Origin of the sequence: Clostridium sp. UBA4548 (genome assembly GCF_002387895.1) — a bacterium.
Taxonomy (GTDB): domain Bacteria; phylum Bacillota; class Clostridia; order Clostridiales; family Clostridiaceae; genus Clostridium_J.
On sequence record NZ_DGLI01000021.1, the window covers coordinates 288,357 to 346,027 of the forward strand.

41 protein-coding genes, 1 riboswitch and 1 other annotated feature (2 of these 43 cut by a window edge) are annotated in these 57,671 nt (G+C 31.7%); of the genes, 32 read left to right on the top strand and 9 right to left on the bottom strand.

Going from position 1 to position 57,671, the window contains the following annotated elements:
* Nucleotides 1-840: the 3' portion of a helix-turn-helix transcriptional regulator gene (locus B3040_RS07745; protein WP_291571882.1), read on the top strand. It extends 447 nt beyond the left edge of the window; 840 of the gene's 1,287 nt are visible here — the last part of the coding sequence; its start codon lies beyond the left edge, outside the window; the stop codon is at nt 838-840.
* A 130-nt stretch (nt 841-970) separates the two neighbouring features.
* Here the strand turns inward: B3040_RS07745 and B3040_RS07750 are convergent, their stop codons facing one another.
* Complete coding sequence (locus B3040_RS07750; protein WP_291571884.1) at nt 971-2,875, bottom strand: NAD(+) synthase; 1,905 nt, start codon at nt 2,873-2,875, stop codon at nt 971-973.
* Between the two features lie 207 nt (nt 2,876-3,082).
* Nucleotides 3,083-3,688, bottom strand: coding sequence for a flavin reductase family protein (locus B3040_RS07755; protein WP_291572030.1), 606 nt, complete (start codon nt 3,686-3,688; stop codon nt 3,083-3,085).
* A 659-nt stretch (nt 3,689-4,347) separates the two neighbouring features.
* On the opposite strand from B3040_RS07755, the gene B3040_RS07760 reads away from it, so the two are divergent.
* The 10 genes from B3040_RS07760 to B3040_RS07805 all read left to right on the top strand — a co-directional run bounded on the left by B3040_RS07760 (nt 4,348) and on the right by B3040_RS07805 (nt 21,115).
* Nucleotides 4,348-5,085, top strand: a complete 738-nt coding sequence (locus B3040_RS07760; RefSeq protein WP_291571886.1) for an AIR synthase related protein — start codon at nt 4,348-4,350, stop codon at nt 5,083-5,085.
* 303 nt (nt 5,086-5,388) lie between these two features.
* Nucleotides 5,389-6,150, top strand: coding sequence for an ATP-binding protein (locus tag B3040_RS07765; protein ID WP_291571888.1), 762 nt, complete (start codon nt 5,389-5,391; stop codon nt 6,148-6,150).
* Between the two features lie 391 nt (nt 6,151-6,541).
* A riboswitch (cyclic di-GMP riboswitch) is annotated at nt 6,542-6,629 on the top strand.
* 91 nt (nt 6,630-6,720) lie between these two features.
* A complete protein-coding gene (locus B3040_RS07770) occupies nt 6,721-8,103 on the top strand; it encodes a DNRLRE domain-containing protein (protein ID WP_291571890.1) in 1,383 nt (460 codons plus the stop codon).
* Nucleotides 8,104-8,217: 114 nt separating this feature from the next.
* Nucleotides 8,218-16,467 carry an RHS repeat-associated core domain-containing protein gene (locus tag B3040_RS07775; protein WP_291571892.1) on the top strand — a complete coding sequence of 2,750 codons (8,250 nt, stop codon included), beginning with the start codon at nt 8,218-8,220 and terminating at the stop codon, nt 16,465-16,467.
* 5 nt (nt 16,468-16,472) lie between these two features.
* Nucleotides 16,473-16,847 carry a hypothetical protein gene (locus B3040_RS07780; RefSeq protein WP_291571895.1) on the top strand — a complete coding sequence of 125 codons (375 nt, stop codon included), beginning with the start codon at nt 16,473-16,475 and terminating at the stop codon, nt 16,845-16,847.
* 503 nt (nt 16,848-17,350) lie between these two features.
* The gene (locus B3040_RS07785) at nt 17,351-18,970 is read left to right on the top strand and encodes an RHS repeat-associated core domain-containing protein (protein WP_291571897.1); all 1,620 of its coding nucleotides are present in this window, start codon (nt 17,351-17,353) and stop codon (nt 18,968-18,970) included.
* An 18-nt stretch (nt 18,971-18,988) separates the two neighbouring features.
* A complete protein-coding gene (locus tag B3040_RS07790; protein WP_291571899.1) occupies nt 18,989-19,378 on the top strand; it encodes a hypothetical protein in 390 nt (129 codons plus the stop codon).
* A gap of 14 nt (nt 19,379-19,392) precedes the next feature.
* Complete coding sequence (locus tag B3040_RS07795) at nt 19,393-19,701, top strand: hypothetical protein (protein ID WP_291571901.1); 309 nt, start codon at nt 19,393-19,395, stop codon at nt 19,699-19,701.
* A gap of 331 nt (nt 19,702-20,032) precedes the next feature.
* Entirely contained in the window at nt 20,033-20,515 is a 483-nt protein-coding gene (locus B3040_RS07800) for an AHH domain-containing protein (protein WP_349679168.1), read from the top strand.
* A 12-nt stretch (nt 20,516-20,527) separates the two neighbouring features.
* The gene (locus tag B3040_RS07805) at nt 20,528-21,115 is read left to right on the top strand and encodes an imm11 family protein (protein WP_291571902.1); all 588 of its coding nucleotides are present in this window, start codon (nt 20,528-20,530) and stop codon (nt 21,113-21,115) included.
* A gap of 651 nt (nt 21,116-21,766) precedes the next feature.
* On the opposite strand, the gene B3040_RS07810 is transcribed toward B3040_RS07805, so the two are convergent.
* Nucleotides 21,767-23,344, bottom strand: a complete 1,578-nt coding sequence (locus tag B3040_RS07810) for a DEAD/DEAH box helicase (protein WP_291571904.1) — start codon at nt 23,342-23,344, stop codon at nt 21,767-21,769.
* A 462-nt stretch (nt 23,345-23,806) separates the two neighbouring features.
* Between B3040_RS07810 and B3040_RS07815 the strand changes: the two genes are divergently transcribed.
* From B3040_RS07815 to B3040_RS07825, 3 genes are all read left to right on the top strand, one after another.
* Nucleotides 23,807-25,060, top strand: coding sequence for a M16 family metallopeptidase (locus tag B3040_RS07815; RefSeq protein ID WP_291571906.1), 1,254 nt, complete (start codon nt 23,807-23,809; stop codon nt 25,058-25,060).
* Nucleotides 25,060-25,905 (top strand): recombination regulator RecX, encoded by an 846-nt coding sequence (recX, locus tag B3040_RS07820; RefSeq protein ID WP_291571907.1) that lies wholly within the window; start codon nt 25,060-25,062, stop codon nt 25,903-25,905. The genes B3040_RS07815 and recX overlap by 1 nt, the downstream gene beginning before the upstream one ends.
* Nucleotides 25,906-26,065: 160 nt before the next feature.
* Complete coding sequence (locus B3040_RS07825) at nt 26,066-27,295, top strand: transglutaminase-like domain-containing protein (protein ID WP_291571911.1); 1,230 nt, start codon at nt 26,066-26,068, stop codon at nt 27,293-27,295.
* A gap of 30 nt (nt 27,296-27,325) precedes the next feature.
* Here B3040_RS07825 and B3040_RS07830 read toward each other — a convergent pair whose 3' ends face one another.
* Nucleotides 27,326-27,682 (bottom strand): tetratricopeptide repeat protein, encoded by a 357-nt coding sequence (locus tag B3040_RS07830; protein ID WP_017414732.1) that lies wholly within the window; start codon nt 27,680-27,682, stop codon nt 27,326-27,328.
* Nucleotides 27,683-28,816: 1,134 nt separating this feature from the next.
* Here B3040_RS07830 and B3040_RS07835 point away from each other — a divergent pair.
* From B3040_RS07835 to B3040_RS07870, 8 genes are all read left to right on the top strand, one after another.
* Entirely contained in the window at nt 28,817-28,966 is a 150-nt protein-coding gene (locus tag B3040_RS07835) for a hypothetical protein (protein ID WP_291571914.1), read from the top strand.
* A 314-nt stretch (nt 28,967-29,280) separates the two neighbouring features.
* On the top strand, nt 29,281-29,430 hold the full coding sequence (locus B3040_RS07840; RefSeq protein ID WP_291571916.1) for a hypothetical protein: 150 nt from the start codon (nt 29,281-29,283) through the stop codon (nt 29,428-29,430).
* 109 nt (nt 29,431-29,539) lie between these two features.
* On the top strand, nt 29,540-30,871 hold the full coding sequence (locus B3040_RS07845; RefSeq protein ID WP_291571918.1) for a radical SAM/SPASM domain-containing protein: 1,332 nt from the start codon (nt 29,540-29,542) through the stop codon (nt 30,869-30,871).
* Nucleotides 30,872-30,880: 9 nt separating this feature from the next.
* Complete coding sequence (locus B3040_RS07850; RefSeq protein WP_291571920.1) at nt 30,881-32,488, top strand: ABC transporter ATP-binding protein; 1,608 nt, start codon at nt 30,881-30,883, stop codon at nt 32,486-32,488.
* A gap of 540 nt (nt 32,489-33,028) precedes the next feature.
* A complete protein-coding gene (locus B3040_RS07855) occupies nt 33,029-34,582 on the top strand; it encodes a S41 family peptidase (RefSeq protein WP_291571922.1) in 1,554 nt (517 codons plus the stop codon).
* Between the two features lie 101 nt (nt 34,583-34,683).
* Nucleotides 34,684-34,893: a binding site (T-box leader), on the top strand.
* A gap of 123 nt (nt 34,894-35,016) precedes the next feature.
* Nucleotides 35,017-37,659, top strand: a complete 2,643-nt coding sequence (locus B3040_RS07860) for a valine--tRNA ligase (RefSeq protein WP_291571924.1) — start codon at nt 35,017-35,019, stop codon at nt 37,657-37,659.
* 372 nt (nt 37,660-38,031) lie between these two features.
* Nucleotides 38,032-39,351 carry a bifunctional folylpolyglutamate synthase/dihydrofolate synthase gene (locus tag B3040_RS07865; RefSeq protein ID WP_291571926.1) on the top strand — a complete coding sequence of 440 codons (1,320 nt, stop codon included), beginning with the start codon at nt 38,032-38,034 and terminating at the stop codon, nt 39,349-39,351.
* An 85-nt stretch (nt 39,352-39,436) separates the two neighbouring features.
* Complete coding sequence (locus B3040_RS07870; protein WP_291571928.1) at nt 39,437-40,318, top strand: YncE family protein; 882 nt, start codon at nt 39,437-39,439, stop codon at nt 40,316-40,318.
* Here the strand turns inward: B3040_RS07870 and B3040_RS07875 are convergent.
* A complete protein-coding gene (locus B3040_RS07875; RefSeq protein WP_291571931.1) occupies nt 40,315-40,842 on the bottom strand; it encodes a DUF4364 family protein in 528 nt (175 codons plus the stop codon). The genes B3040_RS07870 and B3040_RS07875 overlap by 4 nt on opposite strands.
* Before the next feature lie 296 nt (nt 40,843-41,138).
* On the opposite strand from B3040_RS07875, the gene pdaB reads away from it, so the two are divergent.
* Nucleotides 41,139-41,897: a polysaccharide deacetylase family sporulation protein PdaB gene (gene pdaB, locus B3040_RS07880; RefSeq protein WP_291571933.1), complete on the top strand. Its 759-nt coding sequence runs from the start codon at nt 41,139-41,141 to the stop codon at nt 41,895-41,897.
* A 180-nt stretch (nt 41,898-42,077) separates the two neighbouring features.
* On the top strand, nt 42,078-42,782 hold the full coding sequence (locus tag B3040_RS07885) for a single-stranded DNA-binding protein (protein ID WP_017414726.1): 705 nt from the start codon (nt 42,078-42,080) through the stop codon (nt 42,780-42,782).
* 169 nt (nt 42,783-42,951) lie between these two features.
* On the opposite strand, the gene dapD is transcribed toward B3040_RS07885, so the two are convergent.
* Entirely contained in the window at nt 42,952-43,662 is a 711-nt protein-coding gene (dapD, locus tag B3040_RS07890; RefSeq protein ID WP_291571936.1) for a 2,3,4,5-tetrahydropyridine-2,6-dicarboxylate N-acetyltransferase, read from the bottom strand.
* Nucleotides 43,663-44,224: 562 nt separating this feature from the next.
* On the opposite strand from dapD, the gene B3040_RS07895 reads away from it, so the two are divergent.
* Together B3040_RS07895 and B3040_RS07900 are read left to right on the top strand one after the other, a co-directional pair.
* Nucleotides 44,225-44,764 carry a cob(I)yrinic acid a,c-diamide adenosyltransferase gene (locus B3040_RS07895; protein ID WP_291571938.1) on the top strand — a complete coding sequence of 180 codons (540 nt, stop codon included), beginning with the start codon at nt 44,225-44,227 and terminating at the stop codon, nt 44,762-44,764.
* A gap of 13 nt (nt 44,765-44,777) precedes the next feature.
* On the top strand, nt 44,778-45,932 hold the full coding sequence (locus B3040_RS07900; RefSeq protein WP_291571940.1) for a pyridoxal phosphate-dependent aminotransferase: 1,155 nt from the start codon (nt 44,778-44,780) through the stop codon (nt 45,930-45,932).
* Nucleotides 45,933-45,996: 64 nt separating this feature from the next.
* On the opposite strand, the gene dapB is transcribed toward B3040_RS07900, so the two are convergent.
* From dapB to B3040_RS07915, 3 genes are all read right to left on the bottom strand, one after another.
* Entirely contained in the window at nt 45,997-46,749 is a 753-nt protein-coding gene (gene dapB, locus B3040_RS07905) for a 4-hydroxy-tetrahydrodipicolinate reductase (RefSeq protein WP_291571942.1), read from the bottom strand.
* A 1-nt stretch (nt 46,750) separates the two neighbouring features.
* On the bottom strand, nt 46,751-47,641 hold the full coding sequence (dapA, locus tag B3040_RS07910; RefSeq protein ID WP_291571944.1) for a 4-hydroxy-tetrahydrodipicolinate synthase: 891 nt from the start codon (nt 47,639-47,641) through the stop codon (nt 46,751-46,753).
* 157 nt (nt 47,642-47,798) lie between these two features.
* Complete coding sequence (locus tag B3040_RS07915; protein WP_291571946.1) at nt 47,799-48,797, bottom strand: aspartate-semialdehyde dehydrogenase; 999 nt, start codon at nt 48,795-48,797, stop codon at nt 47,799-47,801.
* Nucleotides 48,798-49,601: 804 nt separating this feature from the next.
* Between B3040_RS07915 and B3040_RS07920 the strand changes: the two genes are divergently transcribed.
* From B3040_RS07920 to B3040_RS07945, 6 genes are all read left to right on the top strand, one after another.
* The gene (locus tag B3040_RS07920; RefSeq protein ID WP_291571948.1) at nt 49,602-51,278 is read left to right on the top strand and encodes a peptide ABC transporter substrate-binding protein; all 1,677 of its coding nucleotides are present in this window, start codon (nt 49,602-49,604) and stop codon (nt 51,276-51,278) included.
* Nucleotides 51,279-51,348: 70 nt separating this feature from the next.
* Complete coding sequence (locus tag B3040_RS07925; RefSeq protein ID WP_291571950.1) at nt 51,349-52,284, top strand: ABC transporter permease; 936 nt, start codon at nt 51,349-51,351, stop codon at nt 52,282-52,284.
* Between the two features lie 11 nt (nt 52,285-52,295).
* Nucleotides 52,296-53,213, top strand: a complete 918-nt coding sequence (locus B3040_RS07930; RefSeq protein ID WP_291571952.1) for an ABC transporter permease — start codon at nt 52,296-52,298, stop codon at nt 53,211-53,213.
* A 13-nt stretch (nt 53,214-53,226) separates the two neighbouring features.
* On the top strand, nt 53,227-54,249 hold the full coding sequence (locus B3040_RS07935; protein WP_291571954.1) for an ABC transporter ATP-binding protein: 1,023 nt from the start codon (nt 53,227-53,229) through the stop codon (nt 54,247-54,249).
* Between the two features lies 1 nt (nt 54,250).
* Nucleotides 54,251-55,228: an ABC transporter ATP-binding protein gene (locus tag B3040_RS07940; protein ID WP_291571955.1), complete on the top strand. Its 978-nt coding sequence runs from the start codon at nt 54,251-54,253 to the stop codon at nt 55,226-55,228.
* 823 nt (nt 55,229-56,051) lie between these two features.
* Nucleotides 56,052-57,671 carry the 5' portion of a peptide ABC transporter substrate-binding protein gene (locus B3040_RS07945; protein ID WP_291571958.1) on the top strand. It continues 81 nt past the right edge of the window, so only the first 1,620 of its 1,701 coding nucleotides appear in the window; its start codon is at nt 56,052-56,054; its stop codon lies beyond the right edge, outside the window.

A 57,671-nucleotide genomic window follows, 5' to 3' on the forward strand; every position in this document is an offset into this window, starting at 1 on the left:
AATGAGGCACCTTTACAATGTTATGTAAATAATAGATTAGGAATGTGCAAATACAATGAACTGGACTATGAAGAAGCCCTGCTATATTACAATAGAGCACGACAATCAGCAGCAGCTTCCAAGGATAGTGAAGTCGAGATGAATTCTATATTTAATATGGCCTTATCTTATAAAAGGCTAGAGATGTTTGATGAAGCAATGAAAAATATTGATTTATATTTAAATATGATTAATGGAAGAGAAGATTATAATGAGAAATATGTTTTAGCAAATATATTAAAATCTAATTGCTTTGAATTCAAAGGGCTTATCGATGAAGCTATAGACATATTAGAAACTTTAGTTGAAAACTTTAAAGATATTATTAAAAAGGATGAGGCTTTTATTTACAGTAATATTGGATTGCTCTATTTACAGAAAGATGAATTTGATGAGAGTCTTAAGGCTTTTAGTAAGTCTGAAACTATAAGGATGGAAAATGACGAGTCTAATTTATCACATACCATAATAGATAAGTCTAGAGTTTATATTAAGAAAGAGTTGTATACAGAAGCCATCATTCTAACGAAATTAGGAATTGACTTAGCTACTAGGTATAATGATAATAATTACTTACTAAAGGGGTATTATCAGCTTATAGAGATTTATGAAAAATTAGATAAAAATGAAGATATAGAAGAAGTTTACTATAAAATTGCTAATATTGTTGAAAAGGGAAATAACTTCTATGAAAAATTGAAGGTTTACCTAAGCTTAACTGAATACTATATAAAACAAAACAATATGGAAGAAGCTATTAAATATTTGCAAAAGTCTAAAAAGAATAATAAATGTTGTTAGATATTATCTATTGTATGTAAACTTTAAGGACTGCTAGAAATATAATTAAATAGAAATAAAACCTTACTCTGAAATGCCATGTTCCAGAGTAAGGTTTTATTTTTTTATTAGCTATTTAGGAAATTATTATTTAAATCCAGCCGTTATAGCTGGCATCTGAAGGCATTCTTAAATCTCCTCTTGGAGATAAGCTAATGGTTCCAACCTTTGGACCATCAGGAAGACAAGAACGCTTAAATTGTTGAGTGAAGAAACGTCTTAAGAACATATTTAGCCATTTAGAAATTTCTTCTTCAGAGTAATAGTCCCTAAAGGCAGCCTTAGCTAAGAATAGTATCTTTTCAGGAGTGGCCCCTTGTTTTATGAAGTAGTACAAGAAGAAGTCATGAAGTTCATAAGGACCAACTATATCTTCAGTCTTTTGAGTTATTTCTCCATTTTTATCCTTAGGAAGAAGTTCAGGACTTATAGGAGTATCTAGAATGTCAAGAAGAGTTTCTGATACCTTTCCTGAAAGCTGTTTTTCTGCTACATATTTAACCAAATACCTTACAAGGGTTTTAGGAATAGAGCAGTTTACAGAGTACATGGACATGTGGTCTCCATTATAAGTGCACCAGCCTAAAGCAAGTTCAGATAAGTCACCTGTACCAATTAAAAGTCCACCTTCTTTGTTAGCTAAATCCATAAGGATTTGAGTTCTTTCTCTTGCTTGAACATTCTCGTAGGTAACATCATGAACTTCTGCAGGATGACCTATATCCTTAAAGTGTTGAAGTGAAGCTTCCACAATATTAATTTCTCTTAAGTCCGTACCTAATTGGTTACATAAATCTAGGGCATTGGTGTAAGTTCTATCCGTAGTTCCAAAGCCAGGCATAGTTATAGTTACGATATTCTTTCTTGGAAGTCCAAGAATATCAAAGGTTTTAACAACTACTAGAAGAGCCAAAGTAGAATCTAGTCCTCCGGAGATTCCAATTACTGCTTTCTTTAAATTCGTATGACAAAATCTTTTTGCAAGGGCAGAAGCCTGAATATTAAAGATTTCTTCACAGCGCACATCACGTTCATGTTCATTGCTAGGAACAAAAGGATGTCTATCTATGTATCTATCAAAGGTACTTATTTCTGTATTATCAAAGGCAAAGTTAATATACTTTCCTTTAAAAGGACAAAAAGTCACACTATCTCTAAAGCTTACATTTTTAAGTCTTTCAGCTTTAAGTTTATTTATATCAATAATTCCAGTGATAATTTCATTTTCTCTTTGGAATCTTTCATTTTCTGCAAGGGTAGAACCATTTTCAGAAATCATTAAGTGACCGCTGAATAATAAATCTGTAGTGGATTCAAAGACTCCAGCGGAAGAGTATACATAAGCACTCATGCATCTAGCACTTTGATTGGAAATAAGATTTTTTCTATAATCACTCTTGCTTACTAATTCATTGGAAGCAGAAAGGTTACAGATAATGTTAGCTCCAAGAATACTTAAATAACTACTTGGAGGAATGGTTACCCAAAGATCCTCACAAATTTCAAAGGCTATTTTAATATCTCCACAGGTGAAAATTAAGTTTGTGCCAAAAGGGATTTCCTTTTGGAAGGATAAATCAATAAGATCTGTATCCACATGTAAACCGCTACTAAACCAACGTTTTTCATAAAACTCAGAGTAGTTTGGAAGATAGCTTTTAGGCACTATTCCAAGGAGTTTACCTTTAAAGATTATGTAAGCTGCATTATATAATAGATTATTATGCTCAAAAGGAGCACCTACTGCTATTAGAATATCTTTATGCTCCGAATAAGTACAAAGATTTTCTAAAGCATTTTCACTTTTATCTAAAAGTCTTCTTTGAAGAAATAAGTCACTGCAAGTATAAGAGGTTATTGAAAGTTCGGGAAAGATTAGAACCTTACACTCTTTAGCTAAACTGTCATCAATACACTTTTTTATATTTTCTAAGTTGAAATCCACATCAGCCACCTTTGTTACTGGGCAAGCAGAGGCAACTTTAACAAAGTTCATTTTATTCACACCTTTCATACTAATTCAATCATTAAGGCATCTGAAAATAAATAACAAGCATACTGGCTCATTTATTTTTCAAGATGTCTAATATAAGTTTATCATGTAGGTTCCATTAATGATTATTCATCTTCATATAGGATAGCCTAAGAAAAATCCTAATGATAAATGTATAAACTTAGTTAAAACAAATATATAAATGTTTTATCACTTTTTAGTATTTTTAGTCTTCTTTTTAGGAGAAGCTTTCTTTTTCATTACAGAATAACCAAACTTCCCAAGAGGCTTATTATTTAAAGAGAAATACTCGCCATGAGAATAAGAAATTAAATCTGCCTGTTCAAAATGTATTTTACCCTTATCATCAATTAATTCTTCATCTACATGACAACAAAGAACTTCTGCTAAAAATAAATCATGGCTACCAAGAGGAGTTATTGATTTAACTTTGCATTCAAAGGAAATTGGACATTCCTTAATAATAGAAGAAGAAACCTGTTGTCCTGGCTCTAAGGTGAAGCCCATTTCTTTAATTTTATCTATTTGCTTTCCAGAACGCACACCACAATAGTCTACAGCTTTAACTAAATTCTTTGAAGGTAAATTTACAATAAAGTTTTCTGTTTCCTTTATATAAGTATAGGAAAGTCTTTCAGGTCTTATGGCTACAGTTATCATAGGGGGTTTTGTACAAGCAGTTCCTATCCAGCCAACAGTAAAAACGTTATCCTTACCTTCCTTATTTTTAGAAGTAATAAGTACAGCAGGCACAGGATTTAACATTATACTTCCCTTAAAGGTGGCTTTAGCCATTTTCATCACATCACTTTCTAATATTAGGATAAGGTATTTAAAAATAGATAAAAATTATGTTTATCCATTATGATTTCATCTATGTATTATAACCTATATTGCAGGAAGTTTCCATGTTAACAAAAGTATTAAAGCTCTACGTAGTCTTTTAACTAGAAAAGACATAGGAGGAGTACAGAATAGAGCAGTACTTAGTAAAGTATCCATGGCTTTGCCAATATAAAAACTTAATAAGGATCTAATAAGCCAGTGGACAAATAAAGATAAACTTAAGTTCATATAGGAATAGGTGAGTAAATATAGTAAGATACCAATAAAACAATATGTAAATATAAGAAGGTAAGAATAAAACAATAAAGGAATATATAAGGAGAACAATATAGCAATATAACAATATAACAATATAACAATATAAAAATAAAACCATAAAAGAATAAAAGAATATAAGAATATATAGTGTTTATGCGGGTTTCAGCCATGTGGGCAAAATAAAGGGCTGAAAATAGGGGATAAAAATCCTGATTCAAAAGCTTCAGCTTTGAAGAAAATACACTTGAAATAGGTTTTAAACTTAAATTTTTTAAAATAGAACTGATGAATTAGGGGAGATAAGGTTTATAATTAGTAGAAGAGTATTTCAATGGTTTGAGGTGTTAATAATGGATATAAAAAAAGTAAGAGATTTAATTATTATTTCTATAGATGAAGAAAAATCTATGGTAATTGCTTGTGATAGTATTGGAAGTATTGGTAATAAGGAGTATGATGCTTTAAAGGTTGAACCTTTCATTACTGGTAAGTATGGTGTAAGGGTTGGACTTTTAGAAGTTATGGCAGCAAATGCTCAGGTAGTTACAGTTATAGATAATGTATGTGCGGAGATGGAGCCAACGGGAAGAGAGATAATAAAAGGAATAGAAAGTGAGCTACACAATGCAGGGTTAAAGGATATAGCCTTAGGGGGAAGCACTGAGGAGAACTTTCCTACCTTTGCTACAGGACTTGGAGTCACTGTCATTGGAATTGCAAATAAGAAGGATATTAAAGTTAACAAAATAAAAGCAGGAGGGGTAGTTTACTCTATTGGAACTCCTAAGGTAGGTAGTGAGATAAATTACTATGAGGATAAAGATATATTTCAGTACCACACATTAAAAGAATTATTAGGCAAAGAAGAGGTTTATGAAATAGTACCTGTTGGATCTAAAGGAATTTTATATGAAGCACAGGAACTGGCAAAAAATAATGATAAAGCCTTCAACTTAGAAGGTGATGTAAGTGTTGATGTACATAGGTCAGCAGGGCCAGCCACTGTGGCAATTGTTTGTGCAGATGAAGCTATTGAGGAGGAAATAAAACAAATTCCTAATAGCTATAAGATAGGAGTAATAAAATAGAGCTTGAAAAGTGAGCTAATTCACTTCAGGTTATAAGTTGATAACAATGAATGTAATAGCCAAAATTATGGGAATTAGAAGTATTACACCCCATAAAAATCCAATATAATATGATAGAAGTTATAAAGAAAGTTTGCCGGGTAACATAGGTTACAGACACTTTAAAAGAAAAAATATATAATTAGGATATAAAGAGTAATATTAGCTATGCTCAGTAAGTTTTAATAAAAGTTTTAACTATATTGGTTTCTTAGTTAGTTTGGTTTTAGTTTATTAATTTTACTAAATTGGGGGTAAAAATATATGAAAAGAAGAATTGTTGAAATAAATGCAGATAAATGTAATGGTTGTGGACTTTGTGTAACAGCTTGCCATGAGGGTGCTATTGAGTTAATTGATGGAAAAGCAGTATTAATAAGCGATATTTATTGTGATGGATTAGGAGATTGCCTTCCTAATTGTCCAACAGATGCAATTGAAATTATTGAGAGAGAAGCAGAAGCTTATGATGATGATGCAGTAAAAATGAGAATTATGGCAAAAAAAGCTATGGAGGCAGAAGAAAAGGAAGAGGAGCCACAGCAGGTCGAAAAAACAATGCCTTGTGGATGTCCAGGAACTATGGCTAAAACCATAGAAAAGAAAATAACCCTAACTCCACAAATTCAGCCTAAAGCAGCTAAGGGGGAAGAGGTTACTTCTGAATTAATGCAATGGCCAGTACAGTTAAGACTTGTACATCCAAATGCACAATATTTTAATAATGCTAATTTATTAATTGCTGCAGATTGTACAGCTTATGCCTATGCAAATTTCCATAGGGATTTTATTAAAAATCATATCACTGTAATTGGATGTCCAAAGCTTGATGATAATGATTACTACAGACAAAAAATAGCTGAAATACTTATGAATAATAAAATAAAAAGCATCACAGTGGCAAGAATGGAAGTGCCATGTTGTGGTGGAATCGTAAGCGCAGTTAAAACTGCAATGCTACAAGCTGGAGTCATAGTTCCTTATAGAGAAGTTACCATAGGAACTAATGGTGAAATCATAGAGTAAAGTTTGATATATTATAATGTAGCTGCATAAAAGCAGGTTGATGTGAAATAAACATCAGCCTGTTTTTTTATGTGAAGAATTGAAGGAGATAAATTATCATGTTTCAGGTAGTAAAAAATTTCTAAATAAGCTAATCTTTCACTTGTTATTTATTTTCACATGCTAAATAAATTACTAAAAACTACGATTATTAAATTATGGATTATATGTATATTAGTAACTTTATGGTAAATATATACCAATTACTAAAGGCATTAATCCATAAATGGATGTATTTTTATTAATGATGGACAACTTTAGGGATAAAGCTATTTTTAAAACTATGCTGATTTCTTAGTAGGGAGTTAAAAATACAAATTCAATGATAAAGTTATCCATCTATGCAAAAAACCATAGATAAAGGCAAATTTATTGAAAGATAAAGACGCAAAGCTACGGGCCTAAGGTATGGTAAATACTAGGGCAGCCGAGTTACCTAAGTGGTGTATTTCATTTATATATTTAATGAAATCTATTCACATGTCTAAAATTCAATATGCTCATATCTATGGACTTATTAGGGGGGATGAAATGAAAAGAAACGTTCTAATAAGGGCCATATGTATCTTTATGATCTTCTGTAATTTACTTTTTTCTTCAAGTGATGCAATTGCCTATGCTGCTGAAAATATAGCAAACCAGCCGCAAAAGGGAGAATACTACGGTAAGGACATCAACAAGGAAACTGAAAAAGTAAGTTCTGCAAATCAGAATAGTAACAAATCTACAAAGGCTCTTAGAAAACCAAGCGTAAGCAAACCAAAGAAAGAAAAAACCTATGCTAAGGACACGGAAGTAGTAAGTAAAAGAACAGCTAATAGTATGACCTATAAGCTGGATAATAAAACAGAAGTAAAGGACATTTATCTTGATAAAATAAACTATAAAGATGAGAATGGAAATTATCAAGAGATTGATAATACCCTAGAGCTAAAAAATGATGGGTATTATGAGAATAAAGCAAATGATTATAAGGTTAATTTCCCTACTGAAATTACAAAGGATAAAGGGATATTAGTACAGAATGGAAAGACTTCAGTAACTCTCTTCCCTATGGAGGGAGATTTTTCAAGGAGTGCAGCTGCAGAAAATGCAATATTGTACAATGATGTATTTGAAGGCGTAGATTATCAATACACTGCCAAATCAAATGGTGTCAAAGAGGACATTATACTAAATTATTATGTTGATAAGACTACATTTAAGTATGAAATCAGTGCAAAAGGAGTCACACTTAAAGAAGAGTTGAATTCAATAAGAGGATATGAACCAGGAAAGAAAGAGCCTATCTTTATTATAAGTGCTCCTTTAATGGTTGATGCTTCTGGAAAAATCAATAGTAATTTAACCATAAAATTAGACAAGAAGACCTTTGGCAAGGACATTATTACTGTAACAGTGGATGAAGACTGGCTTAAGTCGCCACAGAGAGCATATCCTGTAAAGATTGACCCTGAAATTAGCATCTTTAGCGGAGATATTAATGTAGCTTGTGCTGAGGAAAATGCACCAGATACTAATACTTTGAACAACGGGTATACCTATGCAGGGCTAGATGATGGTGTTGCTTCAGGAAATAATGATTATAAAATTAACGGACTTCAGAAAACTAGGACCTTTGTTAAGGTTAACAGAAACCTCAGTGCTGAAATGCCTAAAGAAGCAACTATAAAGTCAGCTAACTTTCAAATATTTAAATACACTGCCTTTTCAACGGCTGAAAGAGAAGTTGGCTTGTATAGTGTAGACGAAAGTTTTGATATAAGCAGGTTAACTTGGAATAACCAACCAAAGAATAGAACTTTTTATTCTTCTGCAATAATAAATGGTACTAAAGATTATATAAGCTGGGATATAAAGACTTTAGTTAATGATTGGATAAATGGAAAGACAAATAACGGGTTTATTTTATAGTATTTAAATGAAACTCAACAATGTGAAGCTTTTGCAACACAAAATAATCCATTTGAAGAAAGAAGACCAAAAATTCAAATCGTATATGAACTGGTAGATGGTGTAGATACTAACATGCCTTTTGGCGCTCCAAATATAAATTTAAGACCAATTACTGAGCATGATAGTGAAGGAAGTCTTAAAGTTGATGGAATCTCTATAGATGGATTAGTAAAGCCAAGTTCTACAATAAACTACGAGTTAGACGTTGAAAATCCAGATTTTAAGGGAAGTGCTGAGGCTGGCTATATCTACAAATATCCTGATGGTGCTATGTATTCAAGCCTCTTCCCTAAGGCTTATGTGCATAAGGGAAAGGACAGTAACTGGCAAGCAGACAAGATATTGACACCTAAGCTAAATCAGCTTTATAGAATTAAGGCTACGGCCACCTTAGATGGACAAACTAGTGAGACAGGTTATAGTGATTATTTTCAGATTTATCAAGTTCAAATGAAGGACACTATACCGTATATAGCAAGCTTTTATGGAGTTCCTAATTCTGTAATAATGAGTGATAACAGAGTTGGAGATACTCTACTTGTGGAAGGGAATACTCTTTTTATAAGAAACCCTAAGAAAAATGCAGGTAAGCCATATACACCTCCATCTCTAACAGATGCCAGAAAGAAAGAAATAGATAGTGCACTTATGGGAAGAAAGAAGCATTGTATATACGGCTTCGAGCCAATAAATCTACTTACAGGTAACTTTCTATATGAAGCTGATGATGCTAGCACAACTGATTATAATGGAAATTTTTTAATAAGAAGAACCTATAACGCAATGCAAGAAACCCATGATGGATATTTTGGGGTAAAGTGGGACTTTAACTTTAATAAATCTCTATCAGCACTGGCAGATGGAACCATAATATTCAATCAAGGTGACGGAAGTACTATTTACTATAGAAAAGGCAGTGATGGAAGCTATAGTGGACCTGTAGGACAAAATCTAAAGCTTTCTTTAGTAAATGATGAAACCAGAGAAAATATAGGCTATCAAATAACTGATGGTATAACCACATACATATTTAACAAAATGGGCCTTTTAGATTCTCAAATTGATGAAAAGGGCAATATTACAAAGTTAGCCTACAATGAAGATTATAAGCTTACTAGTATAACTTCTCCTTCAGGAAAGGTTTTTGGAATAACTCTAAATGAGGAAGGTAGAATAAGTACAATAACACTGCCAAACCAAAGTGTTTTAAAGTATAGCTATGATGAAAATGGAAATTTAGTTTCTTATATAGATGCCAACAAACATGAAACTAAGTATCAGTATGATGAAAAGGGTAGAATGGTATCCTTCAATGATGCTAAGGGAAACAAACCTATCATTAACACTTACGATGACCAAAATCGTATTACTGTTCAAGAAGATGCTGAGGGTAAGAAAATATATATAAGTTATCATGAGGGATACAATGAAACAACAGATGCAAATGGTAACAAAACTCAATACTACTATGATGAACAGTACAGAATAACTAAAACCGTAAAACCAGATGGAACTGTAGAAACCTTAAGCTATGATAACAATAACAATGTAAAATCCTCTACAGATGCTTTAGGTCATACTACTACTTATGAGTATGACAGCAGAGGAAATAAACTTAAGGAACATAGGTTTGACGGAAAGGTTAAGACCTTTGAGTATGATAGTAAGGACAATCCTGTAGCAATTACTGACTTCAAAGGAAACACTACCTCAATGACTTATGATAGCAATGGAAATCTTATAAAGGCTACACAAGCTAATAAGTCTACTTATGAATATACCTATAATAGCAAGAACCAAGTTGATACAGTAAAGGACCCAACAGGAAAGACTTATAAATACGAATATGATGGAGCTAATGTATCAAAAGCCACTGATGCAAAGGGAAATGTATATAAGTATCACTATAATACTATGGGGAAAATTATATCTGTAGAAGATCCCCTAGGTAAGATAACAAGAATAGCTTATGATGATAAAGGCAATGAATTAAGCACCACTTTGCCAGATGGGGGAATCATATCCTATACCTATGATGCTAACGATAACAAAGATTCCGTAACTGACGGTAACAAAAATGTATCAAAGTTTGAATATGATAGCCTAAACAGAATAATTAAATCTATAGATCCTTTTGGTAACATAACTACCTATGCTTATGATGCCAATGGCAATAATATAGAAGAAAAAAATCCATCAGGATATGCGAAAAGCTATGAATATGATAAGTTAAACAGATTGATTAAAGTAATAGATGGTGGAAGTGGAGAGACAACTTACCAAAGAGATGCTCTAGGAAATATTCTCTCTGTAACAGATCCTAATGGGAACCAATCTACCTATGTCTATAATTATGCTGTAAATAAGGTAGAAAAAACTGTAGGACCAAAAGGGCAGACCTTAGTTAATAAGTACGATGATGAAGGTAACCTTCTAGAATTGACACTGCCTGATGGTAATGCTAAGAAGTATAAGTATGATAATTTATATAGATTAGTACAGTTTACAGATACAAATGGAGTAGTCACTGATACTACTTATGATAATTTAGGCAGAATTTCCTACATGAAGGATAGCTTAAATAGAGAGTACTACTATAACTATGATGATAATGGAAATCTAGTGAGCACAAAGGATCCTCTAGGCTATATAGTAAGCTACACCTATGATGGAAGAAACCAATTAACTTCCTTAACGGATGAAGAAGGAAAAACTACAAAGTACAGCTACACTGATACAGGTAATCTAAAGGCTGTGACAGATCCACTTGGAAGCATAAAATCCTATGAGTATGATTCAAATGGTAATTTGAAAGCAGAGATTTCACCAAATGGCGGTAAACATATATATAATTACGATGGATTGAATAGGTTAACCTTTGTTGAAGATCCTCTTAAAAATATTACTCAGTATGTTTATGATAATGCAGGTAATGTTGCTAAGATGATAGACCCACTAGGTAAGGAAACTGTATATGAGTACAATGGTAATAGACTTCAAACCAAGATAACTGATGCTTTAGGTGAAGTTGTTCAGATGAAGTACGATAAAAATGGCAACTTAATCAGTTTAGTATATCCAAATGGTGACAATGCAGCTATGTCATATGATGAAAGCAATAGATTAGTTTCTGAAACTGATGCTGCAGGAGTTAAGAAGAGTTATAGCTATGACACCATGAATAGACTAATAAGCCAAGAGGATACTGCAGGAAATAAACTTACCAATGTATATGATAACAAGGGAAGACTTATAGAGCAGAAGGATGTAATAGGAAGAACTATAAAGTACAGCTATGATTTAGCGGGAAATATAATATCCAAGACTGGCACGGATGGAAATATAACTACTTATGAATATGACAAGAGAGATAGGACTGTTAAGATTAAAGACCCAGAAGGCAAGATTACTACAATAACTTACGATGGGTTAAACAGAATAACAGAAAAAGTAGAACCTGAAAATAAGAAGTACCAATATGAATATGATGCTATTGGAAATCTTATTAAAGCAATTAATCCTTTAAACCATTCAACTTCATATGCATACGATAAGAACCAAAACTTAACTCAGGCAACTGATGCAAAGGGCGGAGCTAAAAAGTATGAATATGATGCTTTAAACAGGCTTATCAGCTTTGCTGATGAAAAAGGCAATACAACAAACTTAACCTATGATGCTAGAGGCAGTTTGATAAAGGTTCAAGACCCTATGAACAATGTGACTCAGTATAAGTATGATGCCTTAAATAGATTAGAAATGAAGGTAGATGCTCTAGGTTTTGATACTAAGTACCAATACGATAGCCTTAACAATATGATTGGGGAAATTGATGCTAAAGGAAATAAGACAAGCTATGAGTACAATAAGCATGGCATACAAACAAAGAAGATAGATCCTTTAGGAGGAATAACAGAGTTCCAGTACGACTTAAATGATAGACTTATTACTCAAATTAACCCTATGGGAGAAACCTACAGTTATTCTTATGACCAGGTTCAAAGAATAACCTCCATAACCGATGCTGAAGGATATTCAAAGAGCTTTGGTTATGATGGATTAGGCAATTTAACAAAGCAGTCAGATTCAGAAGGTAACACTACAACTTACAATTACGATAAGATGCACAGACTACTAACAGAAAAGAATACTGTAGGAAATGTAACCTCTTATGGATATAATGCTGCAGGAAATATGAATTCTCTTAAAGAGCCTAATGGGAATATGAGATTTTATGAATATGATGCCTTAGATAGAGTTAATAAGGCTACAGATCCAGAAGGGAATATTACAAAAATTGAATATGATTCCTTAGGAAACGTAACTAAGGTAACTCAGCCAGGAGATAGAGCTTATAAATATACTTATGATGCTGCAAATAATCTTGAGAGTGAAACAAATCCTTTAGGAGAAACTACAAACTATACTTATAATAAAAATAACTTGATAGAGTCCGTTACTAATGCCATTGGAAGCAAAACAGGTTATAAATATAATGCTCTTAACTTAATTTCACAAGTAGTAAATCCAGTAGGAGGAATTACTAAGTATGATTATGATAAGAATCAAAATCTAGCTTCAGTAACTGATGGAAATAGCAATAAAACTTCTTACTCTTACGATGAATTAAATAGATTAGCAAAGGTAACAGATCCAAGAGGCAGTGAAACTAAATATGGCTATGATAAATCAAGTAACCTTATTTCTATGATAAATGGTAATGGAAATGAGACAAAATATAGCCATGATAAATTAGGAAGACTTACTTCTGTAACTAATCCACTTGGAGAAAAAGAAAGCTTTACTTACAATCCAGTAGGAACCTTATCAAGCCATATAAAACCTGATGGAACAAAAACAAACTACGATTATGACAAGCTTAACAGGTTAGTTTCAAAGGAATATAAGGATTCAGAAGGCGATAAGATAAAAGACCAAGATGTAAGCTTTGAGTATGACATAAGCGGAAACCGTACTAAGATGATAGGTGCAGAAGGTGAAACGGACTATAGCTATGACAAGATGGGAAGACTTACTTTAGTTAGCTTCTCTTTAGGTGAAGAAGTAGCCTATAAGTTTGACAGCCTTGGAAGAAAGTCTAAGGTAATCTATCCAGATGGAAATTATGTAAAATACAACTATGATGCTCTAGATAGATTGACTTATACAGAAAACTGGAATGGTGAGAAAACCTATTATACTTATGATAGTGCAGGAAGAAGAAAGGAAGCCTTACTTCCAAATGGTACTAAAGTAATTTACAGTTATGATGGAGCAGATAGAATCATTAAGCTTGAAAACATCAGTAAGGATGGAGTTCTCATATCCAGCTTTGAATATGAGTATGATAACACTGGAAACATCATAAAGGAAAAGGCTGTAAATGGAGATGAAAGCTATGTAAGAACTTATAGCTATGATGGATCAAATGAAATAACCTCCTTTACTGAGGAAAGTCATGAAGAGGATGGAAAAGTTGAAACTAAAAAATATGATTATAGCTATGATAAAGCAGGTAACCGTATAGCAGTACAAGTAAAAGATGAGGATGAAGAGGCTGAAATCACTACCTATAGCTACAATGCTGGTGATGAGCTGGTTAGTGAAAAAACTGAAGACACTAACATAAAATATGAGTATGATAAGAATGGAAACAGACTTAAAAAGATTCGTCCTGGTCATAAAGTAGAGTACTATGAGTATGATTTAGAAGATAGACTAGTTCAGCTTACTAATCCAAAGGGAGAAGTACTTACTTTTGGATATGATAGTGACGGCAATAGATTGTTCTCAACTTATGGTGAATATTTCAAACCTCAACCAGATAAGGATGAAGATAGTGGAAGTGATGATTCCTCCGAGGATGGATCAACTTCAGAAGATAATACTTCTAATAATGGTTCAAACTCTGGTGGTAACCCACCAAAGGATAACAATTCAAAGGTAGAAATACCACAAAACCCTGATAACGGAAATCACTATGGCCATGAGAAGGGAATAAATCCTCATCAAGACTTAGCAATAGCTAGGGCAACTAACAGAAGTACTATCAGCCCTGAAGAAAAAATAGAAACCGCCTCTGACACTAATGGAGAAGTTAGTAAAGAAGCAACGGCTGATAATTCTAAGGAAGATATCAAAGCCCCAGAAGCTAAAGAAGAGTCTAAAGGAGACGTAAAAGAAGAAGCTAAAACTGATAAATCCTTCTTCTCAAACCTTGGAGAAAGTATAAAGGCTGCAGTTGACTATATAGTAAATTTAGTTAAGAAAGCAGTGGACAGCATAGTAGACTTCTTTAAGTGGTTATTTGGAGGTTCTAGTGAAGAACAAGCATCAAGTGGAACCTTCTTCGGAGCAAAGGGCGATAAAGAGAATGAAAGTAATGAGGACAACGGAAACGGTAAAAATAATGGCAAGGGAAATGGTAAGGATAACGGAAAAGATAAAGACAAAGACAAGGATAAAGATAAAGACAATAATGGAAAAGGAAAGGGCAAGGGTAATAATGGAAAGCATTTAGGCTGGTATAAGAGAGCAGAGCATCCAAAGAATCCAGGAAACCAAGACCCTATAGGAACTCCAGAAAATTATGAGATAATAAATTATATCAATGATGTATCACTAGAAAATCCAGAAGTACTGATGACATCAGATGCAAATGGAAACTATACTAATGCCTATACTTATGGTTTAGATAGAATATCAGTAGATAAACTATCGCCAAATAGTGATGCTAAGACTGATCCATTATTCTACTTGTATGATGGACGCGGTAGTGTAGCAAATACAACGAATTCTTTAGGACAAGTAAGAGATAAATATAGATACGACCCATATGGAGAAGTAAAGCACGGAGGGTTCTGGGGAAGTAATGGAACCCATTATGAAAACTTCTATGGATATAATGGAGAAGATTATAATAGGCTTAGTGGTTTAGAATACCTAAGAGCAAGATACTATGAACCAGAGAGTGGAAGATTCTTAACAAGAGATAGTTATCTAGGAGATGTAATGCAACCATTAACCCTAAACAGGTATGCTTATGCATTAAATAATCCTATGATGTATACAGATCCAAGTGGACATTGGCCAGGATGGCTTGATAAGGCGGCATCATCTGTAAAGAATTTTGCAAGTAAGGCAATGGATACTGTATCAAAAGTAGTATCTTATGTGGAAGATGTTGCATCTAATGTTTGGGAACATGCTAAAAAGGCCTATAACTATGTATATGATACTGGTAAACGATGGTTTAACTCAACAAAAGAAAAAGCGAAGTCTTTTGTCACAGAGGCAGAGCAAAAGATTTCATCAGCTAAAGAAAATATAAAAAACACAGCAAATAAGATGGTACAATTAGCAAAGCCAGTAATTTCAACCATAAGTCACCCCAATGAAGTTGTAAGACTAGCAATGGATACTATAAAGAAGGGCTGTGAAGGAGCTCAATATGTAGCAAGCCAAGTCTATAAATATAGTGATAATATAATAAAAGTAGCAACAGGAGTAGTAGCAGTTGTAGCAGGAGTAGCAGCTATAACTATAGCAGCACCGGTTATACTTCCAGCATTAGCAGCCGGAGCCTTAGAAATGGGAATAGTTGCAATAGGTACTGCAGCTCTTGGAACTACAGCAACGGCAATGGGCGCATCAGAAATATCCGGTGGACTATTTGGGGTGAATCCGACAAGAGAGCTAGCAAGCAACGTAGGAATAAGCAATGAAGACTATGATTTAATGTTCGCAATGGTAACTGGTGGAGCTTCTATTGGAGCGAATTATTTAGCCCCTATATCACAAACCAGCAAGCCTTTACCACAAAATACCACTAATAATACTGAGGTGGAGGGTAACCCTAAAATTCAAATTAAGAATCCAAAGGATGCAGGATTAAAACCTGTTACAAAAGGGGTGGCTGAACCTCAAAGAAAACTAATTACAGGTGAAGACTGGAACAGTTATTTTAAAGAGACATATGGTGCTAATAATGTTCAATGGGAAAGTGGAGTTAGCTCTATGAAAGACATACTGGATGTTCCAAGTAATGTAACTAGATTGAAACCACAGCAACTAGCTGAGTTGGCTAGAAAAGAAGGCTGGAGTGTTGAACCATTAGGACAAGGTAGGAAAGCTGGAATACCTTTTGAAGAAGGTGGAGGAATGTCAATAAGAAATCTAAGCAAGAGTGGAGCGACTAATGGTGAATATGTTCAGTATCATCCAGGTAGCACATATCATGATAGCGTTCCTTACTTTAAAGTTTCTTCAGGACAGTATAAAGGAGCTAGGAGATTTAATCTAGATGGAAGTGAGTTGAAATAAATATTATGGAATTAGATGAAAATTTAGAAGCATGGTATGAGAGAGTAGTTGAAGCAACAAAAATGGTTGCAGCACCGTATTCAGTTCAAGTAACTTTATTTCCTAAGAATTTACCAATAGCTGATGAGATAGCACTTAATTTTTGTGATGAAGTTGAATATCAAATCGACTATTTGCTTGAGAATGAATTAATAACAGATATTCAGTATGAGAAAATCAGGCAACTAGGGAAAAAGTTTTCTCAGATGAGTAGTGACAAGACACAAGATTATTGGTCATTAGAAAGTTTGCAGAATTCGGAGCAATGGGGACAATGTAGAAAACTTGCGAGGGAAATACTAGAGATATTTGATGAAAAGCTAGTAGAGGATTTCGAGTAAATACTCAATGACTTCACCAATTTCTGAGTAGAACGGAGCAATACTAACTGCAAAATAGAAAGCTATGTGACTACAAAAAAAGCAAATATGCAAACTACTTGCAAAATAAACAAGAAGTGAAAAACGGCTTACTGCATAATTATGATAATACAGTGAGCTGTAATTAAAAGAAAAATTAAATATATATTATAACAATGATAAGAGTCAGTGTTTCTAATGAAGAAGCATTGGCTCTTTTTCCATGTAAAGAAGTTGAAGGTAGTAAAGATGAGCGTCAAATAATTTAAGATTTCAAAATAAGTCTAGTTGAGGAAGGTAAGAGTCCTAAAACAATAGAAAACTATGTTGGCCATAGCATAGAGTTTATGAGAGCTAAGGGAGTTGAATTCAATAGTATCATTTAACGATTCTACGTAACAAGTTATAAGAACTTCCTAGTAGAGAGTAATTATGAGATAATAAATTATATCAATGATGTATCACTAGAAAATCCAGAAGTACTGATGACATCAGATGCAAATGGAAACTATACTAATGCCTATACTTATGGTTTAGATAGAATATCAGTAGATAAACTATCGCCAAATAGTGATGCTAAGACTGATCCATTATTCTACTTGTATGATGGACGCGGTAGTGTAGCAAATACAACGAATTCTTTAGGACAAGTAAGAGATAAATATAGATACGACCCATATGGAGAAGTAAAGCACGGAGGGTTCTGGGGAAGTAATGGAACCCATTATGAAAACTTCTATGGATATAATGGAGAAGATTATAATAGGCTTAGTGGTTTAGAATACCTAAGAGCAAGATACTATGAACCGGAGAGTGGAAGATTCTTAACAAGAGATAGTTATCTAGGAGATGTAATGCAGCCATTAACCCTAAACAGGTATGCTTATGCATTAAATAATCCTATGATGTATACAGATCCAAGTGGACATTGGCCAGGATGGCTGGATAAGGCTGCATCATCTGCAAAGAACTTTGTAAGCAATGCAGTGGACACTGTATCAAACTATGTATCAAAAGCAGTATCTTATGTGCAAGATGTTGTATCTACTGGTTGGGGGTATGTTAAGAAAGCCTATAACTATGTAGCAGACAATGTTAAAAGCTGGTATAACTCAACAAAGAAAACAGTGGATTCTTATGTCACAAAGGCAGAGCAAAAGATTTCATCAGCTAAAGAAAATATAAAAAATACAGTAAACAAAATAGCGAAATTAGCAAAACCAGTAATTACTACCAGAAACTATCCTAATGAAGTTGTAAGAGCAGAAATGGATACTATAAAGAAGAGCTGTGAAGGAGCTCAGTATTTAGGAACCCAAGATTATAAATATAAAGAACAGGTATTGGCAGGAAATCGACTAGATGGAGCTAATAGCGTAATGTTATTATCAACAGGAAATGCGGCAGATGATGTTAGTGGTGTAGTGAAAAATGAAAATAGTATATTAGATTTCATAATAAAAGTAGGAACAGGAGTAGGAGCAGTTGTATTAGGAGTAGGAGCTATAGCTGCAGCAGCACCGGTTATACTTCCAGCATTAGCAGCAGGAGCCTTAGAAATGGGAATAGTTGCAATAGTTACTGCAGTGTTTGGAACTACAGTAACTGCAATGGGAGCATCAGAAATATCTGATGGACTATTTGGAGTGAATCCGGCAAGAGATCTAGCAAGCAGCTTCGGAATAAGCAATGAGGACTATGATTTAGCATTTGGAATAGTAGCTGGCGGAGCTTCTATTGGAACGAATATTTTAGCCCCTATAACAAAAAATCCTACTAGTGCTATTAAGGGTGGGGTTAACACTCAAATACCAAAAACAAGGGAGGCATTACATAAAAACCTCTTAGATAAAGGATATAGGTGTAATGGAACGTCCGAGGGTGGTTATGTCACATATATGCATCCAGATGGTAGAAGAGTGGATATTAGACCAAATGGGGAAGTAATAAATACACTCAAAGAATGGTTACCCGACCACTCAAGAAAAATAATCAAAAGATACTTTTTTGATGGTACAGAAGTACCAAATGGAGGGCACAATACTGGGGAATTTGTTGATCCGATAGGTGAAGGAACATTCTTACCACCTAAACCAAGTAATTAAAAAATGGAGGAAAGATGTATGCAAAGTGTTTTTAAAGAAGTAATGCTCAGCAGATTACTATTTAGTGAAGGGAAACATGATGTTAAGTTTGAGTTTTATGACTCATATAGTGGAGTTGATATAGGTCAAGTAATTTGTAAAAATATATTTTCATTTAATTTCAATACTGCATTTGTTCCAAATGAAGAAAGTTTTCCGTGTTTTGTTTTAGATGTGGCAATAGAGCAGCTTATTAAAGAAGAAGTTGTCGAGCAATTTAAAAAGTCAAATTATAGTTACACAGATGGAGGGCAACCTGTAATACCTCAAAGTGAGCAATACTGGATATTTAAGATTCAAGGAGGGCCTTTAGATATTAAAATTATTTGTGATAAAATTGAGACCACAAAGTTTAATGAAGATAAATAAATAGAGGTAACTTTATGAAGAAAATAAAGGTATATTTTGATTATCAATGTTTTCCTATTTGGATATATGATAACAATGGAGACCTGATAGGAAATGACTTGCCTAAGGAATTAATAGATGATAAACAAGTAGAAGATACTTTTGTAAATATTCAAAGTATCTATGATAGCCTATTTACTGATAATTCAATAGAGTTTAAGTACATTGGCTTTAGTAGTGAAACAGAGAGAGAAGAGTATCTAAAAATAGTAGACGATGCAGTAAAGCTATTAAAAACAAAACTTGGTGATTCATATGTTATTGAGCAGAGCGTTGAAGTATAAAACTATGCAAGTCTATTATGCTTGCTGCATAATAATCATAAAACTCACTTCAAAATACAGCATGAGTTAATAAGTCAAAAGAATCCTTTTGATTATGATAATTGTACTAACTTTTCAAAAGATAGAACCCACTGCATAATTTCAATAATGCAGCAAGATAAGCTCTAAATGAACTAGCTGAAAAATAAGTAGGCTAGTTCATTGCATTTTTGAGTGATAAAATAGTGGTAGATCTTGAAAACAGTAGACTCTACCACTAAAAGATAATAAGACATACTCTGCCCAAGGGATCAGAGTATGCTTTGTAGCAGGTACGGCGATAGTAACAGAATTGGGAGATAAACCTATAGAAAATATCAAAGTAGGTGATAAGGTATATTCCCAAAATGTAGATACTGGTGAAAAAGGATACAAAGAAGTAAAGAATGTATTTGTAAAAGAAACAAGCACTTTAGTACACTTGGAAGTGGACGGAATTAAGATAGACGCAACTGAAGTTCATCCATATAAGAATGCAGCTCATCATATTGTTCCTTGGAATGACGCAAGAGCATTAGATGCAAGAAATATATTAGATGGTTTCTGTATTGATTATAATTCTGCTACGAATGGTGTGTTTTTACCAATGGAGAAAAATGCATATACAGGAGATGTAGTGCAACATATTGGAAATCATAGTGCTGAGTATATTCAGACTGTAACAACTAGATTGCAAGAAGTAGTTGATGCTGGTGGCAGCAGTGCAGATGCAGTTTCTGCATTAAATAAAATACGTGAAGAACTGCCTAATGGTACATTAAAATTAAACAAATAAGGGAGTGATTAAGTGAAAATATGGAGATTAGAAATCGATTTTGGAGAGTATGAGTCCTTTCAATTAGTAAATAAAGATAAACAATTTTTAAGAGAATTCAAGAACAAAATACTGAGTGGAAAGCCTCAAAATGGTGAGCTAGATAATATGGAAATTGAAATTGTAGAAGGTGAGATAGCTACTGACTTACCAAAGTTCTGGAGTGCTTCAGGTACTATGTTATTTAGTGAGAAATCGAAGAATTGTTTAGAAAGTCTAATCAGCGATTGTGTTGAGCTTATACCAATAAAGTACCAAAACACAACAATTTATATGGTAAATATATTATGTTTGACTGATACGATTGATTATAGTAATGCGATACTTAAAAAGCTTGACTCTGGGCTAGTAGTAGGAGTAGAAAGTTATTCATTTGTGACTAGTAAAATACAAGACTTTAACATGTTTAAACTTATGTTGAATGGTAGAATTTATTCTACTGAGATATTTGTAACTTCAGAATTTAAAACAAGAGTAGAGGAAAATAAATTACTAGGATTTAAATTTGTGGAAGTATGGATTCAAATTCTTAAACTAGATTCATTAAAATATATTTTCTAACTGAAAGAAAGTATTTATTAAGGTGATGAAATGGATTTTTATATCAATCCATTAACATTTGATGTTTATATAATAGCAAGTTATACTGGATAATTGTAATTAAGCAGTGATAAAGTAATGGTAGATGTTAAAAAAATAGCCTTGTTATAGGAATAAATACCTATAACAAGGCTATTTTAGTTATGTGAAGTAGTTATGTGAAATTAAAGTCTTAATTTAAACGTAACTACAGATTTAAACAAACATTAAAGAAGAATAATTGCTTAATTTATTTATTAAAGCAAAAGCTAAACTAGAGTCTATTGACCTGGTGTGTAAATAGTATATAAGTAAGTACTCCAATATTAAAATAATAAGTAAAGTTATAAATATCTTTTTAAATAATTTCATATACACCACCTCAATTTAGTATATGAGATTAAAAGCTATAAAGTTACAAAAACACAAGGGATTTTAATTACCTTTTTCAATAGAGCAATACCATGTATTCACGAAAACTATTAAAGAAATTACATCTATTTGTATTTTTCACAGGTGCTTAGAAAGCAACTATATCAAGGGATTTTTGGATTTTAAGCTAAAAAGGAGAATTTCCTATATAATAAAAAAAGCAGCAAAGGACAACTTTAAATGTCTTTTGCTGCTTTTATATTATCTTCTTTTTTTGTTAGAAACTTCGATGTTAACTCTTCTTTTTCCTATTTTATTGCCACTGCAGTTAGCAATTATTCCATCAACTAAACTTTCAGGAACATCTATGAAAGAAAACTTATCTAAAATATCAATTCTTCCGATATCTTTGCTCTTAACTCCAGCTGACTCATCTAAGAATTTAATAATATCTTTTGGAGTTGCTTTGTCAAGTTTTCCTACAGACATAAATAGTCTTGTCATATCATCTGTAGAAACAGAATCTTCTGTATCACCGTACTCATAGTTTGTTTCTTTGTCAAAGAGTAACTTAACAAGAGAAGCAGTAACATCTTCTGCACCATATTCATTTATTAATTCCTTAGCCATTGGAAGGAAGTTTTCGTATAGGTTCTCTTCTAAAGTTCCTTTAATATTATCAAGGATACTTCCAGATTTTGCAGAGAAGATATCTGCAAGAGTAGGAATTTCCTTTTTATCAATTTTGCTCTTAGTATCATGTTCTATTTGTCTAATAGCAGAAACTTCTTTTCTTGAAACGAAGCTATAAGCAGTACCTTCTTTATTAGCTCTTCCAGTTCTACCTATTCTATGAACATAGGACTCAGTATCCTGTGGTAGGTCATAGTTTATAACATGAGTAACATCTTCTACATCTATTCCTCTTGCAGCTACATCTGTTGCAATAAGGAAGTTAAGATTTCCACCTTTAAACTTTTTAAGAGTGTTCATTCTTTGAGTCTGTTTCATGTCTCCGTGCATACCTTCAACTACGTAACCTTTACCTTGCATAGCTTCAACTAATTCATCTACACCTTTTTTAGTTTTGCAGAATAATATTCCTGTTTTAGGATTATCTACATCTAAAACTCTACATAAGGATTCAAACTTGTTTGCAGAATTAACTATAAAGTAATACTGTTTTATTTTTGAAACTGTCATAGATTTTTTAGCAATGGTTATGTGTTCTGTTTCGGGTTTCATGTAGTTTTTAGCAAGGTTTTTAATCTGTCTTGGCATAGTTGCAGAGAATAAAAGTGTCTGTCTATCTTCACTCAAGTGGCTAAGTATGCTTTCAATATCTTCAATAAAGCCCATATTAAGCATCTCATCAGCTTCATCTAAAACTAAAAATTTAACATTTTCAAGTTTTAAAGTTCTTCTGTTAATATGATCAATTATTCTTCCAGGAGTACCAATTACAATATCTACTCCTTTTTTTAATGGACCAAGTTGTTTATCAAAGGATTGACCACCATATATAGGAAGGATTTTATATCTCTCATACTTTGAAATTTTGGAAAGTTCTTCGCTAACTTGAATTGCAAGCTCTCTTGTAGGTGCTAGTATAAGTGTTTGTACTTTTCCGCTAGGGGGAGCCATTTGGCTTAAAATAGGAGCACCGAAGGCTAAAGTTTTACCAGTACCAGTTTGAGCCTGCCCTATTAAGTCGCATCCTTGCAAACTTACAGGGATACTTTTTGCTTGTATATCACTTGGATTTTCAAATTTTAAGTCATTTATAGCATTAAGGACTGTGTCTTTAAGTCCTAATTCATCGAATCTAATTTTGTTCATTCATATTCCTCTTCTCTAATTTTCTAAAATACATCTAATAGTAACACAATATGATAATAATAGCAAACACAATTAAAAATATAATGTGTTTTTTACTATTATTAACATATTTATAACAAAATATTTAATGTCTAAATAAATAATTTTTAAAACTTATTGATATTTATGTAAGATAACCCAAGAAAGCCCTGTGCTAGGTCACCTTACAAAATAAAAATTAAATGGTATAATGTATTATACTACTTAATTAGGAAGATAAAACTTAGGAGCAATAGTAGAAGAACTCTAAATAATCAGTGAGTTGATTTTCTTCAGCAGCAATAGAAGAAGATTTAACTGGCTAACGAAAAACTAGGAGAAAAGATCCTAAAATGTGGTGAAAGTATTATTGAGGAATATATTAGTTTTATCTTAGAGAGTTATATAATATTGTAGAGCATATAGAGTTATAAAGGAGATTATATGAATAAAGCATCATTTGATACATTACAAACTAAACTTCATAATGGATTAACATTAATTTCAATAAAGAAAGATACACAGATTGCATCTTTGCATATAGGGGTAGCCATTGGAGCCTTGTACGAAAGTCCAAAGGAAAGAGGAATTTCACATTTCATTGAGCATATGGTTTTTAAAGGTACTAAAAACAAAGATAATGAAAAACTAAATAGCGAACTAGAGAATTTAGGTGGAGAGTATAATGCTTACACCGATTATTCTTGCACAGTTTTTAATACTACTACCTTAAATGAAGAGCTAGAAAGCAGCGTAGAATTATTAGGTGATTTAGTTCAAAACTCTATATTCCCTGAGGAAGAAATAAAGAAGGAAAGAGGAGTAATTCTAGCAGAGATAAGAGGAAGCAAGGATGATATAGAAGATTTAAGCTTTCAAAGAATAAATGAGATAGCCTTTGATAAAAGTCCTCTTAAATGGGATATCATCGGTAAGGAATCAATTATAAAAAAGCTTAACAAAAAGCAATTAGTGGAGTTTTATAAAACATATTATGTTCCTAATAATACTACAGTTACCATTGTATCTAATTATGACCATGAAGATATTTTAACCATGGTAAATAGGTGTTTTGGTAAGTGGGAAGAAAAATCAGTATGTAAGCCAAAGGCTATAACTGAAGAAAATAAAAGTGGGATGAAGACTACCTACAAAAAAGATATTGAGCAAAGTACAGTAGTTTATTTATATTCTCTTTCAGGATTAAGCAAAAAAGAAGAGTTGGCACTTAGAATACTTAATAACAAGTTTGGAGAAAGTTCTAATTCTATTCTTTTTAGGGAACTAAGAGAAGAAAGAGGACTGGCTTACGATGTATACACTATGCTAGACTTAACAGAAAATATTAAAACCTTGTATATTTACACTTCTGTTGCTAGTGAAAATGTAGATGAAACAATAAATGTTATTGATAATTGCATACAAAACGTAAAAGAGGGAAAAATTGTATTTGATGATAGTACTATAAAATTAATGAAAAAGATTTTTAAAACTGCGGTAGCTTCAACCTTAGAAGATTCTACAGACCTTGGAAATTATGTACTTCATCAAGCTATGGAAAATGAAGATATTTATCAATTTAATGAAGATATGAAAAACATGGATGACATTAATAGTGAGGATTTATACCAGGTGGCAAGGAAAGTATTAAATAATCCAACAATTCATGTTTTATTATCACAAAGGGATGAAGATTAATGAAAAGTATAATCACATCAATAGAGGTTCAAAAAAGGAATAAAGATAGAGTAAATATCTTTATAAATCAGGAATTTGCCTTTGCTTGTAGTAATGAATTAATTTATTCCCATGGACTTAGAAAAGGGTTAGAGGTAGATCCTAAAAGGTTAGAACAAGTTGTTAAGGATGATAACTATATAAAGGGAAAAACTTCGGCTTTAAGGTATATTGAAAGAGCTATGAAAACAAAAAAACAGGTAGAAGGTATGCTCTTTAAAAAGGAAATGGAAGAGGAGACAGTAGCTAGAGTTATAGAGTTTCTCATTAGTTATAGCTTCATTGATGACAAAAGGTATGCTGAGTGCTATATGAAGCAAAAGTTAAAGGAAAGTGGAAAAAATAAGATAAAATATGATTTGCTTAAAAAAGGCATAGATGAGGAACTTATAAAAGATTTATTAGCCAGGGTTTCCTATGAGGATGAGAGTAGTGTAGCCTTAGCTTTAGCAGAAAAAAAGGCAAGAATTCTAGGCAAAAGTGAAAGAGATAAAGGAAAGCTTTTAGGAAAGTTAACAAAGTACTTGCTATCAAAGGGTTATACCTATGATTTAATTAATCAGGTTGTAAACAAGGTAGCTCTAACTATTGCTGAAGATGAAGAAGCCCTTGAAGAGGAAGAAGTGGATTTTGAAGAGTTATTAGCTTTAGCACAAAAGAAATATAATGTGCTGAAAAATAACGAGGATAATAAATTAAAACTTAAGAAAAAGCTTCAGGATTTTCTTTTAAGAAAAGGCTATAGCTACGATGAAATAAAAAGTGTGTTAAGTCAAGTAATTGAAAATCAAGAGGAGTTTTATTAATTAGAAATTCTCTTAGTAATAAAATTAATCTTATTTTATACACTTTTGGTGTTATATTTTCATAAAGTAATTTAGGTGCACCAATAAGTAAGTGGTTAGTGCAGTAGAAAATTTAGTTCCAAGTGGCTAAATATAAATTTATATCGAAGAAGGTGAGGTTATGAGTACAAATATTTTAAGTTCCATTAATGTTAATATATTTTCTATGTTTGGTGGAGTAAATATAGTTAGCTTAGTGCTCTATGCTGTTTTACTTTATCCTTTAATAGTTGGTTTTTTATTTAAATTAAGTAGTGAGGCATTGTTAAATACAATAAAAAGCCTATTTAGTACCTTAGCCTTATTATTTTCTCTTATGATAAGCTCAACTATAGTAAAAGAGGTATTCATTAGTGATAAGTATAAGATTATGGACTATATCAATAGTAAGGTAGGCACATCAATGGCTACGTTGATAGAAACAAGACCTCAGCTATTTATGGGGATAATTCTTGTGATACTTATACTTATAATACATCAATTGTTAAAGTTATTAATCCATATAATTAGTGAAATAGGATTATCTCCTCTGCTTCAGGGTTTAGATAATTTAATAAAAAGAGGTGGAGGAATTTTAAGAAGAGTATTTGGAGTGATTTTTCAAATTCCTAGAGCGTTGTGCTATACAATTATCCTTACTTTTTTACTTAACTATATGTCCATGATTAATATAAGTAAAGAGCTTAATTCTACTTTAGAGAGTTCAAAAATATATAATTACTTTTCAGAAAAGGCAGTTATGCCTATAACAAAGTCTGAGCTGGCTAAAAGCTTGCCTAATATTATTGGAGAGTCCTTTAAAATTTCTAGTAGTGAAAAGCAATCTATAGATTTAAATAATATTGGATTAGACAACATAGGAAATAATGAGCTAGTTTATTATAATGGAGTTACCTTGGCTCAAGGAGTTAAATCCAATGAAGAAATTAATGCCACTGGTATTTCCGTAGCTTCAAAGGGAAAAAATACCTATAACAAAGCTAAAGAAATATATAAGTGGGTGGGAAGCCAAATAACTTATGATCATGATAAGGCAGTTCAGGTTATGAATAATAACAGAAGTATAGAATCAGGAGCTATTCCAACCTTTTACTCTAAAAAAGGAGTATGCTTTGATTATGCCTGTCTATTTGTAGCCATGGCTAGGGCTAACGGCATGAAGGTTAGGCTTATAGTTGGAGAAGGTTTCAATGGTAAGACATGGATAAGTCACGCTTGGAATGAAGTGTATATTCCAGAAGAAGACAGATGGGTAAATCTAGACCCTACCTTTTATATTGGTGGAAACTACTTTGATAATGAAGGCTTTAACCTAGAGCATAAGAACAGAAAAGTAGCTGGAGAGTGGTAAATAAATTAAAGCAGCTAAGGATTAAATTCCTTAGCTGCTTTTTTTATAACCTTGAAGTATTAACTTTATAGCTCTATCACATTCATCATCAGAGTTGTCTAAGGCCCAGGCAGTATTGAAGTAGTTAAGAGCTTTACCGTTTTCTTTTAACATTGCATAGCAATAAGCTAAGTTAAAATAGTACTTGCTTTCACGTTTGATTTTTAGTGCAGCTTGAATTAGTGGAATAGCACTTTTGTATTCCTTTAATTTAATGAAGCAAACAGCAGAGTTGTAAAGAGAAGCAGCTTCATTTTCCTTTATGTCCACTGATTTTTTATATAAATCAATAGCTCTTTTATAATCCTTCAAATTATAAAGTTCATTTGCTTTGTTAAAATAGCTCACCTCAAGAGACCTCCTAGACAGAATAAAATAATTTATCTAAATACTGTCCCAAAAAATATAGATTTATACAAAGAATATATTAACTTTTCATTAATATTATTCATGGTAATTAAAAATTAATAATATTAAGGATATTACATAAAGTAATAAGTTTAATATTGTACTTATATTACATTTTAATATTTTATAAAATTAGCTATACAGCAGAAACATAAAATATAGAGTGTTTGCCTTAAGTTTTGTAACTTTGTTAACAATAATATCGTTTTATAAGTATCTTAAATCATAAGAAACTAAGTTACACAGAGAAATTTCTAATATTGATAACACTAATACTACTCTATCTTTTCAAACGTAAATCTTTCTGTTTAAGAGTATATGTATAGAAGTTTTTATTGTAACCCTATCAAAAATATTGAGGCAAAGTTTTTACGGTTTGTTGCTATTTCTTACAGAAGATAAGCTTCGCTGTAAAAAAAATAATCGCTTTGAACAGTAAAAAAAGCCTTGCAATTAATTTTATAGAACTTTATGGTTTAATCAACTATTCTTTATTAGAACAAAGAATAGTTTCGTGTATTGGTAGTGAATTTATTTTATTTAGGCTAGTTTTACGAACTAATATATTATACTTGTTTTACAATATATAGAATAAATGAGAAGCAAATAATTATATTTGTTGAGAGTAGAGTATAAAATCAATACTTAGTGACACAATAAAACAAATTTTAAGTATCTATTGATTGTTCATAGATAAGCAACTAGTAATATAGTCGAAAACAGGATATAAAATGATGTCTATATTTTAAAATATATATAATAATTTAATAAAATTTGAAAATAGCAAATAATGCGCGTAAGTATAAAAAAAATAATAAATTTGTTAAAAAAATGGTTGAAATTAAATTAAAGCTTATGTATTATTGAAACATAAGCTTTAATTATATGTTTCGTTTTACTGGTTTAAAAGAAGATATATTTAGCAAAGATGTTGAATGTGTATTAACTTTATTTTAAAAGCATAAATGCAACAAAAAATGATGAAGTTAATATCAAATAAACATACAAGCTATAGATCAAGTGAAAAAAGGAAATGTGTAATTTTGGCAATTATTTTGAAAGGGGGGTATTAGAATGGATATTATTATTCCAAGACAAGGAGGAATCTCAACAGATTCTAATGTATGTGCAGCTTATGGGCAAGCATGCGCGGCTGAATGCGGAACTTTATGTGGATTTTATTGTTCTTGTGTATGTGGCATTAATTTCATTAATGCTGGCTAAATTCAAGTTCATTATTTAGGCTTCATTACTGATTGGAGGAAATGCTGAGAAAATGGAAATTATTATTACAAGGCGTGAAGAGTTTTCAATAGATTCTAATGTGTGCGCAGCCTATGGACAAGCTTGCCCAATTGAATATTGTATTCATTGTGTCTGTTATGGGTATTAATTTTATCTATAGATAATCATAATACTACTTAAGATACGAGAATATCTTTATTACGCGAATGTAGAGTATAATCCAAACTAAGAAGTTGATTACCTATAAAGTTTAATAATCATTCGTGGTTATTGACTAAGAAAGGAGAAGAAAAGTGGACATTATTATTCCAAGACAAGGAGGAATCTCAACAGATTCTAATGTATGCACAGCTTACGGACAAGCATGTGCAGGTGAATGCGGAACTTTATGTGGATTTTACTGTGGGTGTGTATGTGGAATTAATATAATACAATTTTCTTAATAGTTATCTGAAAAATAAAAATATTAGGTAATTTTTCAATTCACTATGAATAGTTTAAAACTTTCATAGTGAATATTCTATAAAATAATATATTATATTGGAGGGCCAAATGGGATATAAAAAATCAGATTATAATATAGTTATAAATACATTAGAAGATGGAAGCACACTATTATATAATTCATTTAGTGGTGCATTTGGAATCTTAAGAAAAGAGATTCAAAATATATATGAAAATATAGAAAGTATTTATATTGAGAATTTAGAACAAGAAGTATGTGAAAAAATAAATGTTATGATTGCAAATGGCTTTATTGTTAATAATAATTTTGATGAATATGGTGTTATGCAAGTACGGGAGAGAGTTGCTAGATATTCTGAGACGAATACTAAATCATTAACTATAGCTCCTACATTAGGATGTAATATGAATTGTCCATATTGCTATGAAGAGAAAAATAATGTAAAAATGGATGACGACATAAAAAAATCATTGGTTGACTTTGTGAAAAAGTACATACAGGGGTCAAAAGGGTTTAATGTATCATGGTATGGTGGAGAGCCATTGCTTGAAAAGGAAACAATAAAGCAATTATCAAGTGAATTTATAAAAATTTGTGATGATTACAAAATTGCATATAGTGCAGCTATAGTTACAAATGGAATATTGCTAGATAGAGAAACAGCGCAAATGCTAAAAAATGACTGCAATGTTAGAATGGCACAAATCACGATTGATGGTATTGGAGATGTTCACAATAAAAGAAGGCGACTTAAAAATAACGGTGATAGTTTTAAGATAATTACTGAAAATATAGAGGAAGTAAGTTCTATAATGCCTATTTCAATTAGAGTAAATATTGATAAAACTAATGTAGATGAAATTAATAAGCTAATTTCATTTTTTTTAGAAGAAAAGCAATGGCATAAAAATGGCAATGTTAGATTTTATTTTGCCCCAGTGATGAATGTAACAGATGCATGTACAGCTAATCAAAGTAGCTGTTTTAATATGGATGAGTTTGGTGAAATATTATCCAAGGTAAGCAGAAAAATTTATAATATGGGCCACATGAAAATTATGCCAAAATTTCTACCTCCTGCTATGGTAACAGGATGTGCAGCTCTTTCGTTGAACACTTATGTCGTAGATCCTAAAGGAGATTTATATAAATGCTGGGATATAGTTGGGATTGAGAAACATAAAGTTGGCAATGTTAAAAGCGGGATTGAACTTAATAGGGAACATGTACAGTGGCTCACACTAGAAAAACCAGAAGCATGTAAAAGTTGTAGTTATGTTCCAATATGCCAAGGGGGATGTCCTTTTATAAGAATGAGAAACAATAATAAAGAAGTTTGCGCACATGACATATTGCAATATAAGGAGAATTTCAAAATTGTATATGAGCAATATATAAGTGAAAAAAGAACATCTTAGGTGAGAAGAATGGATATGTTTAAAGTGATGAAGAAGTATCTAAAAAAATATAGAGTATATATTTTAATTTTTATTATTTTAAACTGCATAACATGGATAACCTCAATCATAATTCCATATTTACTAGGTAATTATGTAGATCAACTAATTGTAAGTATGAGCAAGGACATAGTATTAAAGTTTGCAAAACAAATTGTTGTATTATCAATTTTAGATATTGTAATTTCTTATTTTAGGAATATAAACATGGTAAGAATAAAGTCTAAGGTGTCCTTTGATTTAATTTTTGATACCATCGAACATGTGAAGAGGTTACCACTAACTTATTTTAGAAATAATGACCCAGCATATATCAATCAAAAAATAAATATAGACTCTAATACTGTTACTAATTTTGTTATAGAAAATTTTATAACGATAGTTTTTAGAATTTTTACAATAATAACTTTATTGTTTTTGATTTTAAAACTTAATATTAAAATGTTTGTTCTAATATTAGTTATTATTCCTTTATCAATAACTAACTACTTTTTATTTAGGAAGCCATTATATAATAGTGGGTATGAGTTTCAAGAAACACAGAGCAAGTTTTTTGCTAAAATTAATCAGCAACTATATATAATAAAGTTGATAAAAATTAATTCTTGGTTTGCACCGTTAGCTGAAACTGTAAAGAAATGTTATAATTTGGTTTATGTTAGAGCACTAAATTATGCTAAACAGGTTAATAAGTTCAATAATTCAAACAGCTCCATAAGGTATCTAGCTACAATATCATTAATTTTATTTGGAGGATTTGAGATAGTTAATGAGAGATTAACTATTGGAGAATTTACCATTTTGAATAGTTACTTTTCTATGGTATTAGAATGTATAAATTACTTTTTAAACTTTAGCAAATCATATCAAGATACATTAGTTTCATATTCAAGACTAAAGGATATAAGAGATCAGGATGAAGAGCATAATGGACAACAGTTAATTAATGAAATAGATGTTTTAGAAATCAACAATGTTTCATTTTCTTATGAAAAAGGCAAGAAAGTTATAGAAGATTTCAGTTACACTTTTAAAAAGGGGAAAATTTACTGTTTACTTGGAAATAATGGCACAGGTAAAACAACCTTAATTGATATTATTGCTGGGTTACGATATGATTATCGTGGGGATATTTATATTAATAATTTGGAGATAAAAAAAGTCGATATGTATTCTGTTAGAAAGAATCTTATAGGAGTTGTAGAACAGGAGCCTGTGTTGTTAAAAGATTCTTTAAGAAATAATTTAACTTTTGCAATAGATGAATACAGTGAAGAAATGTTGAATTATTACTGTGAAAAATTTGGTATATACTCACTGATAGATGATGAGGAAAGAGATGAAGGTGAGAGTGCTAATACTTCTGGAGGCGAGAAACAAAAAATATCACTAATTAGGACCTTGTTAAAAGATCCAGATTTAATTATATTAGATGAACCAAGTTCAGCTCTAGACAAACAAAGTATAGTTGTGCTCAATAATATATTAAATAACTTAAAATTAAATAAAATCATTATTATAATAACGCATAATAAAGAAGTTATAGACTTTGCTGATGAAATAATAAGTCTTTCATAAAGTTATAACTCATACTCCATTAGGTTTTAATTTTTATACAATTAGGAAAATGCATAAATATTAAACGTTTACTCCGTTTAAATATTTCCAACTAAATATTCGTTGTTTTTCCACAAAAACTTGTTTAATATATAATAAAAGTGCAGTGTAGTGGATATAAATTACAAATAATAACATGCAAACAAAAATTATACTTTTGTACTTAATCTAATGCATTAATAATATTATATAAGTTGCAATATTATTAATACATTATAAGGTAACTTTAAGCAACTTCTATTAAAGAGAATCTAAAGCAAGATAGAATTATATATTTATGTAATATCTTTGTTACATTCTATATATGTATTAAAGTAGTTTGATTGTTATAAGATTTAAATAAAATATAAATAGTAATGAAGTTTAAGAGTTTAACATCATTAATCAAATATTTTGAATGGTGATATGAAAAGTTTACTGTAAGTATGTTAATTTCAATATACTTACAGTAAACTTTTATTAGTAATTAATATATAATTATTAAGCTTCAAGGAGGAGAAAATGAGAAAAAAAAGAAGGAATATTTGGGTGATTGGACTAGTATTGGTAATAATAAGCGTTATTTTAGTGGGTACATTTATGTGGAAGCCAATTATGCTATCACCAAAGGGAGAGTTAAGCCATAATGACAAGAAAGAAGATGCAAAGTATCTTGTGAATTTTTTAGTAGATAATTATCCTTTTTTCGAAATTAAAAAGAATGCTTTAGGATATGATTTTGTTGAACATAAAGATGAACTTATTAAGAGGATAGCTAACTCTAAAAATGATGAGGAGTTTTATTTAAATATAAATAGAACAATGAACTTACTAAGCAATGGGCATAGCAACATATTAGATGGATATATGCTTAATTTTTATGAAAATGCTTCAAAGAATAGTTATCAAGGAGTATTTGATGATAAATCCTTAGAGAAAGCCGCATATTGGGACAAGATAAAATTAAAGTTTATAACAGTACCAGATGTGTTGTGCCAGTATATGGAGGGGAAATATGTGGTGGTCTCTTCCTTAAATACTGGAATTAAAAAAGGTGACGTAATAACACAAGTAGAAAGTTTAGAAGTTGAAGAATATATTAAGCAAAATAGAGATAAGTACATTTTAAAATATGATTTGCATAATAAAAATTGTTATGTAGATAAATTATTTGTTGAAACAAATATAAGTACTAGTAAAAACTTAAAAGTAAGTGTATTAACAAAGTTGGGTGAAACTAAGAAGGAAACTATAAATATAAGTGCTTATGATGAGGAACGGGCTATGAAGCTTACAAAGGAACTCTCAGAAAGTCTAAGCAATGAAGTTATTAATACAAAAACTATTGAAGAAGGTAATATTGCCTATATTAAAATAAATGGTATGATTGAAGAAAATAATACAATAGAAAAAATTGATACTTTCTTTAAAGATATGAAGAGTTATAAAAATATAATTATTGATATTCGGGGCAATGGTGGTGGAACTGAGAGCGTATCAAGGGCTATTATTGGAAATATTAACTCAAAAGAAGTCTTAATTCTTGATGAGTATCATGGATATAGAAAAAGTGAGTTTATGGCAGATTATCTAAGTAAAATTAACAAAAACTCAACTTTTTCAAAGGAAGCTCCAACCAATTTAAAATCAGGCTACACTGAAAAATATAGTTTTATAAAGGATAGCTACCTGTTACCCTATAGTAAAGAGGCTTTTAAGGGAAATGTGTACCTACTGGTGGATAAAAATGTTTTTTCTGCATCAGAAAGACTTGCTATAATAGTAAAGTCTGCTAACCTTGGAACAATAATAGGACAAACTACTAGTGGAGATGGAATTGGTAGGAATCCTGTAATAAACACACTTCCAAATAGCAAGATATGTGTTAGAATTCCAGGTGTATTAGGCGTAAATAAAGATGGAGAAATAAATGAGGAGGTTCGTACATCACCAGATTTTTATGCTGAACAAAGCTATGAAGATTTTAAAAAGGCAATAAAAGAAAATATAAAAAATATGAGTTTAACTGAGTATGATACAATTTTTAATGAGTGTATGAAAATTATAAAAAAATAACTTCTTTATCACTTAAATCTATAACATTATAAGATAAATTTTAACTAAATTTATTTGACATAAATTTAGTTAAAGTATATAATATATTAAAAATTAATATTTATTAAGCAAAGATGAAGAGGAGTAAAGTGGGATAGTATTAAGAGAGGAAGATTCACCGGCTGAAAGGTCTTCCATATGAATACACTTGAAGGTAGCTTCGGAGCTTCTTTATTGAAATTTAGTAAATAAAGACGGGTCAAACCGTTAAAAAAATGAGCCTGTTACATTGCAGGAAATAAAGGTGGTACCACGAGTCTTTCGTCCTTTTTCGGGATGAAGGCTCTTTTTTTATTTGTACAAATAATTTAGTTTCTTGGCAATAATCGTAATAAGGAAAACCATTAACTATGTAACGAATTTATAAAATATAAAGAAGGCAGGAGGAAGAAAAAATGGAGGATAACAGAGATTTAGCAAAAACCTATGATCCTAAGGAATTTGAAGAAAGATTATATAAATGGTGGGAAGAGGAAGGGTTTTTCACACCAGAAGTAGATAAGGATAAAAAGCCTTATACTATTATAATGCCGCCACCAAATATAACAGGACAATTACACTTAGGTCATGCTCTTGATAACACCCTTCAAGATATCTTGATTAGAACAAAGAGAATGCAAGGATATAGTGCATTATGGTTACCAGGAGAAGACCATGCAAGTATTGCCACAGAAGTAAGAGTTGAAAAGTCTTTACTTGCTAAGGGATTTAAGAAAAAAGAAATGGGAAGAGAAGCTTTCTTAGAAAAAGTTTGGGAATGGACAGATGAATACAGAGAGAGAATAAGAACTCAGCTTAAAAAGATGGGTTGTTCTGCAGACTTTACAAGAGAAGCTTTCACTATGGATGAAAATTTAAATAAAGCTGTTAGAGAAGTTTTTGTTAAGTTATATAATGATGGCTTGATTTATCAAGGTAATAGAATTACAAACTGGTGTACAAAATGTATGACGGCAATTTCCGATGCTGAGATTGAATATGAAGAACAAGCAGGGCACTTCTGGCACATTAACTATCCTGTTATAGGAAGTGAAGAAGTGGTTGAAATTGCAACTACAAGACCAGAAACACTACTTGGAGATACTGCAGTTGCTGTTAACCCAAAAGATGAAAGATATACTCATTTAATAGGAAAGAAAATTAAATTACCACTTGTAGGTAGAGAAATAGAAATTATTGCTGATGATTATGTAGATATGGAATTTGGAACAGGATGCGTTAAAATAACTCCTGCTCACGACCCTAATGACTATCAAGTAGGAAAGAGACACAACCTAGAGGAAGTAGTTGTACTAGAAGAGAATGGAACTATATCTAAAGGTTATGGAAAATATTCTGGTCTTGATAGATATGAAGCTAGAAAACTTATGGTTAAAGATTTAGAAGAGCAAGGCTTCTTAGTTAAGATTAAGGACCATAGTCACAATGTAGGAACTCACGATAGATGTGGATGTACTGTTGAGCCAATGCTATCAAAACAATGGTATGTTAAAATGGAAACTCTTGCAAAACCTGCAATTGAGGTTGTAAAAGAAAAGGAAATTAAATTTATTCCAGAAAGATTTGAAAAAATATACTTCAACTGGATGGAAAATATACAAGATTGGTGTATTTCAAGACAGTTATGGTGGGGACACAGAATTCCAGTTTGGTACTGCAAAGATTGTGGAGAAATAATAGTTCAAACAGAAGCACCAACTCATTGTACTAAGTGTAAATCAGAGAACTTAGTTCAAGATAGTGATGTACTAGATACTTGGTTTAGTTCTGCACTATGGCCTTTCTCAACTTTAGGTTGGCCAAATAGCACTGAGGATTTAAAATACTTCTATCCAACAAGTACCCTAGTTACTGGTGGAGATATAATATTCTTCTGGGTTGCTAGAATGATATTCTCAGGCCTATATAATATGAAGGAAGTGCCTTTTGACACAGTGTTTTTCCATGGAATGGTTAGAGATGATCAAGGAAGAAAGATGTCTAAGTCCTTAGATAATGGAGTGGATCCACTAGAAGTTATTGAAAACTATGGAGCAGATGCTCTAAGATTCTCTCTAGCAACAGGAAATGCTCCAGGCAGTGATATTAGATTCTATGAATCAAGAGTTGAAGCAGCAAGAAACTTTGCCAATAAGATTTGGAATGCTTCTAGATTTGTTATGATGAACTTTGATGAAGCTTTAATGGATAAATATGCACAGTGTAAAGAATATTCAACAGCAGACAAGTGGATATTATCTAGACTAAATACCGTAGTAAAAGAAGTTACTGATAACTTAGATAAGTTTGAAATAGGAATAGCTCTTCAAAAGGTTTATGACTTTATGTGGACTGAATTCTGTGACTGGTATATAGAACTTGTAAAACCTGTGCTTTATGGAGACAATGAGGAAGCTAAAGGTGTTGTATTAAATGTATTAAATAAGGTTCTAATAAGCGGCTTAAAACTTCTTCACCCAGTAATGCCATTTATTACAGAAGAAATTTATACTCACTTAAAGGCTGATGCAAAATCTATAACTATAGCTCAGTGGCCAGTTTATGAAGAAGAGTTAAAAGATTCTAAAGCAGAAGAGTATATGAATTTCATAATTGATGCTATTAAAAACACAAGAAATGCAAGAAGTGAAATGAATGTACCACCTTCAAGAAAGGCAAAAACCTTTATTTATGCCACAGAAGCTAGAGAAGCCTTTGAACAAGGTAAAACTTATTTTGAAAAATTAGCATCTGCTAGTGAAGTTGTTTTACTAGATAGCAAAGAACAAGCTCCAGAAAATGTAGTAACAGTAGTATCTATGGGAGCAGAGATTTATATGCCACTTCTAGAACTTGTAGATGCTGAAAAAGAGCTTGAGAGATTAAATAAGGAAAAAGAAAAACTAGAAAAAGAAATTGCTAGAGTAGAAGGTAAGCTTAATAATGAAAAGTTTACAGCTAAAGCTCCTAAAGAAGTAGTAGAAGAAGAAAGAGCTAAAGGCGAGAAGTATAAGGAAATGTATAAATCAGTGCTTGAAAGTATTGAAAACTTAAAGTAGTAATACTGAATTCACTGGTTGTAAGGAAACTTTTTAAGCTTTCACTATATTTCTCAATGATAATTCGCGTATTTTCAGGTAGGAGTGAAAGTTTTTTCAAAAGTGATTTATAAAGATGAATTTATCCATTAGTTTAAAATATAAGCATGAAATGTTATTTTATTGTGGATAAGTTTAATGATATAATAATTATAGGTGGATAATTTTTACTATTATCCACCTTTTAACGACATTTTGGAAGGAAAATTCTCACATTCCTCATTAGGTAAGAGTTTTTTGCTGAAAAATAAATTTTGTCGAGAGTTGAATCTGCTTCCAAAGTCGTTGAACAAAATGAACTTGTTCATTATTTAAAAGTGGGGAGGCAGTGAAATGAATTATCAGGAGGCTATAAATTATATTGAAAACACAGCTCAGTTTGGCATGAAGCTAGGACTTGAAAGAACGGAAAAAATTTTAGAGCTTTTAGGAGATCCTCATAAGAAAGTAAAAATGATACATATAGCAGGAACTAACGGAAAAGGCTCTACTACAGCTATGGTAAGCAGAGTTCTTATGGAGGCTGGATATAAGGTAGGCACTTACATATCTCCTTATATTGAGGAGTTTGAAGAGAGAATACAAATTAATAATGAAAATATTCCTAAGGAAGATTTAGTTCACATAATTACGGAAGTTTCTAAGGCTATTGATGAAGTCATAGCTCTAGGTTATCAAAATCCAACTCAATTTGAAATAATTACTTGCGCAGCATTTTTATATTATCATATAAAGAAAGTAGACTATGCAGTAATTGAGGTAGGGCTTGGGGGAAGATTGGATTCAACTAATGTTATAACGCCAATACTTTCTATTATAACTTCTATAAGCTTAGATCATGTGGCAATCTTAGGAGATACCTTAGATAAAATTGCTTTTGAGAAGGCTGGAATAATCAAGGAAGGAATTCCTACAGTATTATTCCCACAGCAACCTGAAGCAGAACTTGCTATTGAAAAAGTAGCTACAGAAAAAAAATCTCTACTAATTAAAGTAGATAATGATAAAGCCAGATTTATTGATAGCTATGAAGTTGAAGTTAATGGAGAGAAGAAGGTAATTCAAAAGGTTGAGATTAAAACTCTTAGGGAAAACTACAACTTAGAGTTAGCTCTTTTAGGAAAACATCAAATTTTTAATGCTACAGTAGCTGTACATGCTTGTGAGAAGCTTATAGATTTAGGTGCAAAAATAAGTAAAGAAAATATTGCTAATGGAATGAAGACTGTAAAATGGCCAGGTAGATTAGAAATAATGAAAACTGATCCTAGGGTAGTTATTGATGGCGCTCATAATATAGATGGAATATCTAAGCTTACGGAAAGTATAGATATGTATTTTAAATATGACAACCTGATATTAATTCTAGGTATCCTAGCTGATAAGCAAGTAAGAGAAATGATAGAAACTATAGTACCAAAGGCTAGCAGGGTAATTGCAGTAACTCCAAATAGTGAAAGAGCAGAGTTAGCTGAAGATTTAAAGGCTGAAATTGAAAACCTTGGAGTGGCTTGTGAAGCTGTTGAAGATTATAGGGAGGCCTATGAAAAGGCTTTAAGCTATTGCACAGAAAAAGATTTACTTTTAATTTCAGGGTCTTTATATATGATAGGGGATATGAGAAGAATCATAAGATTGCATAAGAAAAGCTAGAGTCTTAAATAAAGAGTATACAAGTATCTAATATTAGCACACAAAGCCTAACTTCCTCATACTATATGTTGAGGAGGTGATTCCATTGAGGCATTTATATGTGTGTAATACAACTTGCGATTCTATTGATAAAATAGATATTGAAAGTTTTACATTAGAAAATACCATACAGCTAATTGGTGTTAATAGAGGGAAAATAGGGCCACATGGACTTTGGCTGCATAACGAACTATTATTTACATCTAACTGTTATGATGATTCTATTTCCATAGTAAATTTAGAAAATGGTATGGTGGAATCCTTATATTTAGGAAGTAATTGTAGGGATATCTGTGTCCTAGGAAATCATGCATATATTATTTGTGGTGATTCAAATAACATAGTGTCCTTTGATATTACTAACAGGGAGGTTGTAGAACTAATACCTTGTGGCAACTCACCTCATAGTATCGATTGTTGTAGTAAAAGTAATGAAATAGTTGTAGCAAATATAAATAGTGATAATATTACTTTATTTGATGCTTTATATGGTTCAAATATTTATAATATTGATGTTGGTGCTTATCCAACAAAGGCTCTTATCACATTAGACGGAAATTATATATTAGTTTGTGAAAGCAACATGGGTTATGGGGGAAAAGGTTCAGTTAGCATGATATCCACTAAAACTCATAAAGTTATTCATAGAGTTTCCGTTGGAAGTTGTCCTTTTGATATGTGCTGTGATGAAAAGTATTGTTATGTTTCTAATTATGGAGAAGGCAGTATTAGCATAGTAGATATTTACAATCATGAGGAAATTAAAAGGATAAGAATTGGAGGAATGCCAAGAGGGATTTTAAGCAACAGTAAACATATTTTTGTTGGTGACAGCTATAACAACCTTTTGGTAAAGGTAGAAAAGGATACTGAGAATAAAAAAATCATTCCTATAAATGGAGAACCCACAGGAATGATTTTAGCTTAGTCTCGTAATAGCAAATTAATTATATTATTGTACAAGTCAGAGGAATTGCTTTTCCATTTGTGGCAAAGTTCTCTGGCTTGTTTATTTGATGCCACACTAATTTTTAAATCCATAAGGGTAATATTGCCCTCAGAAGCCACTAAATTAACTACATAACTATTACCATTTTCAATTGTATAGTCTGCAGTAACTGTTAACTCATTTTTAATAGATAGAATTTTATTTTCAATATAAACATTTATTTGTGAAAGTTTTTCTTCAGATATTCTGTTTTTAAATAAATGTAGGACATTCCTACCACTTTCAGATATGGTTAACCTATCTTTACCTTTATCATTAACGCTTTCTAAAAGATTTGATTCCCCTAATTCAGCAACATATTGTTGAAGGGTAAAGTAATTCATAAAGTTATTTTCAAGAATAATTTGGGCCAACAGTATATTAGAAATAGGTAGGTTAACTTTCTCCAATATATACAATAGTATAAGCTTATTTTCTGCTAAATCCATAGAATTATCAAACATTAACCTTGCCTCCTTTAAATAATGAATAAGTTGATTTCTTCAACAATCTTGAAAGAAAATTTCATAACAAAACCTAATTTGTTTTATGTGTACGTACTCATAACTAAAAGCATAAAAAATTTATCCTTTGATATTAGAGCGTAATAATTATCTTAAATTAATAAGTATTAGTAAATACTCATTAATTATTATAACATAAAATAAATTGTAGGTAATTATCTTTAAATTTAATATAGCATATATTTTTTATGCGTGAATATAGATTTAATGAGATAAATATATAATTTGGGGGGAGTATGGAAGCAATTATAAAATTGAGAAGAAAAATGTGGATAATAATAGTTTTATTATTAGGAACAGTAATTATAATGAGTGGCTTGAATTATTTTACAGAAGGAGCCTTTAAGCCAGTGGCAAAAACACTTCCTATATACTCAGTAGATATGAAAGAAAAAAAGGTAGCTTTAACCTTTGATGCAAGTTGGGGTACTGATAAAACTGAGAGCATCTTGAATACCTTAGATAAGTACAATATAAAGGCAACTTTTTTTCTAGTAGGGGGATGGTGTGATGAGTACCCAGAGGTAGTTAAGGAGATTGCAAAAAGGGGCCATGAAATAGGAAATCATTCTAACAAACATCCTAATTTTACTTCAATCTCTAAGGAAAGAATAATAAAAGAATTAGAAGTTACTAATGCAAAAATATTAGAGCTAACAGGTAATATGCCTAAATTGTTTAGGTTTCCAGAAGGAGCATATAATGACTTAGCTGTAGAAACTATTGAAAAAGCAGGACTTAAAACTATTCAGTGGAATGTAGATAGTTTAGACTGGAAGGGCTATGGTACTGAGAAGGAATATAAGAATGTAGTGAAAAATGTAGAGCCTGGTTCAATTGTGCTATTTCATATTGATGGAAAATATACACCTGAAACCTTACCTCAAGTACTAGAAACTTTGAAGAAGGATGGTTATGAATTTGTTAAGGTATCAGACCTTTTATTAAAGGAAGAATGCTATTTAAATAATGAAGGCAGGCAAATGAAGAAATAGAATGAATTTTTAAAAAATTTATCTTGTAATCTGTTCATAAATATTTTATAATTTTAAATATAGGAAATTGGGGAACTTACAAAGATGCAATAATTTTCACTAATTTGGTATATTTCCCTTAATTGAGAAATATAAATGTAGTGAAAATGTATTAAAGAACTAAGGGAAAGAGGGGTTACAATGGACAATGTTATGTTAAACAACAAAATTTATTTAGAGGGTAAAGTGATTTCAGAATTACAGTTTAGCCATGAAATGTATGGTGAGGGGTTTTATAACTTTAATTTTGAGGTTCAAAGATTAAGTGATGCTACAGATGTTTTAATCATTACAGTTTCAGAAAGACTTATTACAGGGATGGATGTAAGCATTGGTAGTGAGCTTATAGTAGAAGGACAGTTAAGATCTTACAATAAGTTTGTAGATGGTTCAAACAGACTAATTCTTACGGTGTTTGCAAGAGATGTAAGAGAATTAAAGGAAAGAAGCAAAAATCCAAACCAAATATTCTTAGATGGATTTATATGTAAAGCACCAGTTTATAGGACAACTCCTTTTGGACGTGAAATTGCAGATATGCTTTTAGCAGTTAATAGATTATATAATAAGTCAGACTATATTCCAACTATAGCATGGGGCAGGAACTCAAGATTCTGTAAGAGCTTAGAAGTTGGAGATAATATAAGAATTTGGGGAAGATTACAAAGTAGAGAGTATCAAAAGAAGGTTTCTGATACAGAGGTTGTTAAGAAAATAGCCTATGAAGTATCTATTTCTAAAATGGAAAGAGTTACTGATGAAAATAGGGACAATATAACAGAAATTCAAATAGGCGAAAATTGCACAATTGATTCTTTAGATATTAATATGGAAGATGCAGTTTAAGTAGAATGTAGGCTTCTAGGATAAAGTTTTATCTTTCTCATCATGAATTCATGATGAATAAGGTCATTTTTAAAGCCTTAAGGGAACCAAGGTGAACTAGGTATAAGTTAAGTATTGATTTTGGTTCAATAATAAAGGATATTTAGATTTTCTAAATATCCTTTATTTTTTATTTTCTTAAATCATCTAAAAGCTCGGTTTTACTCTTAGTTTTGTCATCTACATGTTTTATTATTTTTGCAGGAGAACCAGCAACTACTACATTTTCAGGAACGTCACTAGTAACTATAGCACCTGCTGCAACAACTGAGTTAGCACCAATTTTTACACCTTCTAAAATCACAGCATTAGCACCGATGAGTACGTTGTCCCCTATAATGCATGGCTCTTTGCTTGGTGGTTCAAGAACTCCAGCAACTACTGCTCCAGCACCAAGATGAACTCTTTTTCCAAGTTTTCCTCTTGCACCTACAACAGCATTCATATCAACCATGGTTTCTTCACCGATTTCAGCACCAATATTTATTACTGCTCCCATCATGATAACTGCATTTTTGCCTATGGAAACTCTATCTCTAATTATGGCACCTGGTTCAATTCTTGCCTCTATATTACGTAGATCAAGCATAGGAATTGCAGAATTTCTTCTATCATGCTCCACTTTAAAGTGGTTTATTTTATCCTTGTTATTTTCTAAAAAGGAATTAACCTCTTCACTATCTCCAAATAATATGTAAAAGTTTCCTTCACCAAAGTATTGAATATTTCCAAAAGCACAATCTTTTAAGTTGCCGCTTATGTACACTTTTACGGGAGTAGACTTTTTAGATTCTTTAATAAATTTTGCTAATTGATAAGGGTCAGTTAAATTGTATTCCATATAATTCTCTCCTTTCACATTATAAGTATTCTTAAAGAATTCAGGTTTTATACAGATGTAAACATGATATTTATAGGTAATTGACCATATTATCCAGTGATTTACTTCCTATATAATAGAAAGAATTTAAAGTGTCGGATAAGTTAGTTTTACTATAGATATCTAAAAATGGATTTTCTATGGTAGTATATAAGTTGCAACAGTATTCCTAAACTACTTAATAAATTAAAAGCAACTTATATGAAAGAGAATGCAAAAGTAGGTTTATTATTAGTGTAGTTTCTTTATTGCATTCTATATATATTAGATAAAACCATTATATTTTTCTGTATAATTGGAATAATTTATTATAAATGTTATAATTGTATAATGCAATAGATAATCTTATTTTTAAGAAATAATTTACTAAGTTTATCTATTTAAAGGGAGCTAAAATTAGCACTTTATTCATGTGTAAGATTAAGGTGGCTCTCATAAGACTTTGTAGGTAAATAGCATAAATATTTATCTTTGAAGTCTATAAATTAATATAATTATTGATTTATTTTAGGAGGTATAAAAAATGGGAAAGTTATCAAAAGGATACATACAAATATACACTGGAGATGGTAAGGGAAAAACTACTGCAGCAGTTGGTCTTGCTACAAGAGCAGCTGGAAATGAGTACATGGTTACAATGGTACAATTTCTTAAAGGTGGTGCTACTGGAGAACTTCATAGTGCAAAGAGACTTGACCCTTACTTTAATATTTATAGATTTGAGAAACCAAGAGGATTTTTCTGGACTCTTAATGAGGAACAAAAGGCTGAGTTAAAAGAAGAAATTCAGGAAGCATATAATTTTTGCTTAAAGCAATTAGAAGATAAAACTTGTGATATTTTAATTATGGATGAGGTTATGGGAGCACTATCTAATAAATTGCTAACAGAAGAACAAATACTGCATCTTATGGATAAAAAGCCTGAAGATATAGAACTTGTTATGACAGGAAGAAATGTACCAGAGAGAATTGTAGAAAAAGCAAATCTTGTTACTGAAATGAAGGATATAAAGCATTATTTTAATGAAGGTGTTCCAGCTAGAAAAGGAATTGAATTTTAAGAGGTAAAATAATATGGAGAATATATTCTCAAAGAATGTAGAAAGTATTGAAATTTCAGGAATAAGAAAGTTTTTTAATAAAGTAGCTCATCATCCAGGTGCCATTTCTCTAACCTTAGGTGAGCCAGATTTTAAGATTCCTAAGGAAATTAAAGAGGCTATGAAAAAGGCAATAGATGAAGATAAGACTACCTATACTCCTAACGCAGGAATTTTACAGTTAAGACAAGGTATTTCAGATTACCTTTTGAAAAATTCTATAAGGTATAATGAGAATGAAATTTGTGTTACTGTGGGAGGCAGCGAGGCTCTTTTATGTGCCTATAAGGCACTTTTAAATGAAGGAGATAAAGTGTTAGTTCCAGCTATTGGCTATCCCGCCTACGAAAGCTGTGGCAAACTAGTAGGAGCAGAGGTATTAACCTATAAATTGAAGGAGGATTTTTCTCTTGATATAGACAGTATAAAAGAGATAATAAATAAGGAACATCCTAAAGTATTAATAGTTTCTTTCCCTTCAAATCCTACAGGGGCAATAATGACAGAGAAAGATAGGAATGAACTTCATGCTTTACTTAAAGATGAAGAGATTCTAATTATAAGCGATGAGATATATAGTGCTATATGTTTTGAAGAATATTATTCTATTAGTCAATGTGAAGATATAAAGGAAAAGGTAATATTAGTAAGTGGATTTTCTAAGATGTTCTCCATGACAGGTATTAGAGTAGGGTATATTTGTGCTACTGAGAAACTTATGAGTAGTATTATTAAAGTGCATCAGTATAATGTATCTTGTGCACCATCTATAGGTCAATATGGGGCCTTAGCTGGACTGGAAAATTCTCTTTATCATTGTGAGCTTATAAAAGAACAGTTTCAAATCAGAAAAGAATACGTTTATCAGCGATTGAAAAGTATGGGATTAAGAGTAGAATTGCCTAAAGGGGCATTTTATATATTTCCATCAATAAATAAGTTTAACCTGAGTAGTGAAGAGTTTTGTGAAAAGTTGTTAGAAAATAAAAAAGTTGCTATTGTACCTGGCTCTGCTTTTGGAGTAGGGGGAGAGGGATATATTAGGATTTCCTACTGTTATAGCATGGAAAGTTTAAAAATAGCCCTAGATGGTTTAGAAGAGTTTATAAAGGAACTATCAAAGAAATAGAAATTATTTAAAAAACCACTAAAGATTAACTCCAAGTTAATTTTTAGTGGTTTTTATTATTTAACTAGATTTTTACTACATCCTCCATAGAGTAGAGACCTTTCTCTTTACCATATATGAATAGGCAAGCTCGTATAGCACCTACAGCAAAGACTTCTCTAGAAATTGCAGAGTGTTTAATCTCTATTACCTCACCTTGCCCAGCGAAAATTACTTCGTGATCTCCAATGATGTTTCCTCCACGGACAGCATGAACACCAATCTCTTTATGATGTCTCTTGGAAATACCTTCTCTTCCATGAACTAAAAGAGTTTCTTCTTCAATAGAATTTCTAATTGTATTAGCAAGTAGTAGAGCAGTTCCACTTGGGGAATCTACCTTTTGGTTATGATGTTTTTCAATTATCTCAATATCGAAATCCTTATAAAGTAAATTACTTAAATTTTTTAACAAATTGTTAATTATATTAACTCCAATAGACATGTTAGCAGAATAGAACACGGGAATATATTCTTTTAAAGCTTTAATCATAGCAACTTGTTCTATTGAGTAACCAGTTGTACAAAAGATAACAGCCTTATTGTTTTTTATTGCATAACTAGAAATTTCTTCGAAGGCATCTGGACGGGAAAAGTCTAAGATTACATCTATATCTTTAGTACATTCTGAAATAGAGGTGAAAACTGGATATCCAAAAGGGGAATCAGTGTTTTTATCTACTCCAGCAGCAATAACAATATCTTCAAATTTTTTTATTGCTGAAGATATCATAGTGCCCATTTTACCGTTACAGCCTACTAAAAGGACTTTTATCATGTTAATCCTCCTTTATGTGGATATTATAATTTTTAAGTTCAGCTTTCAATACTTTTAATGTATCCTCAGCCATATCTACAAGCGGTAGCCTTAATTTACCTGGATTTTTCCCCATTAGATTTAATGCAGTTTTTACAGGGATAGGATTTGTTTCTATAAATAAAGCATTAGTTAGAGGAATAGTTTTTAAAAATAATTCTTGAGATCTTTTAATTTCTCCATTCATGAAAAGTTCACAAATGTCATGGACATCCTTAGGAATTATATTAGCAAGCACTGAGATTATTCCAATTCCACCGATAGCTAAAGTTGGTAAAATTTCATTGTCATTGCCTGAATAAATATCCAACTTATCACCACATAAAGCTTTAATTTCAGCAACTTGACTGATGTTTCCACTTGCTTCTTTTACAGCAGTAATATTTGGAATTTTACATAACTCATAAAGAGCTTTAGGTGTAATGTTCATACCAGTTCTAGAAGGCACGTTATAAACTACTATTGGAGTGTTAACACTACCAGCAATTGCTTTAAAATGTTCGATTAATCCTTTTGCAGAAGTTTTATTATAGTAAGGATTTATAACTAATAAACCGTCAGCGCCAACACTTTCTGCATATTTACTCATTTCTATAGATGCAGCAGTGTTATTAGAACCTGTACCAGCAATAACAGGAATACGTTTATTAACTGTATCAACAACAAATTTAATAGTTTCTCTTCTTTCAGACTCACTCATAGTGGAAGCTTCGCCAGTGGTACCACACACGATGATGGCATCAGTTTTATTTTCTATATGCCATTCTACCAATTCTCTTAATTTATCAAAATCAACACCATTTTCCTTGAATGGAGTAACAATAGCAACTCCAGAGCCTTTAAAAATACTCATATATAACCTTCCCTTCAATATTTGTTATATCTGACTTTCAGTCCTTTAGATTTTTGGTATAAAATTTGGTTATTCAACTTTTTATTCAATATAATCAGAGGGGAATAATGTGTAATTATAGCCCTATTATTTTTGTGAATTGATAAGCCTACAGTATCTATATTAGGCCAGTTTTGATAAAGGTTTCTGCGATTTGAACAGCATTCAGAGCAGCACCTTTTCTTATATTATCAGCTACTACCCAAAGATTAATACCGTTATCCAAGCTAAAATCTCTTCTTATTCTACCAATATAAACTTCATCTTTCCCTTCTACATGAAGTGGCATAGGATAGATGTTGTTCTTTGTGTCATCCATTAACACTATTCCCTGTGAATTATTATACAGGTTCAAAACATCCTCTAAGTTGAATTCCTTTTCCAATTCTACATTAATACTTTCACTATGACCATGAACAACAGGGACTCTAACAGTGGTTGCAGTAACTTTCAGCTTGTCATCATGCAAAATTTTTCTGGTTTCCTCAATCATCTTCATTTCTTCTTTAGTGTATCCATTATCTAAAAATACATCAATTTGAGGAATAACATTATAAGCGATGGGGTGCTGAAACTTTTTAGGGGCTTCCCCAGAAATCCCATTTTTTAAATCATTAAAGCCACCAAGTCCTGCACCCGATACAGCCTGATAGGTTGAATAAACAATTCTTCTAATACCATATTTACCAATGAGTGGCTTAAGGGCAACCACAGCTTGAATAGTAGAACAATTTGGATTTGCAATAATACCTTTGTGCCATTTTAAATCCTCAGAGTTTACTTCAGGGACAACTAACGGTACCTTTGGATCCATTCTCCAAGCACTACTATTATCAATTACAATAGCACCATGCTGAGCAAATAGGGGAGCAAATTTAAGACTAGTATCGCCACCAGCAGAAAATAGTGCAAAATCTAGCTTTTTATTTACTATATTATCTTCTTTCAATTCTTCTACTATTACTTCTTCTCCTTTAAAAGTAAGCTTAGTACCCGCAGACCGACTAGAAGAGAAAAAGTATATATTATCTATTGGAAAGTTTCTTTCTTCTAATATAGATACAAATTGTCTTCCAACCATTCCAGTAGCTCCAACTACAGCAACATTATATTTCAATTTTATCACTCCTTAAAAGTTCTATAATATATTATATAACTTCGGGGAATAAAGTTATATAATATATTATAAAAATTTCTTTAATATTAATGTATGTCTATGTTTATTGGTGTGCTATAGGTTTTTGGTTTCAGCTTTATTTTGTTGATTTTTAAAGTTCTTAAGAAAGTAATCTAGATTTATTGTGACTTCTGTGCTTATTTTATTCATATTTATAGAGGCAAATCTTAAAACCTACATTATATAGGTAATAAGAATAAGAGTGCATAAAGTAATATAGAAATTAAAGGTAATTTAGATGCTATTTAGGTGTTAAGAAGTATTTGTAAACAATATTTAAATTCATAATAAAACAACAATGTATGGAATAATATTTATACAAGCAATAAATTAATGCATAAATATTGTTATAAAATCTAACCCTATAAGTAAATATAATTAAATTATAAATTGTTCAAAAAAAGTTCATGAAATGGTATACATTAAGCACTTATTATACGACAAAATAGTTTGACAACTTACAAGTGTCTATGATAATATTATAAAAAATGAATTTTAGATATTGCATTACTTCAAAATTCATATTGTTCTATAACTTACTAAAGAGATAACAGGAAATTTACTAAGGAAATTTATTAAGTGTGATTTGGAAATTCAACTATTTTTTTTGCATGATTTTAATAGGATTATAAATTTCAAGAAAATTATGTAACTTATTTAAAATTGTCAAAATATTTCAAAGTTAATAAGTATTTGAATTTATCTTACATACTTAAGAAAACAAAAAACTAAGGGGGAATTTTAATGAAAAGCAAAAGAATTTTAGCAACATTACTAACTTTATCTTTATCAGCTGGACTATTAGTTGGTTGTGGAGAAAAGCCTGCTACTGATGGGGGCGCTGCTACAGCTAATATGGACAAAGAACAATATCTTAATGTTACATTAAATGCAGAACCTAAATCACTTGATGCATCAAAATCTTCAGACCTTTACTCTTCACAAGTATTAGTTGAGGTGCAAGAAGGCTTAACAAGAATTGAGCAAGAAAATGGTAAGGATGTAATAAAACCAGCAGGAGCAACTGAGTGGACTACTTCAGAAGATAAACTTACTTGGACTTTTAAATTAAGAGATTATAAGTGGAGTGATGGAAAGCCAGTAACTGCTGCAGATTATGTGTATGGAATTCAAAGAACTCTTGATGCTAAGACAGGTTCTCCTTATGCGTTCCTACTATTCCCAATAAAAAATGCTCAAAAGGTTAATGGTGGAAAAGCTTCTATTGAAGAGTTGGGAGTAAAAGCTATTGATGATAAAACTGTACAGTTTACATTAGAGTCACCAACTGCATACTTCTTAGATTTAACTTACTTCAAAGTTATGCATCCACAAAGAAAAGATATTGTTGAAGCAGCAGGTGAAAGATATGGTTCTGAAGCTGATACTATGGTGTTCAGTGGACCGTTTAAAATTACAGAGTGGGTACACAATAACCAAGTAGTGTTAGAAAAAAATGAAAACTATTGGGATAAAGATTCTGTAAAGCTTAACAAAGTAACTATGAAAATCATTAAAGAAGAAACTTCTAGAATGAATGAGCTATATAATGGATCATTAGATATAGCAGCAGTTACTAAACAGGAATGGATTCAAAAATTCAATGAAACAAATAAGTTTAATGTTTTATCAAGCTATGATGCATCTACTGCATATACATTCTTTAATGCTAAAGATAAGTATTTCAGTAATGCAAAAGTAAGAAAAGCATTTATCGTTGCTCAAGATAGAACAGGAGCAGCTAAAACTTTATTTAGAGATTTAGCAGATCCAGCACTAGCATGGTGTCCACCAGAAGTTCAAATTGGTGGAGAAGAATACAGAAAGTTAAATACTGAGCAACCAGTTAAAAAATTAGTTGATGAATTTAAAGATCCAAAAGCTCTTTTATCTGAAGGATTAAAAGAATTAGGATTAGATCCAGATCCAGCTAAACATACCTTTAAATACTTAGAGTCAGGAACAGCAGCAAGAAATAGAGAGTTTGCTGAGTTCTATCAACAAAACTTCAAATCAGCATTAGGAGTAAATGTTGAAACAGAGTATGTTGAGTGGCCAGTATTCCAAAAGAGAACAGATGAATTAGATTTCCAAATAGCTTCAATGGCTTGGACAGGAGACTACAATGACCCAATGACATTCTTTGATATGTTTATGACAGGAGCAGGAGTTGTTCCAACAGGATGGTCAAATGCTGATTATGATGCAGCGATAAAAGAAGCTCAAAATTCAACTGATAATAAAACAAGACTTGAAGCTTTCAAAAAGGCAGAAGATATCCTAATATACAAAGAAGGTATAGTATCTCCGACTGTATTTAGAAAGAAAAATACTTATGTTGCTAAATATACAAATAACGTAATGACTCCATTATTCGGAGTAACTGAATACAAATATGCTTATACAAGTGGAAGAAAATAAGATTTAATTTTATTGTTGCAACAGATGGAGAGTCTGTTGCAACAACTTTACGCTAAATGGAGGGATGATGATGTTAAAATTTACTCTTAAGAGGTTTGGGTATATGCTAGTTACGTTATTTATAGCGGCATCTATCACATTTATGCTTATTCATGCTATACCAGGAGACCCATTAGCTAGTTTGGCTAGAAACTTACCACCACAAATTAAAGCAAACTACTATGAAAAGTATGGTTTGAACAAGCCAGTTATTCAACAATATGGATTATTTGTTAAAAACGCAGTTTTACATGGGGATTTAGGACAATCTCTACTTTATCCAGGTAGAGAAGTTACAAAAACAATTTTAAAGTATGCACCAATTTCAGCTAGAGTTGGTTCACAAGCAATTTTAATGGGATTCACAATTGGTATTACTCTCGGAATTATAGCAGCTCTTAATAGGGGAAAATGGCCAGATTACGTAGTTATGTTTATAGCTATATTAGGTATTTCTGTACCGGGTTTCGTTGTTGCGGCATTATTACAATATACATTTACAGTTCAGTGGATGATCTTACCATCAACAGGGTGGGGGCAATTTAAGCATACAATCCTACCATCTATAGCATTAAGCTTTAGTTCTATAGCAACCTATGCTAGATATATGAGAGCTAACTGTCTAGATGTTATTGGACAAGATTATATTTTAACAGCAAAAGCAAAAGGGGTATCAAAGCTAAGTTTAGTATTTAAGCATGTTATAAGAAATGCGATACTTCCAGCTATTACACTATTAGGACCACAGATTGCAGGTATATTTATAGGATCATTCGTTATAGAAAGTATATTTGCTATACCAGGTCTTGGTCAGTATTTCGTATCTTCAGTTAATGATAGAGATTATCCTATGATAATGGGACAAACTATATTTGTAGCGGTATTATATATTGTTGCATTGTTCGTTGTTGATATATTATACGGATTAATCGACCCAAGAATCAGAGTAACTGGTAAGAAGAGATAGGAGGAGCAACTATGGCAGAACTATCAAGAGAAAAATTTCAGATTATAGGCTGTGAAAACTTAGACTCAGAAGGAATACTAAGACCTAGTATGACTTATTGGCAAGATGCTTGGAGAAGATTAAAGCAAAACAAAGTAGCTACATTTTCTCTAATACTACTAATTTTAATTTCGCTAATGACAATCATAGGACCTATGATTGCTAAATATTCATATGAAGTAACAGATAATAACTTACTTAACTTAAAACCAAATGGAGACCATTGGTTTGGAACGGACAACCTAGGTAGAGATCTATTTGCTAGAGTTTGGAAGGGTGGAAGAATTTCTATCATTATTGGTCTAGTAGGTGCACTTATTGACACAGTTGTAGGTTCTATCTACGGTGGTGTTGCGGGTTTCTTTGGTGGAATAGTAGACGACATCATGATGAGAATACTAGAAATATTAATGAGTATTCCATATCTTGTAATAGTAATCCTTGTTAGATTAATTGTTGGACCTGGAATACAATCTCTTATAATTGCTATGACAATCACTGGATGGTGTTATATGGCGAGACTTGTAAGAGGACAATTATTACAAATTAAAGAACAAGAATATATTTTAGCAGCAAAAGCTCTAGGAGCTAACCCATCAAGAATAATAGCAAGACACTTAATACCAAACACTTTAGGTATTATGATAGTAGCTATTACCTTTGATATACCAGGATATATATTCAGTGAAGCGTTCTTAAGTTTCTTAGGACTTGGAGTTCAATCACCAAACACAAGCTGGGGAGCATTAGCAGCTATTGCACAACCTAACTTAATGTTCTACCCATACCAGTTATTCTGGCCAGCGTTATTTATTTCTTTAACAATGTTATCATTCCAATTACTTGGTGATGGCTTAAGAGACGCCCTAGATCCAAAAATGCGTCAATAGGGGAGGGTTAGCAATGGAAAAAATATTAGATGTACAAGACTTAAGAGTATCATTTCATACTTATGCAGGAGAAGTAAAATCTGTAAGAGGCATAAGCTTCCATTTAAATAAAGGTGAAACCCTAGCGGTAGTTGGAGAATCAGGATGTGGTAAAACAGTTACATCAAAAGCCATTATGAGATTGCTTCCTGAACCAATGCCAGCAGAAATTAAAAAGGGTTCAAAAATAGTTTTCGAAGGCAAAGATATATTAACAATGGATGATAAGGCTTTAAGAGAGTTAAGAGGAGCGGATATATCTATGATATTCCAAGATCCGATGACATCTCTAAATCCAACCATGACTATTGGAAAACAAATTGCTGAGAGTTTAATTATACACAGAGGGATGAGCAAAGATGAAGCTATAAAAGAAGCTACAAAAATGCTAAACCTTGTTAATATTCCAAATGCAGACAAAAGGGTTCATCAATATCCACACGAATTTTCAGGTGGTATGAGACAAAGAGCTATGATAGCTATAGCACTAGCGTGTAATCCGAAAATATTAATAGCGGACGAGCCAACAACAGCACTTGATGTTACAATTCAAGCACAAATTATGGATCTTATATCAGATCTTCAAGAAAAATTAGGTACAGCAGTTATATTAGTTACTCACGATTTAGGAGTTGTTGCAGACGTTGCTGATAGAATTCAAGTAATGTATGCTGGACAAATAATAGAAAGAGGAACTGTTGATGAGATTTTCGCAAATCCTCAACACCCATATACTTGGGCATTGTTACAATCTGTACCAAGATTAGATACTAAAAATAAAGATGTATTATATTCTTTACAAGGAACACCTCCAGATCTAATTAAACCACCAGTGGGATGTCCTTTTGCAGCAAGATGTGAATATTGTATGCAAGTATGTTTAGAAGAGATGCCAGAAGCTACTACTATTTCAGATACTCATGAGGTTCTTTGTTGGTTGAAACACCCAATGGCTCCAAAAGTAGAAGTTCCTGAAGCATTGAAGAGAGGTGTATAATATGACTAATCAAAATGTGAAAGAGAAAAATGACGTTTTAATTGAAGTTAAAAATCTTAAAAAATATTTCCAAGTTGGAAAAGATGCTACATTAAAAGCAGTTGATGATGTAAGTTTCAATATATATAAGGGTGAAACTTTAGGATTAGTTGGAGAATCTGGTTGTGGTAAGACTACTTGCGGTAGAACTGTTATGGGTCTTTATGAAGCTTCCGGCGGACAAATCCTATATGATGGTCATGATGTTAGCAAATTAAGTAAAAAGGAAAAGAAAGAGTTCACAAGAAGAGCTCAAATAATATTCCAGGACCCATATGCGTCACTTAACCCAAGAATGACAGTTGGAGATATCATAGGAGAAGGAATTGACGTTCATAATCTTCATACTGGTCAAGAAAGAACTGATAGAATATATGAGCTACTACAATTAGTTGGATTAAACAAAGAGCACGCATCTAGATTTCCACATGAGTTCTCAGGTGGACAAAGGCAGAGAATAGGTATAGCTAGAGCACTTGCTATAGAACCAGACTTTATAGTGTGCGACGAGCCAATATCAGCTCTAGACGTTTCTATCCAAGCTCAAGTAGTTAACTTACTTATAAAGTTACAAAATGAATTGGGATTAACTTATCTGTTTATTGCTCACGACCTTTCAATGGTTAAGCATATTTCAGATAGAGTTGGGGTTATGTACCTTGGTACAATGGTTGAATTGGCTTCAAGTGCTGATTTATATGACAAGCCATTACACCCATATACTCAGGCTTTACTTTCAGCTATTCCTGTGCCAGACCCAGAAGTTGAAAGAAATAAAAAGAGAATTCCTCTTGAAGGAGAAGTTCCAAGTCCAATTAACCCTAAACCAGGTTGTAGATTTGCTCCAAGATGCAGATATGCAAAACCTGTATGCAGTGAGAAATCACCTGAGCTTAAGGAAGTTGAACCAAACCACTTTGTTGCATGTCATTTATTATAATAAATTAAGAGATAGGATTTATCCTGTCTCTTTTTATTTTGTTTTGAATTACCAAGTTAGCCTATTAAATCTGTGAGCATTAATATTTGGGTTACTTTATGGAAGTTTGGGGGGATGTTATAGACATATGTGATAAAGTTCAAAATATAACAATAAAATATTTATATGTATATACCTATATAAATATTTTAAATCTTAGGAAATGCTTTATAGGAGGCTACAGATATATTGCTTTAATAAATACTTGGTGGAAAACTTCTCACATTATGCATAGAAGTAGCATAGATATGTGCATTTAGATGGGTTTTTATAGTGGGCAAGAAGGTTAAAATGCAATAAAGTGAATGTGTTTTAATGTAATCATGCAAAAATATAAAATATAACATATATTTACAAAAAACGGCTTAAAAAAATATTAACTTTTATAAATGTACAATATATTAATAAAATAAATACAACCAAAGTTACAATATACTAGATACATTAAGTGTAGGTAACAGTGATAGTTTGCTTAATAATATTGAATTCATATAATGTTAATTTATTAACTAAATATAAACAAAAAATGCTATTTTAATACAACTAAAATGTTTTAATAAATGTTAATGTCGAAAAAATATAATTCATTTTTCAGAAAAATGTGTTGATTTATTTATTATTTTATTATATTATATAAATAAGTTAGACGGGGGAGACACACTAGTATGTAACATCACTTAACTTTAAGATATTAAATCCTAAATTTATGAAATTATGTATTAGGAAGATTAATAAATGGAGCATAGGTTAAATGACCGAGCTAAACAAAAAAGGGGGATTATCTGTGAAAAGTAAAAAATTATTAGCTGCATTATTGGCTTCATCAATGGTGGCTTCGATTGCATTAGTTGGGTGTGGATCAAAAGGAGACGACAAAAAACCAGCTGATGGCGACAAACCAGCAGAAGCATCAAAAATGGACAAAGAGCAATATTTAAATGTTGTGTTAGGACAAGAACCAAAAACTTTGGACCCATCTAAGGCAACAGATTTATATTCTTCACAAGTTCTAGTAAATGTTATGGAAGCGTTAACAAGACTTGAAGTTGACAAGGATGGAAAAGATGTTATAAAACCAGGTGCAGCTAAAGAATGGAAAAAGTCTGATGATGGATTAAAATGGACATTTACTCTAAGAGATGCAAAATGGAGTGATGGTAAACCAATAACAGCAGAACAGTTTGTTTATGGTATACAAAGAACTTTAGCTAAAGAAACGGGTTCACAATATGCATTCCTACTATACCCAATAAAAAATGCTCAAGAATTTAACACTGGAAAGGCTAAAGCTGAAGATGTTGGAGTTAAAGCAGTAGATGAAAAGACATTAGAGTTTACACTTTCTTCTCCATGTGCTTACTTCCTTGATTTAACATATTTCAAAGTTATGGAGCCACAAAGAAAAGATATAATTGAGCAACATGGTGATAAGTATGGTACAGAACCAAATACAATGGTGTTTAGTGGTCCATATTCAATTACTGAATGGGTTCATAATAACAAAGTTGAATTAGTTAAAAATAAAGAGTACTGGGATAATGCAAATGTTAAGCTTGAAAAAGCTACAATGAAAATAATAAAAGAAGAAACTTCAAGAATGAATGAATTACTTAATGGTTCTTTAGATACTGCAGCTGTTACAAAACCTGAGTGGATTCAAAAGTTTGATGATACTAAAAAGTTTGATGTTAAAAAGGGTTATGACTCATCAGCAACTTACACATTCTTCAATCAAAAGGATAAGTATTTTGCTAATGCTAAAATTAGAAAAGCTTTCTTAATAGCTGAGGATAGAACAGGAAAAGTTTCTTCATTATATAAAAATTTAGCAGAACCAGCAACAGCATGGTGTCCACCAGCTATTCAAATAGATGGTAAGGATTATAGAGAAAAAATATCATATAAACCAATTGAGGATTTGAAGAACGAAAATAAAGATGCAAAAGCCCTTCTAGTTGAAGGACTAAAAGAATTAGGCTTAGATCCAGATCCAACTAAGCATACCTTCAAATATTTACAATCTGGAACAGATGCAAAATCAAAAGAGTTCGCTGAGTTTGCTCAACAAAACTATAAAACAGCTCTTGGAGTAAATATAGAGTGTGAGTATGTTGAATGGGCTATATTCCAAAAGAGAACTGATGAATTTGATTATCAAATGGCTTCTCAAGGTTGGAGTGCTGACTACAATGATCCAAACACATTCTTTGATATGTTTATGTCTAATGCAGGTATAGCTCCTACTAACTGGAAGAGTGATAAGTATGACAACTTAATCAAAGAAGCAGCTAATACTATAGATCCTGCTAAGAGAACAGACATATTTAAACAAGCTGAAAAAATCCTTGTTTATGATGATGCAGTAATAAGCCCAGGGGTTTGGAGATTTAAGAACACTTATGTT

Bases quoted from the DNA above. Each gene is read 5' to 3' on its own strand.
- B3040_RS07755 (WP_291572030.1), bottom strand. From the start codon at position 3,688: ATGGCTAAAGCCACCTTTAAGGGAAGTATAATGTTAAATCCTGTGCCT.
- B3040_RS07795 (WP_291571901.1), top strand. From the start codon at position 19,393: ATGAAGAAAATAAAGGTATATTTTGATTATCAATGTTTTCCTATTTGG.
- B3040_RS07825 (WP_291571911.1), top strand. From the start codon at position 26,066: ATGAGTACAAATATTTTAAGTTCCATTAATGTTAATATATTTTCTATG.
- recX (WP_291571907.1), top strand. From the start codon at position 25,060: ATGAAAAGTATAATCACATCAATAGAGGTTCAAAAAAGGAATAAAGAT.
- B3040_RS07925 (WP_291571950.1), top strand. From the start codon at position 51,349: ATGTTAAAATTTACTCTTAAGAGGTTTGGGTATATGCTAGTTACGTTA.
- B3040_RS07815 (WP_291571906.1), top strand. From the start codon at position 23,807: ATGAATAAAGCATCATTTGATACATTACAAACTAAACTTCATAATGGA.
- B3040_RS07920 (WP_291571948.1), top strand. From the start codon at position 49,602: ATGAAAAGCAAAAGAATTTTAGCAACATTACTAACTTTATCTTTATCA.
- B3040_RS07940 (WP_291571955.1), top strand. From the start codon at position 54,251: ATGACTAATCAAAATGTGAAAGAGAAAAATGACGTTTTAATTGAAGTT.
- B3040_RS07750 (WP_291571884.1), bottom strand. From the start codon at position 2,875: ATGAACTTTGTTAAAGTTGCCTCTGCTTGCCCAGTAACAAAGGTGGCT.
- B3040_RS07865 (WP_291571926.1), top strand. From the start codon at position 38,032: ATGAATTATCAGGAGGCTATAAATTATATTGAAAACACAGCTCAGTTT.
- dapA (WP_291571944.1), bottom strand. From the start codon at position 47,641: ATGAGTATTTTTAAAGGCTCTGGAGTTGCTATTGTTACTCCATTCAAG.
- B3040_RS07835 (WP_291571914.1), top strand. From the start codon at position 28,817: ATGGATATTATTATTCCAAGACAAGGAGGAATCTCAACAGATTCTAAT.
- B3040_RS07885 (WP_017414726.1), top strand. From the start codon at position 42,078: ATGGACAATGTTATGTTAAACAACAAAATTTATTTAGAGGGTAAAGTG.
- B3040_RS07760 (WP_291571886.1), top strand. From the start codon at position 4,348: ATGGATATAAAAAAAGTAAGAGATTTAATTATTATTTCTATAGATGAA.
- B3040_RS07790 (WP_291571899.1), top strand. From the start codon at position 18,989: ATGCAAAGTGTTTTTAAAGAAGTAATGCTCAGCAGATTACTATTTAGT.
- B3040_RS07850 (WP_291571920.1), top strand. From the start codon at position 30,881: ATGGATATGTTTAAAGTGATGAAGAAGTATCTAAAAAAATATAGAGTA.
- B3040_RS07860 (WP_291571924.1), top strand. From the start codon at position 35,017: ATGGAGGATAACAGAGATTTAGCAAAAACCTATGATCCTAAGGAATTT.
- B3040_RS07930 (WP_291571952.1), top strand. From the start codon at position 52,296: ATGGCAGAACTATCAAGAGAAAAATTTCAGATTATAGGCTGTGAAAAC.
- B3040_RS07810 (WP_291571904.1), bottom strand. From the start codon at position 23,344: ATGAACAAAATTAGATTCGATGAATTAGGACTTAAAGACACAGTCCTT.
- B3040_RS07765 (WP_291571888.1), top strand. From the start codon at position 5,389: ATGAAAAGAAGAATTGTTGAAATAAATGCAGATAAATGTAATGGTTGT.
- B3040_RS07935 (WP_291571954.1), top strand. From the start codon at position 53,227: ATGGAAAAAATATTAGATGTACAAGACTTAAGAGTATCATTTCATACT.
- B3040_RS07845 (WP_291571918.1), top strand. From the start codon at position 29,540: ATGGGATATAAAAAATCAGATTATAATATAGTTATAAATACATTAGAA.
- B3040_RS07900 (WP_291571940.1), top strand. From the start codon at position 44,778: ATGGAGAATATATTCTCAAAGAATGTAGAAAGTATTGAAATTTCAGGA.
- B3040_RS07855 (WP_291571922.1), top strand. From the start codon at position 33,029: ATGAGAAAAAAAAGAAGGAATATTTGGGTGATTGGACTAGTATTGGTA.
- B3040_RS07770 (WP_291571890.1), top strand. From the start codon at position 6,721: ATGAAAAGAAACGTTCTAATAAGGGCCATATGTATCTTTATGATCTTC.
- B3040_RS07875 (WP_291571931.1), bottom strand. From the start codon at position 40,842: ATGTTTGATAATTCTATGGATTTAGCAGAAAATAAGCTTATACTATTG.
- B3040_RS07775 (WP_291571892.1), top strand. From the start codon at position 8,218: ATGCCTTTTGGCGCTCCAAATATAAATTTAAGACCAATTACTGAGCAT.
- B3040_RS07780 (WP_291571895.1), top strand. From the start codon at position 16,473: ATGGAATTAGATGAAAATTTAGAAGCATGGTATGAGAGAGTAGTTGAA.
- dapD (WP_291571936.1), bottom strand. From the start codon at position 43,662: ATGGAATACAATTTAACTGACCCTTATCAATTAGCAAAATTTATTAAA.
- B3040_RS07895 (WP_291571938.1), top strand. From the start codon at position 44,225: ATGGGAAAGTTATCAAAAGGATACATACAAATATACACTGGAGATGGT.
- dapB (WP_291571942.1), bottom strand. From the start codon at position 46,749: ATGATAAAAGTCCTTTTAGTAGGCTGTAACGGTAAAATGGGCACTATG.
- pdaB (WP_291571933.1), top strand. From the start codon at position 41,139: ATGGAAGCAATTATAAAATTGAGAAGAAAAATGTGGATAATAATAGTT.
- B3040_RS07785 (WP_291571897.1), top strand. From the start codon at position 17,351: ATGACATCAGATGCAAATGGAAACTATACTAATGCCTATACTTATGGT.